Genomic DNA, 49274 nt, shown 5'->3' with positions numbered 1-49274 from the left:
AGAGATGACTGCGTACAAAGGATTATGGCAAAGGTTTCAGCGTTTCCTTTGCTCTCTGGACATAAGAGCCTTCGTACTTTATTCTCTTCATCGCTTTCTAGGTCTGTAAAAACAAATAACCCCTTTCATCCTCAGACGACAGTAAAGACTGTCATACCTGAAGGGACGAAAGGGGAACTTTTCGTGGTACCACCCTGATTTGCCGGAAATTTTACGAGTCCAGCCTCATGAGGTAAGGTTGCCCTTACCTGCAGCACGGTAACGTGTGCCATTCCGTTTGAGCCTACTCATTCGAACCATTGTCCCGATTCGACTTTCGATCAAAAGCTCAGAGATGACTGCGTACAAAGGATTATGGCAAAGGTTTCAGCGATTCCTTTGCTCTCTGGACATAAGAACCCTCGTACTTTTTCTCTTCATCGCAATTTATATTAGTGACAAGGATAGCACAGAACCTTTGCGTTTTCAAATGATTTATTGCAGAAAATACCCGTCCATTGACCTTGAAGAACCTTGATTAGGTCAAGTTGCGCACAGAATCTGAACGACAGCTAGTTAAGGCAGCTTAATTTTTCCTGCTAATTCAATTAAATACTCAATGTTTTGTATTCCTGGGGATGCAACTACATAGAAATGAGTATCTGTAATTAAATGTACGAGTTTACGATCAGGAGAATCTTCTATGACTGCAGAATGACCGTTAATCTCAACAACTTTAACATCGTTTGGGTTATACCAAGATTTCGTATCTTCAACTGCAGCTTCTTCATCCTCGAGTATGTTATGAGATTGTGTAAACATTACTTCATGTTTACCATCACTGAGCTGATATATTGCGGATATATAAGTTCCTTGACTAGACTGTTGTGCATATGCATTAACGAGTTTTATGATTTGTAGATTACTCAATGAAGGAGTATTGGAATTCTCTACAGTTGTCTCAGCTAAATCTAAAGGTATATTAATAGCCTCATTAACTAAAGCTAAGTCTATCCTTTTTAAGGAAGGAACACTCTTGGAAGTGTCATCCTCTTTTTTGAGCTGTTCCAATACATTAAAGCAGTCCTTAATTGTTCCATTTGTTGTAGACACTGTAAAAAAGTGATCTTTGGTAATTAAATGAGCAACTGCTCGTTCTCCCCCATCAACATAAATAACTACATGTCCATTTATTTTGGTCTGTTCCTTTTCTTCTAATGGATAAGAATTATTTAATAAAGATTGAACCGTTTCATCTTCATTCATTGTTGCAGGTGCCTGGACTATCCTTAAATTCACACCGCTTGTCGTGAAAAAAGACGTTCTTAGAATAATACCCACATCTTCCATATTTACAGCAGAGATAGTTGGTTCAATTATTGTTTCTGACTCTTTCTCGGAGGAGCCTGGGATCTTAATTAGTCTGGGTATAAAAATTTCATTGTCTGGAACTTCAGATAAGTCGATCGGACCTAATGGCTGTTCACCTTGATTATTATATTGAAGAGGTAGTTCTTCTACTGTATCTGCTAGTCCGCCTTGTGTTTCATGCCTATTATGCTGAGGTCCTTGTTCAGAATTCGTAATTGTGGAACTTGAGTTTTTCACATCAAATTCATTGTTAATTGAATGAAAAATATCTGTTCCGCTTGATGTGAAAAGAATGGCCGCAACTAGGATTAGACATGCTAGACTTGCAAAAATCATTCGGCGTCTTCTGTTCTTCTTGCGCAAACTTTCTTCCTGCATAGTACGCAACCTAATTTTATGCATGAGGTCATTATTAAATCTCTTTTCCTTAACAATATCGGCCTGTAAAAATTTATACCAATCAGGATCTGAATGTTTCATTTCATAAAACCTCCCCTAATCGTACATTCATTTTCTTTCGGGCTTCGAACAATCGTGATCTTACTGTTCCTTGAGGAATATCCAATACTTTAGCAATTTCAGCTATGGATAGTTGATAATTAGCGTGTAAAATAACGGTTTCCCTCAACTTCACAGGCAATTTAAATACGTGTTTCCATACATCATTTGTTGCCTCTTTCTCGAAATAGGATTGTTCTGCTGATATGTTGTTTTCGGTCACTACTACTTTCCCGACTAAAAATACTTTTCGAATAAAGGCTGCCTTGCGGTAGTTATAACTGATGTTTCGTGTAATTTTTAGCAGCCACGTCTTTATAGAGGACTCGTTTCGGAACGAAGTTACGTGACTAAACACCTGCAGAAACACATCCTGCGTAATATCGTCGGCCATACTATGATTTTTGACGATTGAATAAGCAAAATTCCAAACCTCTTGCCCATAATCTCTCATAAGCCTTTCGAATGACAAGGCATCTAAATTTTCCAGATATCTAAGGGAACCTTCCATCAATTCTCATCACCTCTATATATAGACAATCCATAACTATTTTTTGTTCGATATTTTTAGTAAAATACTGTTCATTTCTTAAATATACCAAAAAAAGGAGCTGCCGAACGGCAAGCTCCCCATTTAAGCATAGATACGTATATGCAACAATCTCCTCACATACCTAGTGCGTTACGATTGCCGATTTTAACATCCGCAAGTCCGTCGATCGGCCGATTGTGACGGCTGGTGAGACCGTATTCTTTACAATCCGGGTTGAAAATAATGGAAATATCGAGCTTACCAACTTTATAATTGAAGATTCGCTATTGGGACTAAGCCTGCGGACAGCTCGGTTCCGAATTGGCTCTATCATCACTATTCGTATTCCGTTCATTGCGCCCGAAGTAGAGGAGGACACGATCATCGTGAACACAGTAACAGGCCGCAGTGATACGACAGGTTCAAAGAATGCTACAGCTTCCGTTCTCGTCCAATCTCAAGATGACGAATAAACTAGAAAACAGACTCGTTCTACGCTGTGGCTGGCGTTGGAACGAGTCTGTTTTCCAGTTGTGATTAATCTAAATTTAAAATTTCGATTTCTCCCGGAGCGAAGGTCTGTTCTGCATAAACCGCTCCCCAACTGCAAAGTGTTCTGAGCATAGGTTCAAGCGATTGTCCCAGCTCTGTCGTTGAATATTCTACTTTCGGAGGCACTTGAGGGTACATCCTCCTGCGGATCAGTCCGTCAGACTCCAGCTCCCGAAGCGTTTGAATCAGCATTTTTTGTGTAGTGTTGGGCATGAGTCGTTTGAGTTCACTTGTTCTCTTCGGCCCTTTAATTAAATAGTAGAGAAGGAGCCCCTTCCATTTCCCTCCAATAACCTCCAGAGTCAATTCCAGCTCGCAGTAGAAAGTTTTCACTTGGATACACCAGCTCTCTCGCATTTAATCCCCGCCAGACTGCACTGGACCTGTAGATTATGCGAAGTCTGGTTGGGATACAATCTAGCATTTATGATATTATCCTTAGCTTGATACGGATTAGTATCTCTCAGTTAAATTTGTGCTATACCTCCGTCTGCGAACAATTCAATACCGTTAATATAACTGCTTTCATTGGAAGCCAGATACAAGACCGCATTTGCGATCTCTTCAGCCTTCCCTACCCTGCCTAATGGAATTTCATTTTTCGATTGTTCCAGAAAGGCCTCTAGATTAGCACCAAACAACTCATCGTAAGCTGGCGTTACTACTGTACCAGGACTCAGAACATTGACACGAATTTCAGTTCCCTTAAGATCAAGAATCCAACTGCGGACGAGTTGTCTTATCGCTGCCTTAGAGGCGCCATATATACTGAATGCAGGTATGCCTGACGAGCCAGCAGTAGATCCAGTCACAATTATCGATCCTTTTTTGTTGGGGAACAAAGGCAATGCCTTCTGCACTGTGAAAATCGTTCCTTTTACATTCACGTCGAATGTCTTATAATAATGCTCTTCAGAAATCTCGCCTAATGGAAGCAAGGAGCCTAGTCCGGCATTTGCAAAAAGAATATCCAGATGCCCTTTCTCACGCTGTACAATATCATACAGATGATCTAAATCTTCTAATTTAGAAATATCCCCTCGAACGCCTGTGACATTCTTCCCAAGCTGTTTCACTGCAGCATCCAGCTCAGCTTGTCTGCGTCCAGTAATAAATACATAGGCGCCTTCTTGTACAAACTGTTGTGCTGCGGCTAGACCAATACCGCTTGTACCTCCTGTTACGACTGCTACTTTCCCGTCAAATCTTCCCATCTATAACACTCCCTTTTAGAATATAATCATTCATTGAATTGGACATCGAAGCTAAATTATTGCATGAGCTTTAACGTACGAATGTCCTCTGAGCGTTAGTATGGATGAATCGCAGCGAAAACGGAAGTACTCACTTTTTTGTGATATAGTCACCAAAAGGTAACAATTTAGACGGCACAAGGGATTATTTTAACGAGCAAATCGGTAATAGTTCAACCAGGCTCGATATGGTATACGTGCTTGGAATGGCAGGCGTGTTCTTATGCAGGGTTCTATTGATCCAACAGGTAGCAATACCTGACAACTGGCCGCCTTTAATATCTGTATTTAACGAATCCCCAATGATGAGCGCTTCTTCTTTATTGAAATTTGGAATATGGTTCATTACATGATCAAAGAATTGAGTCGAAGGTTTCTGGTATCCGATACTTTGCGAGTCAAAGATATCTTCGAAGAAATGATAAAGGCCTGATTGCTTTAATCTCTTAATCTGTGTGCGGGTAATTCCATTCGTAATGACAAACAGCCTGTGGGACGCAGATAACGCCCGGCAGACCTCTAGTGCACCTTCCATTAAAACCTGTTCACCGTCACCTAATAGCTCTCTATATATATTTTCCCATTCAACACCGTCTACAACCTTACCGAGCTTCAGCATCGTTTCCGAAAATCTTGAATTCAGCACAATGTCCAGCGCAATAGCCCCATTCTCGTATTGCGTCCACAGTTGTTTGTTGACGGAGTTATATAATTGAAACCATTCATCCGAGAACGTGTAACCAAACTGCTGAAACAGCTTCGATAATGCATACGATTCATTCATTCCAAAATCTAATAAAGTATCATCCAGATCAAATAGAAGTATTTTATAGCCCATAGTTCCCCCTGAACCTAATTATTTGGAGCATAGCAAAAATCCCTGCCCATCATCGATGCACAGGGATTACGTGACAAATATTATTTACGAACTGCCGACTGATATCCGCCTGGCACCATAGTTGTGGAAATCGCCATACGGTTCCAGCTGTTAATTGCATTAATTGCCATAATTAAGTTGACATATTGACCTTCATCAAAATGTTGACGAACTTGCTCATAAACTTCTTGAGGTACGCCAGCATCCGAAATTCTCGTTACGGCTTCAGTCAAAGCCAGTGCCGCACGTTCTGCTTCAGTATAAAACGGAGCTTCGCGCCATGCATTAAGCAGGAACAGCCGCTGTGTTGTCTCCCCTCTCGCAATTGCATCTTTCGTATGCATGTCGAGACAGTAGGCGCAGCCATTGATTTGAGAAGCACGAATTTTAATTAATTCCAATAAATTAGAATTAAGACCGCTTTTTGTTACATAACCCTCTAATTTTAACAGCGTTTGAAAAGACTCCGGTTGTACTTTCATATAATCCAATCTCATTTCCATTTTCATACACTCCTTCGTTTTATACGATATTATCGTTTGGGAAATACTCACTCTGATACTTTGACCATAAATATTGCGCTTGATTCCAAAAACTAAATAGATCGATAAGCTTTACGCTTCATGAGCTCGGGCAGAGCGATACCGCATAACGTAATCCCTACTCCAAGCCACTGCAGCCAGCTTACAGATTCATGCAGCACCGCGAACGACATAATAACAGCTGCAGGCAATTCTGCTGCACTTAACAGGGTTGCCATTCCTCCACCAATATGCGGTACGCCAATTGCGTAAAATAAGGGCGGAATGACGATGCCAAAGAGGGCTAACAGCAAAGCCCATGGCAGCAGACCGCCGTGTAAAGAGCCATCAATAAGAAAATGTGGCGGAAATACGAACATGGCAAGCATAAACGAGCCAGATAACATGATTGCACTTCTTTTTACAGGCATGACTTGGTTCGCTGTTCTTCCACTAAACCAAATGAAAAGCGTGTAGGTAATAGCGGACAACAAGCCGAGTGCAACTCCAACCCCTGATATAGTCTGACGTCCCCCGTCTACATAACCACTTGCTGTAATAATGCCAATAAACAAGATAGCGAGCGAGACAAGCTTTGCTTTATTCGGTTTCCTGCGTTCTACAATCGCTTCGAGAAGAATGCCCATCCACGTAAATTGGAATAATAAGATGATGGCAAACGAAGCGGATATATACTGCAAGGCTGCGTAATAAAACATTCCAGTCAAACCTGTTGTTGTGCCCACCGCCATCAGCGACAAAATTTGACGCTTTGTTGTATTCATCTGTGCCGTTGAAGGCTGCTTATTCCATTTCTTATTTACGATCACCAATATCCATAACATGCTGACACCAAACAGATTCTGGCTGCCCACAACATCGCCGACACTGTAACCATACTCATAAGCTTTTTTTACAAAAGTGGCTAATAATCCGAAACTGCATGCCCCGGCTAACACATATAAGATGTATTTCATTGCGGATAATTAAAAACGGGCGGCTAATTCAAACGCCTGTTGAATCGCTTTTTCTTTAATTAAAGGAGCTTGATCCCGTGACCCTGTCCCCTCGATATAAATAACTTCTATTGATGGTATTCCCATGAAATTTGCTACGGCCGACAAGTATTGATGACTAAACTCCAAACCTGTCTTAGTGAGCACACTGCCTGAAGCTTGGATATGAAGAAGCTTCTTGTCAGTGGCTAGGCCAAAAATGCCTTGTGGCGTGTATTTAACAGTTTTCCCCGGTATGCAAATTGCATCAATATATGCCTTCAATACAGGCGGAAACAAGAAGTTCCACACTGGATTTACGATGACAATTTTATCGGCTGCAAGAAACTGGTCGACCAGTTCATTTAGACGAGTCACTTTAGCTTGAGAGCCAGCACTCAATTGCTCCAATGACTGTCCGCCTTTCAATTGATTCCAACCGGTCAATACATCTTCATCTAGTTGAGGAATATCTGCTTTATAAAGATTTAAATGAACAATTTCATCAGTTGGATGTGCTTTACTGTACGTTTCGATGAATTGTTGACCAACAGTCATACTGTGAGAATCTCCCACAGCCAGCGGGTGTGCGGTTACGTATAAAACAGTCGACATAGCGGGTTCCTCCTTGGTGTTCGATTACAACCAGATTCATTTCCTCCACTTCAAATAAATCATGAACTTATAATGATCTCCTCCAAATCCATTTAACGTCGATCGATTGAATCGTCGATTAAGTAAATCGTTGATTAACCTTGTCAACAATATAACGCCTATTTCTATCACTGTCAATAAGGACTCAAAAACAATTTTCTGGTAAGGAGATGAATGCCTCGCTAGATTTGACAAGCATTTTAAATCAACCTAAGATGATTAATAATAACTTTTTTAGAGAGTAGGTCTTTGTATGCAATATAGTATTGGCGTTGAATACGGTCTACATTGCCTGGTATACTTAATCGATATTCCGCCGGATGCGACTATTGGCATTAAAGAGCTTGCTGCGTTTCAAGGTATTTCGGAGACTTATCTTTCCAAGGTTTTTGGTAAACTTACCAAGGCAGGTATCGTAAGCTCTGTTCCAGGTGTTAAAGGCGGTTATAAATTAGCCAAGCCTCCTGGAGAAATTACATTCTGGGATGTAGTAGAAGCTGTTGAAGGTACCAGTCCAGTATTTCAATGTAAAAATATAAAAGATAACACGTTCTTATGCCGTGATGAAGACTTCCGGGCATGCTCCGTTGCTTCCCCCTGCGTCATTAATAGAACTATGCTGGAAGCAGAAGAAAGCATGCGCAATATGCTTCGGAATAAGACTCTTACATGGCTGAACGAAGAGCTTGACCGCGTACTGACTCCTCAGTCACGTAAAGAAACTCGTGAATATTTTGAAAGTGCTAATAAGTCCTAATGTTCTGTGTCTGATAGACTTTCACAGGTGACTAACCTTATAAGAGCACGTAAAAACACCTCAAGATAATTAGACCCTACCATAGGATAGGGAACTACCTTGCAGGTGTTTTTGCATGGGCAGCTACACGTCTGAGGCATACCAGTAGGCAAACAAAAAAAGCATTATCAGCGAGCTATCCCGTAAGGGTACGACCGCTGATAATGCCCTATTCATTCCATACTAAAGTCTGAAGCGCTCTGCCTCGAAGCTTGTAACTATATATGATAAATATCACTGCTTTTTTGGGTGCGTAGGCAAGGAGCTTATTAATGAATATAAATTGGACGAATATGCACTACCTAGCTCAGGGTACAGAGAGACAAAGAAATGCTTTTATTTGCTTATCAAGTCTGAACATATTCGAAAGTCTTACTTTTTACGCCCCATTATTGGTGGGTACAATTCCAATTGATATAGACATTGAGGAAAGCGATTTAGATATTATTTGTGAAGTGCACAATTTTCCGCAATTCACTCAAAAATCTGAAGATGTTATATGGGGGATGTAATCAGTTTGAGATACATCAATCCATAGTACAAAATCAAACAGCAGTTGTATGCAATTTCAATTATGATGGCTTTACTATTGAGATTTTTGGACAAAGTGTTCCTGTTCTCCAGCAAAATGGATTCCTGCATATGATGATTGAATATCGACTATTGGCTTTAGCAGGAAGAGATGTACAGTATCGCATTCGTCAGCTAAAAACGACTCGGTTTAAAAACCGAGCCCGCCTTTTGTGAATACTTCAATATTGATGGGAATCCTTATACTGAACTACTGGTTATCGGAGAACTTTCTGATGAACAACTTAAGGAGAAGTTTAAATTATAAAGAACGCGGCCGTTCTTCTACATTTATTACTTCACACTCTCATCTTCAACCCGAATATTCGTGCCCATAATGGATGAACGGCCAAAGACCGCAGCTTTATCCGTTCTTAGCATAAACTTCCATTCCCTCTTTAAAGGATCAGGATAGGTTAATAATAACGTCACGTGATCAGCATGGTATCTTCGCTCAAGTGCTTGTTCAAGTTCAATTTTAAAAATAGTTAATGAAGCAAGGTAAAGGCAGGTGATTATGACACAAGCCATAACAACACCTCTTCCCTTTCTGAAAAATAAACTTATACTCACAGCGGCAGCTAGAGGAATAAGAACCAATAAATCATCCCGATCGATTACGCTGAACTCATATTCATATTGTGCTAGCGGATAAAACAATGCAACGCCATTTCCAATGTAATCAATTAATAGATGAGTCCCTACAGAGAGAGTGAACACTATCCACCCTAACATGAATGAAATACTATGTTGAACCTTTGTAAATACGAAGGAGAATAATAATCCAGCTATTGGTGCGAGTAATACAGAATGAAAAAATATGTCTCCGAAATACTTCGTGAAATCCGGTGATAGGCCCGCAATCGCACCAAACGTAAGCAGTAGTATTCGCAGTTTAAAGTTATCCGGTTTACCAATCAGATACGCGATACTAGCACCAGCAGCAGCGTGAATAAGAGTATGTATTATCAGTTCCAACTAAACATTCCTCTGAAGCTTAACTTCGCATTCTGTCGTTGTCGCAGTGGAGTACTCCATATAATTAACAGAGCCGGTAAAATTCAAATAAGCCTCATAACGCTTGCGAATCCCCGGTAAAGTGATAAATTCGAGAACGTTCTCCTTCGGAACCCATCTGCATTCGCTCGTCTCATCAGAAGCAGATAATTCGCCGCCGACAGCCTTGCATACGAAATCAAACATGACCTTCGTAGGAACATCAGTAACACCGTCATACCATTTATGGATCGCTGTATTGGAGACTACACTAATTAAATGGCTGACCGTGGCGTCTATTCCACTTTCCTCTTTAATTTCACGAATGACACCGTCAATCAGATTTTCCCCAACTTCGGTTATCCCTCCAGGATACACCCAGCCATCATCATGAGCTTTTACTAATAAAATATTACCGTGCCCATCTTCTACAAACCCGCCTGCTGATACAATATGTGTCGGAAACGCCATTCGTACGACCTCCTTATAGAGTGCTCAAAACTAGTTAACTACACTACGAATCTCTCAATGGCAACAGCAACACCATCATTATCATTTGAAGCGGTTACATGAGCTGCATTATTTTTCAGTTCTAATATGGCGTTTTCCATGGCGACCGGAAATCCGGACATATGAAATAGGCCTAAATCGTTATAGTCATCCCCAAACACCATTACATGTTCTGACTTGACTCCGATATCGCTTAACACCCATTGCACGGCTTTTTCCTTAGAGGCTGATTTATGCATAATTTGGATCAGTACTCCTCCATCGGTTGCAATTACGTTCACCTGCTCACCGAATTGCTCGCATATATCCTTCCCATTGCTGCAGCCCAAAACCAATATTTTAGTCGGGGAAAGCGAATGAATAGACGCTTTATCAACAACCTGAGGTTTCGGATCATTCGAGCGGATGCCTAATTGAGCGTACTGGGAGTCGGGAATGGGTCTGCACGTATAACATGAGTCGTTAACCTCGTATGAGATAAACGATTGAGATACTTGCCGTTCTATGAAATTAGTAATCTGTTGACTGATTTCCGTAGGGATACTAATATGCTGCTCACTTTGCTTAGATTTGCATGTCACTAAAGCGCCGTTGTAATAAACCATATAGTCTGCAAAAGGGAACTTCTTCAAAAATTGATTAGCCGCTCTAGGCGGCCGCCCCGTTGCTATAATAATATGAATTCCCGAATCATAACATCTTTTTACCGCCTGATAGTTTCTAGAAGATATCGATTTATCACTGCCCAGCAAAGTTCCGTCCAAATCTAGTACAATTGCTTGAATATTTGACATCTATATCCTCCTACGAAAACTAAATTGGTAAAATAATACTACCTTTTGCAGATGTAGTCAATCGTAAATATTAACGATAGGAATTTCATTTTCTATTCTATCTGTATACCATTCATTCTCTCGGGGGGAATGACAAATAACCTAAGAATAGACGTTAAATGATTCCGTCTACTGCTTAGGCATAAGCTAACAATCAGGTTGGATGATGGTCAATATATTCAGAAACTATAGATGTGAAAAACATGCATTTTCAAGGTGGGAAGTATCATTCAACTTTGCAACTGTTCGTTCGCCCCATTTATTTATCCGCAATCGTGTTATACTGCAAGGGTCTATATCGAATGATACCTTAAACATATCCGGCGAGAACTCCAGCCAATAATGAATAAGTGAAATAATGGCATTACCGTGACTAACTAATACGATAACATCATCGCTAGCTTCATTATTTATTTTGTCCATAAATGCTGACAGACGCTCGTACATCATTCTCCAGCTTTCTGCCTCGGGATATGGAACCCAATCAATAACCGGTTCGGTTATTGGATTTCTTACTTGATCTGCTTCCTCTGCAGTTAAATTAGCAGCTATTCCATTGTTTAGTTCTCTTAACTCCTCGACGGATACAGGCTCCTTATCAAGAATATGGCCAATAATTTGGGCGGTTTCCTCAGCTCTTGATAAGTCACTACAGTATAAACGTACAGAAGCATCTGATAACCATTCTGATATTTTTTGCCCCGTACATTTTGCTTGTGCTCTGCCCAGCTCCGTTAACCGGGTATCCGTCCACCCGCCAACTAATCCCGCCAGCAGATGTTCAGCTTCGCCATGCCTGATTAATATTAATTCTTTCAACGATGATCCCCCTATTCGTCTACGAATTACAGTACTCATGTCTTAGCACTGACATTACGATCATGGATTCATAACTTTCACCGTTAAAATAACTGTCTCTCAGCGTACCTTCATAGACAAATCCAATGGATTCATAAATATGTCTAGCTCTTTGATTGAAGTCCATTAGATCAAGCCATATCCGGTGGGCTGCAGTTTTCTCGAATGCCCATTCAACAATGCTTTTCATCACTTCTTTTCCATAGCCTTGACCTTTGATATTAATTGCAATACGTTTGATACACAATGCCTTGTTGGAATCCAGCAAACCGGATAGGATCACATAACCAACCTTTTCGCCCAGCTTGTCTTCTATGATGAAATGAAGCATATCCTTGTCTGTTAAAGATTGTTGATGCTGCTCAAATGTCCATTGCCCGATAAAAGCTTTATTTTCATTATCCTTTTCCGTGTTTACTACAAAATCCAAATCATTAATCGCAGTATTGCGAAGGATTAGTCTTTCCGTTTGAATTTTCATTACCGCTCCCTCATCTTATATGGTTTTTATAAAATAACATGAATTGCTGTTTGCGAGAGAATATTTCACATAATTTCTTATATCACCTATAATTAGAAATACAAAAATATATTACGATGAGGTGGTTTGCATGAACCCAATCCTAAACAGGATTTTGAACCAGACTGGCGATCCAGAATTATTAAATAAACTGCTTTCTTTGTCAAATGCGGATTTAAATTCTCTGCTGCTAGAGCTTTTTGAAAAACAAACGGAAAAGACTATTCCAGCGGATCTCTTAAAGACATTCCGATCCAACCGGTTTTCTATCCCTAGCGACTTGAATCCAGCCCGATTCCATGCTCTTGAAGCACAGTTATTAACTGCAGCTAAAGAAATGGATATAGAAACGGTTCTGCTTTCACCGTCAGCGCCTCTTGGAAGCTGCAGCATTTTTGGATGTGTAGACCAATATAATGTGGTAAGTGGATTACGCGGAACGGAAACCCTTTCTGATCCCTCCAACATGCTGGCCATTATTATAGCAGACAAGCTGAAGAGCGGGACAGTAAATAATGTTCCTGCCGTGCACTATGCTGCAACTGCGAGAGTTGTCCGAGCACAGGCATTTTCCGGGAGCGGTTTTACTGCTCATTTCGGCTTATTCTGCATGGTATCCTCAGGCAAAGATAATGGTTCATACAACTGTGAGATAGAACTGATTACAAAGCACTTTCTGTTCTATAAAGAGTTAATCCGAGAACATTACAACGCAAATCTATCCATTGTCTTGCGAAAAAGAGGCGGGTATACAGACGGAGATGGCTTCTTTGCACGAATGACTGAAGTTGTACAAACAATGCTTCCTGACACCACGATTACTTTTGACTATGACAACGAAGACAATAAGTATTACCAAGGCATCAACTTTAAAATTTATATGGAAAACGAACATGAAAAAATAGAAATAGGCGATGGCGGATTTGTTGATTGGATGAATCAAATGCTCGGCAGCAAAAAGGAGCGCTGTTTAATTAGCGGCGTCGGACTGGAACGGCTGTTATTGCTGAGTGAGGAATAGCTCCATTTTTATATCAGCTTCCATATACTTGTTGTTAGTAAGCACTACTTGATGGAAGCCATATTTCTCATACAAATGTATAGCTGGGACTAATTTATGATTCGTAAAGAGAATAATTTTGTTGGCACTGTTAGCTCTAGCATAGTGAATACAGACGTCCATCAATTGTTTGCCAATTTTATGACCTTTGTATTCTTCTTTCACAGCTAATTTCGCTAATTCAAAGGTAGTATCGTCAATTTAAATCATGGCGGCCGTTCCTACTGCATCTGATTCCGATATAGCAAAAAAGATAGTACCCCCATTATCTAAAATCTGTCCTTGCGGGTCATTCAATATTTGCAAATCGGCTTCTTCCACAGAAACATACTTTTCAAGCCATTCTATAGAGAGATTAATAAAACTGCTGTGATACTTCTCATCCCATTCTACAATTTTAATGTGTTTCATTTAAAGTCACTTCCTATTCTTCTATAACTTATATTAAAATCGCTTTGATCATCTGTTTTGTTGCAAATACAACGAAGTGAGTATATTATATTTTTATTGTATTTGCAACATTATTGGAAATGGAACAAGGCAACCGAATCCTCAAATTCTGTTCGGCTGCCATTCTTCGCCCATCTTTTTAGACGCTCATAAATTGTTCGGTTACTGCTTTCTGTATCTGATTTAGAACAATCGAAATGACTGCAAATATAGTTGCAAGCAATACGACTAGCCCTCCGACCCATCCAATCGAGGATAGACGGTCGCACCTACCGAAAAAATGAGCTGTTTTTGCTTTGATAGCATTCCAGCTCATTTTTTCTCTTCTACGCAACCATTAGGCGTCAAGGTTTCCCATAGCCTGGGGCTTCATATACTATTTAAATATTCCTTTAATATTTTTTATCAACTGTTGCCCTATGTTTGCCTCGGTAATCGTAACATCCCACATCACAGCATTCGTAAGCGGGTTTTGATCATCATTCCAAGGCCGCGACTTCGCCGCCTCCTTTTGTCAAATATTCATTGATGCCGCCAATAATGACAATGACTCCAATCGCAAGTACAACTGATGTTAATACAATTTTCACGAACCCTTTAAATGTATCACGGTTACGGGTTACGAATCGTTGTGCCCAGAATCCTACCGCTGCTCCCATTGTATTAATGATGATATCGTCAATATCAAAGGCACCCAAGCGAGTGATCATTTGTAAAGTTTCAACAATTGTAATCGACAGAACAAAAAAGAGTATTAATCGAACTAAGCCGCTGGCGATACAGTAGTAGAATAACAACCCCAAATGGAATAAATTTTACTGTTTATAATATAGTTGGAATAATTTCATATTAGCTTTTCGAAACTGCCTTATTATCAGCTTTATTTTTCATGAACTAAGAGATAATCGAACGATCGATCGATCAAAGTCAATTTTGCTAGAAACCACAATCCATGAGTGGTTGTTAAAAATAATTCATCAACTGAAAGTTACAGTTTACCAAAGAAAAAACTGAAATCATCAAAAAAATGGGCAACAATGTTTCAAATCGGAATAAACTGTTTATTTTAATGGAATAGAAAGAAAGGTGTTTAGATAATGGAACTTATTTATTTGTTACGTGTTGTCATAGCTGGGCTATGCGGCGCACTGATTGGATATGAACGTAAGAACAGGATGAAAGAGGCCGGGATACGTACTCACTTTGTAGTTGCTGTAGGCGCATCACTTATGATGGTCGTCTCCAAATACGGCTTCATGGATCAGCTCCATTGGGATAACCTGTCCCTCGACCCCTCCCGGATCGCTGCACAGGTAGTTAGCGGTGTCGGGTTCCTGGGCGCCGGTATGATATTCATGCAGCGTCAAACGGTAAAAGGTCTGACAACTGCTGCTGGCATCTGGGCTACTGCTGGCGTGGGGATGGCGGTGGGATCTGGCTTGTATTGGGTAGGCGGAGGTGTCACGCTCATTATCGTACTCGCTCAAATTGTGCTGCACGGCAGATTCTATTCCTTAGCTGCCCCGAAGACTGACCAGCTTCTCATACGTATCCAAGATGAGCCCGACGCGATGCTCCATATTCAACAGCTGATTAAAGCTGAAAATATTACGATTCTCTCCTTTCACGCCGAGAGCAGTATCAAGGAAAGCGGCGAAATCGAGCTTGAGATGTCTATTCGCCTTCCTCGCTCCTATGGGCGGGAACAACTGCTCACGATCATTCAAAATCTGAATTCCGTCATTTCGGTTGAAATTCATTAATATATGATCGGGCAGAGATGAGCGTATTCATAAGGCTTTCTGCACTGTCTATAAAATAGTATCTGGGCCATCCTCCGCAGGATGGCCCTTTCTCTAATCTCTTGTTGTTCATTTCAACAATTTATATTCCCCAGCGGCAGCCCGTATCTTCGATATGAAATCTTATGATTTCTTCAGCCTCTTCTCGATCTTTACATGGAGATATATCCATAAACCTTGTGACATCCTCATAGGAAAAAGTGCTTAAAGACGTCATCCGTATCGTCTAATAAATCATACCATCAATTTGCTGCCGAATTAATATGGGCTTTATTCATAGGCATCCCATTATACAAAACAGCTATTGCGGCTGCGATAAGGATCATCCCCATAAAAGCAGGTGCAGCATGGCCAATCGCTATATAGATTTGACCTCCGATTACAGGCCCAATTATCCTTGCTAAAGCCTGAATCGATTGGCTGCCGCCTTGTATCCTTCCTTGTTCACTGGCATCGACAGATTTGGAAAGCATCCCATTGAACGAAGGCCCAAAGATCGAATCACCGAAGCCGAATAAAAACATACCCGCAATTAATAGAGGATAGAATGCAAACAATGCAGACAGGGCAATTAGACAATAGCCTAATATCTCCGAAACCATGCCAACAATCGCGATCTGTTTGTCTTTAAGCTTTAACAATAACTTCGGCATAATGAACGCCTGTGAAAGAATGTCTTGAAATCCCATAATCGAGAACATAAGTCCGATCAGTACAGGCTTCCAATTGAAAAGATCCACTGTAAATTGTGAGAAAACGGCTTGTAAAGCTCCATTAGGTATCCATAGCAAGAAAGCTGCGATAAGCAGCCGATTTATATTTTTCATGGAAAGCAGGTTTGCGAGCTGTGCAAATGGATTTAGTCTTACGAAGCGAATCTCACTTAGTCGATTGTTCTTGTTAAGACTCTCTGGCATAAAAAAGTACCCGTACACAACATTCATTAAAGTAATGACCGCTCCAAAGTACATGGGGGCTGAATAACCAAACTTGGTAAGCATTCCTCCTAGCGTTGGGCCAATTATGCTGCCTAGACCGGCCACCGCACTCACCCATCCAAAGTATTTGGTTCTCTGTTCAGCAGGAATAATATCTGCAAAATAAGCGAAGATCGTACTTATACTCCCGCCTGTTATACCTTCAATTATACGGCCGGCAAATAGTATCCATATAGCTCCTCCTATCCCGCAGACAAAATAACCGATTGCCGAACCTGTGAGACAGATCAAAAGCAATGGCCTCCGGCCATATTTATCGCTCAACGCTCCAAGTGCAGGGGCTGCAATAAACATGCATACTGCATAAATAGAGGTCAGCAATGTAACCGCAATAGCCTGCTCTGCCGGATTGCTTGTATAAGGCTGTACTAGAAATGGGACGACAGGTGTTATGATGCTGAAGCCTATCCCGCATAGAAATACTGAAATTAGACCAAATAGCAAAGCGTGTTTATCAACGGTTTGATTGGTGTTATGATTCGAGTTTAAGATGGACATAATGATTCTCTCCTGTTAATTTAGTTTCCTAGTCAACAAAATATTATACCCAATTTGTTTCCTTGTCAACAAAATAACGATACTAAAAAGGCAGCCCCTCTAATAAAGATTGTGCTGCCTAGCGTTCTATCTGATCCTATCCATTTATTCCGTTTGTAAATCCACTTTCTTGATTTCTTCATCCAAATGGCTGTTATACTTCGCTAGGAAGCTTAGCATAGTGTCAAATTGTTTTTCGGTTACTTCCTCAAATACAACTTTATCCCGTTCTTGAAATTCATTGTGCAGATCCTCATGAATGTTATAAATGACTTTCCCTTGCTCCGTAAGCCTGAAATAAATTTCTTTCTTGTTCTCTGGCTTCTGATAGCTTTCAATAAGTCCTTTTTGAATGAGCTTCTTAGTGAGTTTACTTATGGCGCCGCGAGTCATGTAGAAGGAATCAGCAAGCTTCGTCACATTGGAATCCGCATTTTTTTCAATATATTCGATGCAATGTACCTCCGAAGGCTTATAGCCCTTCAGACTTTCTTCCATCTTATCTTTATTAAGCAGAACGATTTTATTATATAAGTCTCTGAAACCCTTCATGACCTGATCTTCCTTATTCATGGCTTGTCCTCCCGAACGTTCGTTCATAAAACCCTATTATAATAAATTGTATACCTTGTCCGTTGGCAAAAGCAAAAAAAGTGATTGCGAAAGCAACCACCTTTTTGTGTTATTTCTTTATTTTAGCCTCTATGCTGGAGGAATGCTCTGCGGATTATTAAACACATTTTGAGGGTCATACTTCGCCTTTACTCGCTTCAATCTTGCATAGTTTTTACCGTAATAAACCGGCCCCGAATTTTTAATGCCTTGATCCGGAACGTTGATATACGATCCCACGATATACGGCTGCAATTTACGGCGGGTTTGACGGACTAATGCGATGTTTCGAGCTGCATTGGATTGCTTAACCCACGAGCTGTTCCACTCTACATAATACTTAGCTTTACGCCAGTAAAATGCAGTTGCTCTCGGCGCAACACGGCTTATCGCACCGCCCCAATTAAGAAAGAAGAATCCTGCCGGCGTATTCCCCTCCGCCTTTTCCAAGAACGTACGCATTGCTTTTAGTGCTTTATCCGGGAAAGGATGTCTGCCGAAGCCGCTAGAAAACTGGTTGCTGAATTTTTGAGGGAGTATCGGATCGGGTGCTAATAAGAAGCTTCTCGGCACTTTCGCATAAGGAAGCTGCCGGATTGTTTTCGTCGTAGGCGTACCAACGCTTGTAATCGGTTCTAATAAGCGAACCGCCTCGGTTTTTGAACCTAGAAACAACCCGATCATTGTGACATTGCCGCCCTTTTTCGGACCGACATTCAATTCAGTGCCCAATCGGGTGTCGACTGAAGGCGCCCATCTCTGCCACTTTTTGACCACCTTCTCGAATTGTTCCCATGGCCAGGTAACCCGAAATATAGTAGCGAAGGCCGGTGCGCGAAGCACCTTGAGCTTATATTTCGTATAGATCCCAAAGTTTCCGCCGCCACCGCCGCGGGATGCCCACAGCAGGTCTGAGTTCTTTTTACGATTCGCGACAATAACTCTTCCCTTAGCATCCACCATCTCCAATTCAATCAGAAGATCACTGATTAAGCCGGTCGTCCGCGCCAGTGGACCGATACCGCCGCCAAGCGTAATGCCGCCGATTCCAACGGACGGACTATCACCGAATGGAGCAATATAACCTTGATCAGCCAGCCTTCTAACGATACGTCCCACACGATTGCCCGTTCCGACAGTTGCAGTTAAACATTTCTTATTCAGCTTAATGGTCTTCATATCACTTACATCAATGACGATGCCGCCATTGACCTGTGAAAGGTTACCTTCTAGCGCATGCCTTCCGCTTCTTGGCCGGATAGGGACATTGTGCTGACGAGCCCACTTGACTGCATTTGCCACATCTCGTGTTTTTTGCGCAAAAACAAAAACTTTAGGAAAGCGATTCGTATGGGGGTCCCAGTTTTTACGTGCAGCATCATAACCAGGATCTCCTTTGAAAATAACTCTTCCTGTAAGTTTTGTTGCGGATTTCATGAATCCAACTCCCTTGAGTTATTTAACAAATGAAGTCCAACAATTAGGCAGTTACCATGTATATTATGAGTAAATATCATTAGAGGTATAGGCAAGTGCTGATTAGCTATGTGCAAAAAAATCAGCGCTGCCTCTTTTGCCGGCAACGCTGATTTTTAATAGAACCTGCTGAGCAGTATTAGATTACAATCTAATGCCGATTTTAAGCCTCCAAAGGATGCTCGGGTACGCTTATTTTTGTTCAGCTAATGCAGATTTCCGGCGCATGGACAAAGAGAAAATAGCCGGGATAATTGCAATTGCGACGCCAATTCCGCCAAACCAGCCGACCGCCGTAAGCGGCATGTTTTCTACAATGACACCTCCAACTACAGCCCCTACTGCCATACCCAGCTGTACGATTGAATTGTTCAAACTAAGGATGATACCCGAAGCTTGAGGAGCCATACTAATTAAGTTGCCCATCTGTACTGGCCCTGTGAACCAAGCAAAAAAGGACCATAGCATCAGCAAAGGCAGAACGAACAAGGTCGAATGGGATAAAGCCGTCAGTAAAAATAATATACCGGAGTGAAAGATCAAGCTGCCAATCATCGTGCGGGGAATGCCCCATTTATCTACACCGTAGCCGCCAACTTGGGAGCCCAGGAGACTGGCAAGCCCAAATGCAAACAAACCAATGCTGACCATCCGCTCGCTCATGCCCGTAACGGTCAGAAGGAACGGAGTGATATACGTGTATAGAATCATATAACCAAATATCCAGAAGAAACCGACGGACAGCGCGATAGAGATTCGAGGATTTTTCAACAAAGCCAGCTGCTGACGGATCGGAACAGGCGCCTCTCCTTCCGATTTCGGAATCATAAGCATCAGGACGATCATTGCGAGCAAGCTGAGCAGTCCAATTCCCGAGAAAATAATTTTCCAATCATAAGAGCCTGCAATGATTCTTCCGAGCGGAACGCCGAGAATAAGGGCGAGGTTAAAGCCCAGGAGAACTGTAGCAATAGCGCTGCCCTGTTTGCCAGGGCGAGCGAGCTTGGCTGCTACAGTCAGGGCAACAACCATAAATACCCCTGTGCTTATCGCCAGTATAATTCTTGCTCCAAGCAGTAAAGCGTACCCGCTGGTTAAGACCGTAATCAAATTTCCAATGAAGAATAAACTCAATGCCCATAACATTAGCTTTTTTCGATCCATTCTCGCAGTTACTGCAATTAAAATTGGGGTACCTATAGCATAAGCAAGCGAATAGACAGTGATCAGTTGTCCGGCTGCCGCTAGCGACACGCCTACATCATTTGCTAACATATCCAAAATACCGGAAATTACGAATTCTGAAGTTCCGACTAAAAAGCTGATAATGGCTAAAATATAAATTTTCATACTCAATGTGGTTCTCTCCTTTTCATTTTCACAGTTATAAATCTGTAGAAGTCCTGTTCAAAAAAATAAGCGCTCCATGCAATATCCTCTTGTCTGCCTGCTGTTTAAACGTTGCGGCCAGATTCCTGACGGGTAAGCTCCTTCCGGACAATCGGCGCTACTTTGGTGCCGAGAAGCTCAATTGTACGCAATAAATCGCGATGCGGCAGCGAGCTAAAATCAACGTACATCATAAACCGGGTCAACCCTAGGTTTTTGTTCAGCAATATAATCTTCTCTGCAACATACTCAGGATCACCGACATAAAGAGCACCTTGCAGGCTGCTGGCTGCATCGTACGTGTCACGAGTATAAGGCTGCCAGCCCCGCTCCCGTCCAATATGGTTCATTTGAGCCGCCATGACGGGGAAATAGCGATCTGCTGCATCTTGTGCCGTATCTGAAATAAAACCATGTGAATGTGTTGCGATCTGCAGCTTGTTCGGATCATGACCTGCTCTCACGGCAGCTTCCTTATAAAGCTCCACTAAAGGCGCGAACCTCTCCGGCATTCCGCCCAGAATGGAGAACACAATCGGAAGTCCCAGCAGGCCGGCACGTATAGCTGATTCCGGGTTGCCCCCTGAGCCTATCCATACTGGCAGGAGCTCCTGTTGTGCACGAGGATAGATGCCCATGTTGTCAATTGCCGGACGATGGGCGCCGCGCCAGGTTACCTTCTCCGAAGCGCGAATTTTCAACAGCAGTTCCAATTTCTCTTCGAATAATTCTTCGTAATGCTCCAAATCATAACCGAACAAGGGAAACGATTCGATAAACGAACCCCGTCCGGCCATAATCTCCGCCCTCCCGTTCGAGATACCGTCCACCGTTGCAAAATCCTGATATACCCGTACTGGGTCGTTCGAAGATAGCACGGTTACTGCGCTTGAGAGCCGGATCCGCTTCGTTGTTGCGGCAGCGGCGGCCAGGATGACGGCTGGCGACGAGCTGGTGTAGTCGATTCGATGATGTTCACCTATGGCATAGACATCAAGGCCGACTTGATCTGCCAATTGAACTTCTTCTATGGCTTGACGCAGCCTCTCGGCATGCGACACGCCGCCATTTCCGGGATTTGCATGCAGGAATGTACTAATGCCAAGCTCCATCGTAGTTGTTTGATCGCTCATAACATTTCTCTCCTTTTATATATCTATTTTCATTGTGGGCATCGATCTGCCCCGCTTTTCTACAGTTCTACATCTGTAGAACTGATGTTTAAAAAAATTTACGCCAGCAAATAGGGCGCAAATTTTTCTGCTATTTCCCGATTGACGTTATAGTGAATATACGATCCACTTTTGCGAAAATCAATCAAGCCAGAATCCGTTAATTGCTTCAGATGATGCGATAGTGTCGAGCCTGCAACCGATTCAAGCCTTTCACCGATGGCACTAAAACATAAATTACTCTCTTTCGAGAGCAGTAAAGCGATTTTCAACCGGGTAGGTTCTCCCAAAGCTTTATACAACTTCACGGCTTGCCCCATATCCGCTTGAGTTTCCACCATTATATCACCTCCCTGAATCTGTTCAGCAGTTCTATAACTATCGAAGTCAATATTATCACCACGATGTTCAAAAGTAAAGAGGGATATGCATTGCATTCGAAATAAAGAAAACCGTTCCTCTGTATTTCGGGGAACGGTTCGTTAATTTCGTAACTGCGGCACAATCAATACCCTCCAAATTTGAATTCAACATTCGTAGCTGTTTGTGGAAGCATTGGTCTTGTTCATACTCTCTTCTTGTAGATCCTCATTGCAAAAATATAAGCGACAATCATAATTCCAACGCACCATGCGAGCGCGATCCAGATGTCATTGCCCGCCTGCTGACCCGACAATAGTGCGCGGATGGATTCTACAATCGAGGTCACCGGCTGATTTTCAGCAAAGACGCGAACGACCGTTGGCATTGATTCGGTGGGCACAAATGCGGAGCTGATAAAAGGTAGGAAAATCAAGGGGTAAGAGAAGGCGCTCGCACCATCGACTGTTTTTGCAGAAAGTCCAGCTATAGCTGCTACCCATGTCAAGGCTAACGTAAACAGAGCGAGTATGCCGGCTACCGCAAGCCATGGCAGTACGCCCGATGAAGAACGAAATCCCATGAGCAGCGCAACAAGAATAATGACAACTACCGATATGGCATTGGATACAAGCGAAGTAAGCACATGACCCCAAAGCAAGGCGGAACGTGAGATCGGCATGGTCTGAAACCGCTCAAAAATGCCCCGTTGTACATCGGTAAACAACCGGAAAGCTGTATAGGAAATTCCGCTGGCAATTGCCATCAGGAGAATTCCAGGCAACAAGTAGTTCACATAGTTATCTGCTCCGGTTTGAATGGCCCCGCCGAAAACATAGACGAATAACAGCATCATCGCGATTGGCGTGATCGTAACTGTAATAATGGTATCCATACTGCGTATAATATGACGCATGGAGCGTCCAAGCATGACGCTAATGTCGATGAAGAAATGCTTCTTTGTCGTCTCCACTTACTTCCCCTCCTGTTTGCCGATGATTGCGAGGAAAATTTCCTCCAATGTCGGTTGTTTCTCAACGTACTCCACCTTAGCAGCCGGAAACCTCAACTTTAACTCCTGCAGTGTCCCATTGGCTATAATACGGCCTTCATGCAGAATGGCAATCCGGTCAGCAAGCTGCTCCGCTTCCTCTAGATACTGCGTAGTGAGAAATACTGTCGTCCCGCCATTGGCAAGCTCCTTGACAATTTTCCATACTTCGATTCTAGCCTCGGGATCAAGTCCCGTCGTTGGCTCATCCAGGAAAATGATCTGCGGGTTTCCGATAATGCTCAAAGCGATATCGAGTCTGCGGCGCATTCCTCCAGAGTAGGTAGACACTCTGCGGTCTGCAGCATCAGTCAGCCCAAAGCGTGTTAGCATGTTGTCCGCAACCTGACGCGGATTTTGGAGGTATCTCAGCTTGGCAATCATGATCAGATTTTCCCGTCCGGTCAATACTTCATCTACCGCTGCAAACTGGCCGGTTAAACTGATCCTCTGACGCACGTGATCGGGCTGTGAAGAAACATCGAACCCGTTAATAGCTGCCGTTCCGCCGTCTGGTTTGAGCAAAGTGGTGAGAATCTTTACAACCGTCGTTTTACCTGCTCCATTAGAGCCAAGGAGCGCGAAAATACTGCCCTTTTCCACCTCGAAATTGACGTCCTTCAGCACTTGGAGCTGCTTGTAGCTTTTTTGCAGTCCTTTTACAAGAATCGACTTGGCTTGCGCTGTTTGCACAGTTTGCATAGGGTTACCTCCCTTAAATAACTGTAACTTTCGATAAATCGGCTTCCATGCCTTTAAGCAGTGCGAAGGTCAGTTTATCCATCGTTGCCCCGTCAAAGCAGACGGTTTTGATCATCCGATAGTACTTCTTAGTCAAAGTGAAACCCGGCTGAAATGAAACATTTTTAAAGGCAGCGCCTTTGAAGGAAGCTCCGGTTAATGCCGCCTTTTCAAACTTAACGCCAATAAACGTCTGTCCGTCAAAGTTTTGCCCGCTCAGATCAGAGTACTTGAAGTCGACCCCCTCAAATAAACAGCCTTCAAAGCTCGCCTTTCTAAGATCAGTCAACGTTAACGTGACGTCGGTCAATCTTACTCCCGTGAATCTGGCTCCTTCAAGGCCCGATTTGGTGAAATTGGTTCTTACCATGATCGTTTTGTTGAAGCTGGCATTGGTCAGATCAAGCGAAGACAGCATGCAGTCCGTTAGATTGGAGCCGTCAAAATTGGCTTCCCGTACATCGCTGCTCTTAAACGAACTGCCAGTCAAATCAGCGCCAGAGAAATCGGAGCCGTGAAGCGCACTGCCTTGAAACTGTCCTTTATGGGCTTTCACGCCTGCAAAGTCGCTCTTTGCCAGATTACTTGAATTAAAATTTGTGATGACTTGCCGTTCCAGCGATCGGGAGAGATTGGCGACCTCCAGAATGGTTTCCTCAATGTCACCAATACTTTCAATTGTCATCTTAAAAGCAGTTTCGTCATCCTTGCCCTCCGCACGAAGCTCACTGTATCGCTCCTGCAAATCTGACAGCAGATCTGCCTTTAATTCGGTGACGCTTTTCACCCCATCGTATGGTGTAAAAACGCTGTTCAAATAATCCGTTAATTTTTGATTCATCATTGTATCCAATCTCCTTATAATAAATTTTCTAACACACGTTTCGCATACTCCCAATTGCTCTTATTACGGGCGTAAGTCTCCTTGCCTTTGCCGGTTATTCTAAAATATTTGCGTCGTCCGCCCTGCGATTCATCGCCCCAATACCACTCAATATCACCATCAGCTTCAAGCCGCCGAAAGCTGGAGTACATCGTAGCTTCCTTTAATTCGTATTCGCCGCCTGAACGCTCGGCAATTAGCTTGACAATCTCATAACCATAACGATCGGCTTCAGATAAGAGCCTCAAAATCATCGTATCTGTATGGCCGCGGAGCAGGTCGGATGTGATCTTGTTCTCGCTCATTTCATCACCTCCATAATTGGATAATAAGACATATTACTATGACTGTCAAGGTAATTTTTCAAATAAGGTACTTTGCCTAAAATAATCATTCTACATCATGAGAAAACAACTGCTGCCAAAACAAAGAAATAGCGATGCCTGGGAAGAACTCCCTGGCACCGCTATCTGTTTCGTAGATCAGATGATTCATTAATTTCGGAACAGCTGCCGCTATATGCGCATTTGCTCCAAAAGCTCCATGACGACATGCTCATCGACCGGAGTAAGGGAACCGAATAAACGCTCCCCTATCTCAATTTCATCGGAATGATCGACAACCTTCTGTAAAATAACTCGAAATTTTTGAGACATGTGGAAAACCTCTTTTCGAAATTATTTCGCTTAACCACTTGTATAAGGAATGGAAATGAAGGCCAATTTATGATTATCTGGTAGACAAGGGGCTCGGCACATGACATATGGAGAAATCTTATTTCGTACAGCAGCATCCTTCGTTGCTCTGCTCGTTTTGACACGTCTGCTTGGGAAAAAACAAGTCGGACAGCTCACGTTTTTCAATTATGTAACCGGAATCACTCTGGGATCTACCACTGCGGAAGTTATCGTCAACAATCACATCACGCTGCTGCAAGGAATATCCAGCTTGGTCTTATGGTCGCTCTTGGCATTTATGATCGCAATAATGGGATTACGCTCTGTCAGAACACGTGAATTTCTCGATGGCCAGCCTACAATTCTGATCAAACAAGGAATGATTCTAGAGAAGGCATTGGCTAAACAGCACCTCAACATCGACGATTTAAGCATGCTGCTTCGGAACAAGGATGTGTTTTCACCCGAGGAAGTCGAATTTGCAATTCTGGAACCTGACGGTAAGCTTAGCGTGTTGAAAAAAGAAGAACTGCTGCCTGCAACTAAGAAGGATATGAATGCAAACGTGACACCTGTTCAAAGGATCCCGACTGAGCTTGTCGTGGATGGCCAAATCGTAGAAAAAAATCTGATAAAAGTGGATGTCTCTGCCGCATGGCTCAATCAGCAATTAAAAAAAGCCGGCATTCATTCTTTGGACGAGGTGTTTTACGCAGAGCTCCAATTGGACGGGTCGCTCTATATCGACAAATATCAGGATTCGGTCCGATAATAAGGTTGTCGAAACAAATTCATTCCTCGCGGCACGCATGTTCAAGACAACTCGCCCTCAAGAAACCTTACAAGGTGCAATTCAGGCTGCGTGATAAACTCTGCAAAACTGCACAAATCCGCATAAGTCTTGTGCTCCACGTCATAACAGCCTATCAGACCTTTTTTCTTCGGATTCCAAACTAGCTGCAGTCCAGAGTAATTGTCGATATCCGCTGAAAGACGCAGCAGCTTTTGCCTGCCCACTTTCATCTGAATGGTATCGGTCAATGTGAAAAAGTCGATATACCCGATACCATATTCATTTTCCGCCAGCTCAAGGCGCAGCTTGTCTCCTAATAGAAAGCTGACCAGTTCATCGGTTAACTTATACGCTTTCAGCTCCTGCTTCTTATTTTCCGCGTTATGGAAGTCAACCGGTTCCAACGACTTCAAGTAGTCCGCCAATTCAGTATGTTTATTACTGACCGCAATTGTATACGGGCGATCACCATCTTTTTCCGCCAACGTCACGTCTGCGCCATGTTCAACTAAAAATTTGACCATAGACATAACTCCCATACGTGCAGCCACGGTTAACGGAGTTGCTCCATACGGATAGACCATATCCGGTTTATTATAGTTGATGTTCACTCCCTGATCGAGCAAATACGTGAGTGTTTTATAGTCGTGGTCCGATACGGCTTGCCGCAATACGGCACCGCCATGCAGCTTGATATCTAATCCCAGCTCATGAATAAGCGGAATATTGATTTTTGTTGCCATAGTAGGCCTGTGAATAAGCGCCAGATCCCGTACGATTGTGCTTGTCCATCTCGGCACCTTGCGCTGCAAGGTAGCGGACGATGCTCTCCTTGCAATAGCGAACAGCCCGCTAAAAAAGCCGGACTTTTGATGGACATTCAAGTTGACTCCGTTCTCCACCAACAGCTTTACAACCTCCATCTGCTGCGAAATAAGCGCCAGATCCAGTGGACTAATTGTTGTATGCTTGCTAAGGACGATACCCTCTTCAATATTCCATCCTGCTGTAATTGCTGTATGTAAAGCCGGAAGATCGCCTTTGTAAATATGCATCGCTCTTTCCGGCAATTCCTCGAATCTTCCGATGTCTTTCAGAACGATCATCTCTGCCTCTCCCACCATTCATAGAAATTTTCTTCGATCATTTCCTCGAATGAACCCGCTAACAACTTGATCTCTCCGGTATCAGTAATCGCGCGCTGCGTCGAACCAGCGTTGAGCCATCTCCTCTGTTAAAGGCTGACCTATCTGGTGATCGGACTGGCTGAGCTGCCATACGGCTTCGCCAAGGTCTTCTCTTTCGGTCGTTTCAATGCCTTTAAGGCTATTAAATCGCAAAGTGAACGCAGTAATGGCCGCCTCTGCTTCAACAAAGCTGCGGGCCTGAGCCAAGCTAGCCTGTGCTTCGTTGTAAGCTTCGTTAGCGAGCTTAGCCATACGTTTAGGCCAGGACGAGAAAGGCCGGCCAAATTCAGCAGCCCACCACTCTGCTTTTCGCAATTGGCTCACGGATACATAACCGGCCCACGGACGGATTTTTGCGCGTGCCTTCATTTGCTGCTTCAGACGCTTGCCTGCAGCCTCTTCCACATTGTAGGCGATAAATCTCTCAAGCAACGGCCACGTCTCCAAGAAAGGCATGCCCTCTAAATCAGGCATAAAACGTAGCTCCAGATTCGTTAACCGGACATGAGACGCCAACAACTCCATGTCGCAGAAGCTCCCCCACAAGCTCAGTGATTCAAGGTTTGGAAAATGGTCTAGACAGCTTAGCGAGATGGGCTGACCTAGCGGCTCGTTTTGCAGCGTGAGGCTCGTTACCCCATACAATTCACCGAGGTCGGGCAGCCTGAAAGGAGGATCCGTCTTACGTCGGCTAGTGTGCGGTGCTAGTGCTAGAGAAGATGGCAGATTCCCCGTGGCCGAGAAACGTGTTAGATCGCCAGACACACTCAAGCGGCAAGAAGCATTCGGAAGCCTCAGGCTCAATCGCCCTCCAGATTGACCCAGCTCAATATGAAATCTATGTAAAATAGATTGACTTGCATCTGCCACTGTATCGGCCGGCAGAACTGGAGCCCACTTTATCTCTTCAATGGGACGTTTCTGTGCCCATTCCAAGAAACCGGCGTCACTGCCTGAGTAGTATAGAAATCGCGGCCAAGGCGAGCCTGCCGGTGTAGTAAAGGGATTAAATACGGTCCAATCGATACGCGCATCTGACGAGACGTGAAGATCCGCCTTTTTCCCCAATTGCGATGGTCCAATCGATAGACTGCCCACTCCGGGCCGCATGACTAGTGAATGGCTGCTGGGACCCGTCAAGTCAATAGGATAATGAGCATCTTCTCTAGTAGAAACTGAAGGACGAACTTGGTTATCATTTTGCAATTCTGTTATCCTCTCTTCTTTTATTGATTTAGGTGCTAGCCTGCTAGAATTAAGAGTGCTATATACTCATAAGCGATAGATTTATCCTATATAATTTACATCTAATTTCCATTATAAAGATCTTTTACCCTGAAACCCACCTACTTTTTACCTGAATTCCGTTAACCAGAAGCACCTGCTGCATGCAACTGCAAGAATCAGAATTTTGTTAGTCCTATATAGAGCGGAGTGATTCTGGATTTTAGACCCCGTACGATTGTCCCTACTAAGCCATAAAAAACACCCCATAGAATAGGTATCGGATAAACCAGAGGTTCTCCAATGTCTATTCTAAGGGGTGAGAGGTTAGCAGACCTATCTTCCGTATCGCTCTAGCACCCGATAAATCGCATCTGTGCCAAACCGGATCGCAGCTACAGGAATACGTTCATCCGCTGCATGAATCAGTTTGGTAAACTGCATGTCCTTGGGCAGCGGCATAGGCAGGAATCCGTAAGTTTGAATGCCAAGCTTCGCAAATAATCTTCCGTCAGTACCTCCGGGCAAAAGCATCGGTACGGGAATGGCCTCCTTATCCGCTTCTTTCAGCACATCAGACAACAAATCGAACAACCCCATGTCAGGAGCTGTGGCACACGGATCATGGCGCAGCACTTCAAGGCTGATCTCATCAGGAATCGCGTAACGGCGCAGCTCTCCGATAAATTGCTGTGGAGTGACACCCGGAAGTGTCCGGCCGTCCAGCTCAACGGTTATTTCGCTGGGATGAACGTTGATTTTTTCTCCGCCTCGCACGACTGTTGCGTTGACCGTATTGCGCAGAAGCGGGGCGAACGTCGCACCCTTTTCCCCTAACAGCTTCAGAATGATGCCGCCCAACCGGGGATGAAGCAGCCCTCGCAGCAGCAACGCTGGCAATAGCGGCAGCGCAGCCGCCATGCCTTCAATCATCAGCCGGGCCGCCGGTGTCGCTTGTATGGGCAGCTTATTGCGGTTAAGAGATTGAAGCATATCCGCCAATTGCACCATGCAGTCAGCTCCCGACTTGCCCATGGAGCCGTGGCCCCCGTTTCCTGTAATCGTCGCTTTGAGCCAGCACAGCTGCTTCTCCGCAACCATTATCGGATAAAAGGTTTTCCCCAGTGCATGAAACGTAAAACCGCCGAATTCGCCAAGCGCATACTTTACGCCTGCAAAATAATGAGCATGCTGCTCTACCAGGAAGGAAGCTCCGTATTCGCCTCCCGCTTCCTCATCGCTGACAATCGCCAGAATGAGATCACCGCGCAGCGGCAGTTTATTGACATGAGCGCGCAGGAAGGCTGATACTAACATCGCCACGCCGCCTTTCATATCAAGTGCCCCCCGCCCCCAGACAAAATCGTCGTGGATATCGCCCCCGAACGGATCACGGCTCCAGGTTTGCTTATCAACGCCAACAACGTCAACATGCCCGTACAGCAGCAGTGGCGGTGCTTCCCCGCTGCCCTTTATCTTGGCTAGAAGATTGGGCCGGGCTGGATCAAGCGACTTCATTACCGTCTCAATACCTGCATCCTCAAGCAGTTGCCGGATATACATGATACAGGCAGCTTCCTCGCCAGGGGGATTTGTTGTATTGAAGCGAATAAGCGCCTGCAAAATCTCCACAGGTGACGGCAGCTCCATACGAAGCCGGGCTCTATCCTGTACCAACTCATCATGAGCCAGCCGCATAGCCATGACCTCAATCCTTTCTATAATAAACTGCCCGCGTAGGAGCGGTTAGCAGGAGAAACATCTGGCAAGATGCGAAGGCCGAACTCCGCACGAAGTTTTGCAAGCCTACGCTCTTGCTCTTCATCGGATGTGCCCTTGGTGGCAAACACCGATTCCAGCATCGCCAGCGCTTGCCGGACATGCCCCTCCTCTACTTGCCCGCCTGTCTTCTGCAGCGTCTCGATCATCTGCTGCACTCCGCGGTAAGGCGAAGCAACACCTTGTTCATATTGGGATGCGTTCCAATTGCGGTTGCGGACACAAGTGGCGATAGCGAGGCAACGATTAAGCAGTTCAATGGAATAGGCTTCTCTTGGCTTGCTTGCATCAGCCAGATGCGCCTCATCTTCCTTATCGTCAAAAGATAATACACGCAGGTCTGCCCGGTGAGCCAGCCTTTTCAATACGCTGCCTGGCCCCAATTCCACAGCAGTCGCCACGCCAATACTCTTCTGATAGGCAAGGACTGACGGCCAATTGACGGGGTCCGTTAGCCCCTTTGCCAGCAGTTCCGGAATCTCTGCCGTGTTGTTGTAAGGCAGACCCGTCAAGGAGGACACGACAGGAAAAGCCAGCTCTCCAAACGCGACGCTGCTCAATACTTCGGCAAACTGCACCGCTGCTGGCGCCATCAACGGGCTATGAAAGGGCGCGCTCACCTGCAGCGGAATGACTGTAGCCCCATGGGCGGACAGTCTTTCTGATGCTTCAAAGACAGCCTTTTTGTGGCCGGAAATGACCGTTTGCTGCTCAGAATTCATATTCGATATGACAACAATACAGCTTCCGTCTGCGCATTCTGCGCTAATATCCCTGCATACTTTGGCAACAGCATCGGGACTCGGCCCGTTGACAGCAGCCATCGCGCCGATCCCAGCTGCCGCGGCACTTTGCATCAGCTCACCCCGGCAGCGTACGAGCCGAAGCGCATCCGGGAACGTGATGGCCCCCGCACAGGTTAAAGCGGTAATCTCGCCTAAGCTGTGACCAGCAGCTATCTCAGGTGTGTATCCCCATTCCTGGCTGTAGACGCGGTACATCGCCACACCGAGCGCGAGAATGGCCGGTTGGGCATTGTCCGTCTGCGTCAGCTCTGACAACGGTCCCTCATACATCAGCTTATCTAGGCGCATGCCCAGTGCTTCGTTCGCTTCCTCCAGTGCGTCTTTAACAACCACATACCGCTCGCTCAGCGCTTTGCCCATTCCGACGCGTTGAGAGCCCTGACCGGGCAACCATATCGCATGCTTGTTCAGCATTCCATCACGCTCCTCAGAGTCAGATTGGGGCAACAGTCCCGATTAGTGTTTTGTTTATCATCGCTACCACATCGCTTTCTCTCTCTTGCAGAAAAAAATGTCCGCCTTCGAACGTCAGTAGTTCGCAGCCTTCTGTCGCATAACGCTCCCATTCACGGAGCGGACCTTTAACGCAGCCGTCATCCTTACCGCTCAAGATGGTGAGCCGGAGCGGCAGCGGCGGCCGCATCCGATGCTCGTATTCACAGACAAGCTTGAAATCTGCTCTTAAGATCGGCATAAACAGATCGAGCAGTTCCTGATGCCGGAACAGCTCGTCTGACATGCCGCCCATCCCTTTCAATTCCTCAAGAAATGCATCATCGGGAAGCAAATGAGTCTGGCGGGCCTCCTTCTGCTCACAATGCGGCGCGCCTCTGGCGGAGAGGAAGACTGCTGCAGGCAACGGCAATCCTTCCTCCCGCAGCGCATGCAGCACCTCATATCCAAGCAGACTGCCCATGCTATGGCCGAATAAAGCATATGCCTCCGAGGTGAGTGCTGCCTTCAATACCAACGGGATTAAATCCTGCACAGCCTCCTCTACGTCCCTATAAAACGGCTCGTCCATTCGGCTGCCTCTGCCGGGCAGCTCGGCCGGCACCAGACGCAGATTAGGATGCAGCTGGTTCGCCCAGCGCTTGTACACCTGAGCGGAACCTCCTGCATAGGGCAAACAAATTAAAGCTATCGTCATGTGCTCGCCTCCCGTGTTACATGTTAAATCTGGGTGTTTTTAAGCGCCCGCGGCAAGAGTGGTCCAGAATGCTTTTTCCTTTGCGAACAAATCGCCTGCGAGTGCCAGCTCTCTGCTGCGTTCAAAGTCCCCTGTCACAAAGCGATCCTTCACTGTATCCCATCCGTCGCTAATTGCGCCAAGCTGACTCGACAGCGACTCATGCAACACTTCGCCGATCAGGTTCTTCTCACGCATGGAGCGAAGCAGCGACATATTAGCGATATGCCGGTTACAGATGATGTTGACGCCCACAAGACCATAGGTCAAATGAGCTTGTCTTTTCTCCGGATCAGAATCTACATTCCACATGCCCTCAATCGAGAACTCGCTAAGCTCCTCCGCCAGCCTCTCCGCATTTTGTACCACCTCAGCCAGCTTCAACTCGTAGGGCAGAATCTTATCCGCCAGGTTGTATACGTAGAAGGCTGGACCCAGATAGCTGGGGTTTACATTGTATTCTGAATTGCCATAGGCCTTGAGCAGCCTCTCCTCAGGCACCTCATGCTCTTCATAGCCAGCAAGCGTATCGTCAATGACGTAGAAGACACCGCGTTCCTTGTCGTATCCGTTAAACAGCGAATAATGATACCAATGGAATTTTTTCCAGGCCATACTCCCTGGCAGCCAGTCAAATAAATCAACGTTTACACTCAAGCTGCGTCCGCCCTCGAGCATGGCTCTGATCTCATCCAGTACCGTCTCCTTACTGCGGAAATGACCGGGTTCGATATAGCGGATCACCTGCGATAACGGGAATCTGGCTGGATCGTCCATATAATACAGGGTGTCAATGGTCGGGTAGCGGAAATCTTTGTCCGTTGCAGCAGTCCAAGGATAGTAACGGTAAATGTTCAAGTAGGCTGCATCTCTGTAGCTGGGCTCCTCCGACACCGCAATGGAAAACGCCTGATTCAGCATGCAGTTCATCCAAAACTCGTTAAACGGTTTCCTTTTCATTGACAGCTTCATTATTCGCCGCCTCCCTAAGCTCAGAATGTGGGTTCAAGCTCACAGCACTGATTTTTTTTCTTGCTCCGTCGTCAATCATCGCGCGCAGAATGGTCATATAATCATCCGCCAGCTCCCAAACGGTCTCTTCACGGAATAGACTTGTCGCATACTCCAGCGTAAAGCCGATCCTGCCGTCTCGTTCGACTGATTCAAGCGTTAAGTCGAATTTGCTGACACCAGGATCGAACTCCTTGGGTTCGAATTCGGTGCCGCCCGAACGATAAGCAACACGATCGATATTTTGTAAAATAAACATGGTATTAAATAACGGATTACGGCTATGATCCTGCTCGATTCCCAGCTTCTGCACCAAATCCTCGAATGGATAATCCTGATGCTCCAGCGCTTGCAGCACATCCTCATGCAGCTCTGACAAATAATCGCCAATGGTACGGTACGATTCAGGGAAGCTGCGAATCGCGACCGTATTGACGAACATCCCAATCAGCCCTTCCAGCTGTACATGGCTGCGGCCTGCTACCGGCGTACCGATAATGATATCCTCTTCCCCGCTCCATTTGCTCATCAGTATGGAATAAGCTCCAAGCAGTACCGTATATAAGGTCGTGCCGCGCTCTCGCGCAAATGCCTTGATCATCAGACTCTGCTCCTCATCCAGTCTGAAGTTGATCAGACTGCCCTTGAAGCTTTGCAGTTCCGGTCTTGGCAAGGCTGTCTTGAGCTCTAGCAGCGGCAGCTCCCCTTCGAACGCCTGCAGCCAGTACCGCTCATGCTCCATATAGACCTCATTGCCGATGCGTTCTTCCTGCCATACCGTGTAATCCTTGTACTGGATATCCATCTCAGGCAGCTCGCCGCCGCCGTATAGCGTCGTCAGCTCCTGGAGCAAGACGCTAACCGAGACGCCGTCGGTAATAATGTGATGAAAGTCCAGCAGTAGCAAATGGCGTTCCTCGCCAAGCGCAAGCAATCCGGCACGGAATAGCGGGAGACTGCCGAGATCAAACCGGTGGATAAAGCGCTCCATTAACGAGCTGATTCCGTTAAACAAGCCTTCGTCGCCGCCTTCTGCCAGCATCTTGCCGGCAGCCATTCTCAACCTGGCGCCTCGCTCCAGCGTAAATACCGGCTCCGCATGCACACGCTGACGGAACTCGTCCTCCTCGTGATGAAACGTTGTTCGGAGGGATTCATGACGCCTGATCATCTCAAGGAAAGCCGCCTCCAGCCGCTCCACATCGAGATTGCCTTGCATATGCACGGCGAACGGAACATGGTACATTTTTGCCTCGCCCGAGATCATCCCCATCATAAATTGACGACGCTGCGCCCGGGACATCGGGTAATATTCGCGCTCCGGCTGCTTTGGAATTCGCGTAGCCTCCATCGTGTCGCTAGTGTCCAGATGGCCCGCCAGACCTTCAAGTGTAGGATTCATAAAAATATCACGCAGCGGCATCTGTACGCCAAAGCGTTCCGCAATTCGGCTGACCATACCCGCCGCTTTCAGGGAATGGCCGCCAAGCTCGAAAAAGCTGTCCTTGGCGCTGATGACATCTGTACCGAGCAGTTCCTTCCATATCTCCGCCAGCTTTCGCTCCGTATCCGTCGATAGCGGAACCAGCTCACGTGTGCCTAAGTCTGCAGCTCCCGGTGCAGGCAGCGCCCTTCTGTCGATTTTACCCGTTGGTGTAAGCGGTATGTCATTCAGAACGATCATAAAGGCCGGAACCATATAAGAAGGCAGCTTGTCCCCCAAATATTCGCGCAGCTGTGCGATCAACTGACCCGATAGCTCGGCACCGCCGCCTTGCTCCACATCGGCTGCTGTCGTGTTTTGCATCATGACGACATACGCGCAAAGCGCATATTCCCCGTCCTCTTCCTGAAACGCAGTGACGACCGTCTCCCTCACTTGCTCATGACGGAGCAGCAGCTGCTCAATTTCGCCAATTTCAATCCGGTGCCCTCTGATTTTCACTTGGAAATCGCGGCGCCCCGCATAAGCAAACTCTCCATTTTCAAGCCTGCGTCCAAGGTCACCTGTGCGATACATTCTTTTGCCTGGCGCATACGGATTCGGCACAAAAGCGACATCCCATTCAGGATGGCTAAGATATCCTCGCCCGACACCTGGCCCGCCAATGCAAATTTCGCCAGTCACGCCTGTTGGCTGCAGCTTCATTTCATCGTCTAGCACCAGCATGACAGAGCCTTCAATCGGTGTACCAATGGTAATGTCCTCGCCTTCGGTCACCTCCCGGATGGAGGTCCACACCGTCGTCTCCGTTGGTCCATACAAATTAAATAATCTGGCGCCAGTAGCGGTGCGCAGCCTGCCTAGCACATCAGCTGTCAGCGGCTCCGCCCCGATCATCAATATGCGCAGGGCTTGAAGGCCGTCCGTTTTGCCCAGCTGATTCATCCACCATTTGAAACGCGACGGCGTAATTTGCAGCACATCAACGCCGTGCGTATGGATCAGACCTTGCAGTAAGGCAGCATCGCTCCGTTCCTCATCGTTCGCAAGTACAATCGCCATACCCAGCGTCAGCGGAAGCAGATTTTCAACGACAAAAATATCAAAGGATACCGATGCCATTGCCAGAATCCGCTGGCCCTTCTCAAACGGAATTCGATTCCGGAATCCGCTGATGAAGTGCGCCAGCCCCCGATGCTCGATCATTACGCCCTTGGGACGCCCTGTCGATCCGGACGTATACAGCACATATGCCAAGTGCTCTGGCCTATGGACAACCTCAGGGTTGCCTCTGTCCGATGCATACAGCTCCGGATCATCCAGGTACAACTCGGCAACGGCGCTCGTTAGGAGTCCGGCATATGCTTTTTCCGTCAGCAGAAGCGCTTCGCCGCAGTCCTCAAGCATCCAGTCAATTCTCTCTTTCGGGTAAGCAGGGTCAATGGCGACATATGCGCCTCCAGCCTTCAGAATACCCAAGATGCCGACTAACAGCTGCGGACTGCGGGACGCCATCAGTGCAACAATACGCTCATTCCCCACACCCTTTGCCATCAAAGAATGGGCAAGCCGGTTGGCACGCTCATTGAGCTCAGCGTACGTCATCTGTTCGGCACCGAATTGAATCGCCACCGCATCTGGCGTGCGTGCTGCCTGACGCTCCACCTCCTGCACGAAACCCGTCCATTCTGGCGCGACTTGCGTGGAAGCTGGCGCTTTTTCTTGCTGGTCCATCATGCCTTCTTCTGCCCGAATTTCCATCCCACCATTGCTCCCCTCTCTACTCGCTGCCTGGACCGTTCTGCCATCTCCGGTCAACAGAGCCAGCAATTGTTCTCGCTCGCTTTCACTCATCAGTTCCAGCTCGCCTAAAGTGCGGTCCTGCGATTTGCACATCTCCCGCAAGACTACGGTATAGCTCCCTGCCATGCGGCGCGCGGTTTCCTCATGAAATAAATCCGTTGCATATTCGAGTTGAAGCTCAATCTCAGATTCCCGCTCCACCGCTTCCAGAGTCAGGTCGAACTTGCTTGTCCCTGACTCGAACGGAATTTCGACAAAGACGACATCCCCGGCTTCCATCGCCGACCGGTCCATATTTTGCAAGATAAACATGGTGTCAAACAAAGGATTCCGGCTTCTGTCCCCATCTGCCCCCAACCCTTCGACCAGATCCTCGAAAGGATAGGACTGGCGCGAAAGCGCCTCTACGACATGGTTATGCAGCTCCGTCAAATAAGCCCGTACCGTCTTATCCCTTGCAGGCTCGGTCCGCAATGCCAGTGTATTGACGAACATACCGATCATGTCATGTGTATCGGCATGTTCTCTTCCGGCCGCAGGGGTGCCTACAATGACTTCAGCCTGCCCGCTGTATTTCGCCAGCATTGCGGCATACGTGCCAAGCAGCACTGTATAAAGCGTCGTCTTTGCTTCCCGAGCCAGCTTTCGCGCCTCTGCCGTAGTTGCTGCATCCAGGCGGAACAAATGGCGGCGGCCCTTATAGCTCGGAAGAGACGGACGCGGCTGGTCTCCCGGCAGTTCCAGGACAGGAAGCTTACCTTCGAAAACATTCATCCAGTAACGTTCATGCTCCGCATAAGCTTTATTTGCAAATTCGATTTCTTGCCACACCGCATAATCACTGTACTGAACACGAAGCTCCGGCAGTGACTGTCCGGCATACAGATGCGACAGCTCTTTGACTAACAACCCGGAGGAAACGCCGTCTGTAATAATATGATGAATATCAAGCAGCAGCAGATGATCCTCCTTATTCAGCTGCAGCAGTCCTGCTCGCAATAGTGCCGGCTTATCCAATTGGAACGGTCTCTGGAAAAGATTCATCAGCCTTGTCACCGAGGTACTGTCAGGCAGTTCCCGCAGTTCTTCGTCCCCGGTTAACATAGAGCGATCCAGAACCTCCAGCTTGAATTCATACGGCAGATGAACCATTTGCCTGAACTCGTCCTTGTTCAGATGGAAGCTTGTCCGCAGGCTTTCGTGACGGCCGATAAGCGCTGTAAACGCATTCTCCAGCCGAATAGCATCCAATTTGCCCTGCAAGCGGAGCACGAATGGCACATGATACATTGTGGCTTCTCCGGCCAGCAGCTGCATCATATATTGACGGCGCTGAGCGCGTGACATCGGGTACCAATCCCGGTGTTCTGCCTCCGGAATTGGGTGAACTGCGGGGTTGCCTTCCCCATTAACGCCGTCGCGATCCTTCAGCCATGCTGCCATTTCCGCAATGGAGGTGAGCTCGAATATGAGGCTAAGCGGAACTGCGGCGCCTGTCGCCTGCTGCAGCTTGCCTGCCAGCACGGCAGCCTTTAACGAGTGGCCGCCAATCTCGAAGAAATCGTCATGAATTCCGAATGTCCCAGCCGACTGGCCTAGTACTTCCTCCCAAATAGCGGCGATTCGCTCTTCCAGCTCGTCTCGCGGCAGCTCTGTACTTCTCTGTTCCCGTTGCCCGAACTCAGGCTCCGGCAGGGCGCGCCGGTCTACTTTCCCGTTCGGCGTCAACGGTATCTCGTCAATCGACACAATATAGGCTGGAATCATCGCCTCGGGCAGCTTGTCCTTCAGCTTTCTTCGCCATTCCCGGGAAGAGAGCTTCTCTAAAGCGACCACATAGGCGCACAGCTCCTTGTCGCCGTTTGTACCCTCACGGACAACTACAACTGCATCCTCCACTTCGGGAAGAGACAACAATTGTGAGCGGATCTCATTCATTTCAATCCGCACACCTCTGATTTTTACCTGTTGATCAGCCCTGTCCACATACATGACGTTTCCGTCCGGCAGCCACTTCGCGATATCGCCGGTGCGATACATGACTCTTCCCTCACTGTACGGATGCCGCACAAAGCGTTCGGCTGTCATCTCCGGCTTGTTCACATAACCATGGGCAAGACCGCTTCCTGCAATGTACAGCTCACCAGTTGCACCAATAGGGGCAAGCTGACCGCCATAACCAAATATATAAATGTCGACATTGTGCATCGGTCCGCCGATCGGCACATAGCCGCCCCCATAAGCGCCTGGCTTATAGGCATACATATTGGAGCAAACCGTCGCCTCTGTCGGGCCATAGCCATTAATAATCTGAATCTTGGGATTGAGATTTGTATACAGTTCCAGCGTTTCGTCTTTAATCGGCTCCACACCAACGAGCATTTTGTCCAATGTCATCTTGGCAGCCGATTCCTTGAGCAGCCGCGCTACCTCTCTAAGCAGAGACGGCGGCAAATAAGCGAATGTAATCCGCTCTTTCTGAATCACCTCAGCCATCTGCCGCGGATCAAGCAATTTCGGCTCCGGATAAAGCACGGTGCAAGCCCCGAACATTAGCGGCATAAACAGCTCTGCTACACTGACATCAAACGAGATATTAGTCAGGCTGAGGCATCTGTCTCCCGGACCATATTGCCCATTAAAAAACGTCCGGAGCGAATGTCCAAAATTGTAGAAGCTGCTATGCGGCACTATAACGCCCTTCGGTTGACCTGTAGAGCCGGAGGTATAGATGACATACATGGGATCGGCGGCAGACTGAGGTACGGTTGCAGCTGCATCGTCTATTCCGAAGAACAGTGTCTCATCCGCAAGATCCAGTACCTGCAAGGCAGGCGGTATTATAGCCGCGGCTTCGGGGCGCGCACCGTCCGTGAACACCAGCCTTGCACCGCTGTCCTCAAGCATATAGAGAATACGCTCCTCGGGATAATGCGGATCTACGGGCATATAAGCGCCACCGGCTTTCATAACAGCGAGCATAGCAGTCAGCATGGGGATGGAGCGCTCTGCCATGATTCCGACTACACTGCCGTTCCCCACACCTTTGGCGCGTAAGGTTCCCGCCAGTTTATCGGTTCGCCGATCCAGCTCAAGGTAGGTCAGGGATTCGCCGCCACAGGCTACGGCCGGCAGGTCGGGAACGGACGCCGCCTGTTCCTTGAAGCAATCATGCAGACAGCGCGGCTGCGGAAAGTCGGCTTCGCGTCTCCCCAGCGCCCGCATATGAAGACGCTCCTCCTCCGTCAGCATTTCTGCAGCACCAAGCAGAGTGTCGGGACGGAGAGTCAAGCTGCGCAGCAGCTGTACATAATGCCGTATAAACCGCTCGGCTGTCTCACGGTGAAACAAATCGGCGCTATATTCAACAACAAGCCGCAATTTCTCGCCATTCTCCACCGCTTGAATCATTAAATCGTATTTGGCCGTACCATGCTCAAAACGCTGATGGCGATAGGACATTCCTTCAGACGAAGAGTTTGGTATGCCGAGGTTCTGCATGATGAACATCGTATCAAATAGCGGGCTGCGGCTGGCGTCCCTTCTGTCTACCCACTGCGCGATTTCCTCGAATGGATAGTCGGCGTGGGCGTAAGCACCTGTAGTGATCTCTTTCACCTCGGATAAAAAAGCGCTGAAAGACTTGTCGGCACGCGGGTAAGCGCGCAGCACCAGCGTACCGGTGAACATGCCTGTAATGGCTTCCAGCTCACGTCTGTTCCGTCCCGCAATCGGCGTACCGACCGCAATATCGTCGGCTCCGGTATAGTGCGCGAGGAACGTATAATACGCCGATAGCAGAACCATAAACGGGGTCACGCCACGTTCGGCAGCAAGGCTGCGCACAGCCGAAGCCAATCCGGAATCGACGTACACATCGAACGTTTCGCCGCGATTGCTTTTGACAGGCGGTCGCTTGGTATCGGCAGGAAGCGCAAGCGTCGGCCAGTCCCCCTGGCATTGCTCGCGCCAATAACGTTCGGCGTTCCCGGAAAGCGGCCTGCCCTCTTGCCATACTGCATAATCCTTGTGCTGCAGCGACAGGGGCGGCAAGGAACCCCCCTGATATAAAGTCATCAGATCAGACAAAAGAATGCCCGCAGACATCCCGTCGGATGCAATATGATGCATATCAAGAAACAGCATATGGCGCTCTGGGCCCAGCGTCAGCAAGGCTGCGCGGAGCAGCGGGGCCGTATCGAGGCTGAACGGCTGGAACAAGCTTTGCAGTACGCCGTCCGCAGCATCTTCATCGACCTCCATCGTAATCAGGCGGAAAGGAATAGCAGGATGAATACGTTGCCTGATCTCCCCGTCGATCACATGGAAGGTGGTGCGAAGACTCTCGTGACGCTCAACAATGGCTTGCAGGACAGCCTCCAGCCGCTCTGGATCAATAGCTCCGTTCAAGTGCAGCAATTCAGGCAAATTGTAGCTGCGGTCATCCGGCACCGCTTGCTGCTGCAAATACATGCGTTTCTGCGGGGATGTCACCGGATAGTGCTCCTGCAGCTCTGCCTTTGGAATCGGCTCCAGCCGAGCGCCGGACAAAGAGTAAGGCTCTTCGTGCCGGGCGTTCGTTATTAGCAGGGTTGCCGCGCTGCTCTCCTTAACCCGCTGCTCGATTAGGGCGGTAAACGAAGGCAGACCACTATGCCCGAGCAAATCGGCCGCCTGAACGCGAACACCTGTCAGCTCGCTAAGACGATTTACAATTTTGAGCGCAATAATGGAATCTCCGCCAAGCTCGTAAAAGTCGGCATTTACTGGCAATTCGTCATAACCAAGCAGCTCTCCCCAGATATCTGCAATACGCTGCTCCCATTCTAGGCCGGAGCGCTCTCCGGTTAATGCAATACCGCGCCGCGGACTCGGTTTTCCTCCAATCTGCTCCAGCGCTGCTTGCCATTTGGCAAACGTCTCGTTCATTTCTCGTTGAAGCTCCTCTGGAATATCCCCAGTAAGCGATTCACTGCTCCATGCGGCAAACGGTGTTTGAAGCGCCGATCGGCCGCGTGCTTCCTCCACCCAGCAACGGTGAGAATCGAACGGATAAGTCGGGAGCGGCAGACGCTGCCGTCGCTGTCCACGATAAATCTCCTGCCAGTTGATCTCGTCTCCGTCCACGTAACGCTGGGCCAATTTCAACCCTTTATTTTCCAATTCTTCTGGAAGATTATTTCCACCCACTGCCTGATCCACTGTCCCAAAACGGACGTTTGACGACACAATATTGGTAAGGCCGTTCTCGACGATGGCATTCAAGGTCTGAACAAGCTCTTCCAAGCTGGTTACCGCAATCGCCAGGCGATACCGATGAACTCCGCGCCCGACAGCCAAGGTGTAGCAGAGGTCGGCGAGGCTATGGCGTTCATCGCCATGCTGCTGCCCAGTCCAGTCCCGCATCTGCAGCACGAGCCGCTCCAGCGCCGTCATACTATGCGCGGACAAGCAGAACAGCTCTGCTCTGTCCGATGGACTTGATGGCATCCGGTCAGGAGCCTCCTCCAGCACCACATGGCAATTCGTCCCGCTCATACCGAACGCGCTAACTCCAGATCTTCTTGCTTCGCCGTCTGTCTCCCATGGCGTCAATTCGTCATTGACATAGACAGGAGAATCTATAAACGGGATGTTGCGGTTCGGTGAACGGTAATGAAGACTTGGCGGAAGCTGCTTATGAGCAAGCGACAGGACTGCCTTGAGCAGCCCTGCAATACCCGCAGCATGGTCGAGATGACCGATATTGGTCTTCAGCGAGCCGATAGCACAAAATCCCCGTTTATCGGTATATCGCCGGAAGGCGCGGGTAAGCCCGTCAATTTCGATAGGGTCGCCAAGCGAAGTTCCTGTACCGTGTGCCTCCATATACGTAACCGTCTCGGGATCAATGTCCGCATCCTGCCAGGCGCGCGCAATAACATCCTCCTGTGCTAGAGCATTAGGAGCGGTAATGCCGACCGAGCTGCCGTCCTGATTCATGGCACTGCCTTTGATGACGGCATAAATCGGGTCACCGTCCTCCTGCGCGCGGGCCAACGGCTTCAGCATCAGCGCAATCACGCCTTCGCCGATACCTGTTCCGTCTGCCGAGTCGTCGAACGTTCTGGCTCTGTTGTCACTGGACTCAATACCAAGCCTTATACCCGTATCCAGCGGCAGCAAATTAACTTTGACGCTGCCAGCTATCGCTGTCTCGCATTCGCCGCTGCGGATCGATTGGCATGCAAGATGGACCGCTACCAGCGAGGAGGAACAGGCGGTATCGACGCTGATCACCGGGCCGCGCAAATTAAGCAAGTAAGAAATACGGCTCGGTATCATGGAGCTCAGATTGCCGGGAGCCGCCATCGATAAGGCATCCGGGTCCAGTGCTTCAATCATCCGTTTGTAATCATGCAGAGCGTCCCCGTTATGGCCGATAAAGACGCCAGTGCGCGAACCATGCAGCGCATTTCCCCCATACCCCGCATTCTCAAGAGCTCCCCAGGCTGTCTGTAGGAATAAACGCTGCGCCGGACTCATTAGCGAGGCTTCCTTGGGAGAAAGCCGGAAAAAGGAATAATCAAAGCCTGAAATATCTTCAATATATGCCCCGTCAAAAAAGGAGACAGAGCCGTATTGCGCCTCCATACGACGCAAATACGGCTTCAATTCCTCCTTGCGGGAATCCGGAAAACCGGCTATCAGATCTTGGCCGCTCCGCAGCAGCTCCCAGAAGGCCTCGTGCGATTCTGCACGCGGCAGCTTGGCAGATATCCCGATAATCGCAATATCCTTGAGGGAAACATTGGAGACGGAGCCCCCGCTCCGCTCCTTCTTCCTTAATGTCTCTTTTTTGGAATCTAGCAAATCCAGTTGAAACATGGCGTCTTCCCCCTAGCTAGTAATAGAATCACTGACGACCTGTTCTATTCCCGCCCTTTCGCCATTTCTCCGCAGCAAAAGGGACACATGAACCGCGATGCCAAGTCCGCTGACCAGAGTTATTAATCCGAGCGTACCGGATTGCCAATCGCCTGCCCATTGCAGGACGATATACAAGGTGCCTGTGCTGCACAGATGGGCCGCAAGCGAGCCCCAGAGCGAACGAGAGCCGGTACGAACGGCACCGTATACAATCGCGCCCAACGCTGCAAATGCGCCAATCGTCACATTCATAAATACCGCGCCGAACATGACGGCCTGGAGCAAAACTGTCCACGGAACCGAAAGACGCTGACGCAGCGTATGGAACAGCATCCCTCTAAATAGCCATTCCTCCAGCAAAGACCCTAGCAGCAAGCTGCCGAGTACAAAAATAATCAGGCTGCCGCCAGCTACAAATGCGACCAGATCCGAAATCGCTGGAAAAGCGGTTTGAATCCACGGGAGACGGGTAAACGAAGCGATGAACAGGCCCAGCCAGACCCCCGTTCCTGCGGAGAGCAGCATCGATCCGCTGCGGGCAGGAGAAAAGCCCAAGTCCCTTAACGTAATTTTTTGCCAGCGCAGCAGCGGAAGATAGAGTCCCAGCACTATAATATTGGATACTATCAGCACAATGCCTGAATTGCTTTCAATCCAGTCTTTCAGCCCGGGGTCGCTGATCCAGTTATAAAGCACTTGATTTACAAGCATCACAATCGCTGCATAAATGACCAAATATAAGAGGCTGTTTCCCGCTATCCTTAATCCCTTCACGCCGACTTCACCGCCTCAGAAGGCGGCCGCGGAGAGATTGAAGAGCGATGCTTAACCGCAAGGAATATGCCAATTGTAATCATGGCGGCCGCCGTTGCCATTACGATGGACATCACGCTGACGTCTGTCGTCTCCGGCCCGTAGTGCCACAGAAGGTACTGGCTGCCTTGACAAGCAACTTGCGCGGCAATTGGAGCCCAGATGGATTTAAACCAAACATACAGCAGCGCAAAAATAACGGCACCGAGAAAACCATACAGCGAAAGCGGAATGTCTCCGAAGAAAAATAACGCTCCGTACAGCACGCCCTGAATCACAATTGCGGTCCATACCGGGAGTACGCGTCTGAATGTATTCATCAAAATGCCTCTAAACAACGTTTCCTTGTAAATATTTCCGAGAATCAAGAAAATCAGAAATACATACCATTCCGCACGATTTAGGTAATCAAACAATTCGCGGAACTTATACTCGTCCGAAGCAATGGCGGGCAGCCGGGAGAAAGCGACTGTAAACAGACCGGCGCCAAGTCCGATCCATAAAGCGATCGCCACCGATTTGCCGCTCATCACGCGGAACTTAGCTGCCTTAAACAAGTTTTCTTTGAATATGAACCTCCAGGCCAGCACCATGAGCGGCAACCCCACCAGATCATTTAAGATAATGACGGTTACTGTGTTTTGTTCAAACCAGGTGCTTCTGGGGTACACGTAATCGAAAAATAATGTCGTCGCCGTGAAAAACCATGCAAAATACAGACCGATCACAACGGCTGCCCGAGCCAGCATCATTCCCCATGCCTTCATGAAGTCAGACCCCCTTTTGTGCTGCCGCCAGTACGTTCGCTGATCCTGCTGTTGCCAGGGGTCCGCCAAACATAGACGGAACCTCCTATCAACGCAGCCAGACAGAGCGCTGTAATGATATACAGCCAAACGTCGCCCAGCTTGCCAAACCATTCGTAGAATCCAATGTATTTAAATAGAAAGATGGTGCTCATTGCCGTATTCTGTACCAGAATCGGTGCCCACAGCGACCCGGTGCGTAAATACAATACTCCATAAATTAGACCCGAACCGATGCTGATGACGGAAAGTGCTGCACTGGGCTGGAAGTAGGCGTAAGCCGCAGCCTGCAGTACCAAGGCTACATATACCGGCATAACCCTCCGAAGCTCATTAAAAATCAGGCCTCTGAACAATATTTCTTCAAATGCGGGACCAATCAAACCAGCGCCTAAAATGACGTACCAGATGGAATCTCCCCTGATCAGATCGTCGACCAGTGCAGGAATGGACGGAAACTGTTTCGCAATATCATCAATGACGATCAGTCCGATGCTGAATAGACTTCCTGCAAGCCCCAGAGCAATCATCAGCAAGACGCGCGAGGCACTCAGCCGCCTGAAGCCTGCTGCACGGAACAGGTTTTTTTCCGCACGGGGCCAGATCCATCCTTTAATACGGAAAATAATCACGTACACAAGTGTAATCAGCGTGAACAGAACGACCATAAACATGGCCGGGTTAACATCCAGAAACTTGGCGAAGTTCAGCGTCGCTTCGTAATTGTAAGTAGAGCGGAGCAGATAGAGCAGCGCATAAAAGACCCCGAGATAGAGCGCAATATTCCCTATCATGAACAATACTTTTTTCACAGCAAAGCTCCTTTCTTCCTTCTGTCAGATGTATCTTTGGGCTGGGCGCAGCCCGGTTTGGGACACGCTACTCCCTTGAGGCTGCACTGTCTGCTGCAGCGCGATACTGCGCAACCACGCCAGACAGCAGCTCCAGATAAGCAGAAGCCCATTCCAGCACCGCATCCTTGCTGAGGCGCCGAGCGTCGTACGCCCATACCCCGCCAAGCTCTAATCCTTCCACCCCGCTTGATGACGCAGCTCCATTCATATACAGCACAACATCGAATCGTTCTAGTAAGGTTTCCTGCTCTTGGAACCCATGCCGGACTGCTCCTGCAAATAACGGGAACAAGGTAAATCCGGCATCGGCTTGCGGCTGCTTTCTAATTTGCCTCGCGCTATAACAATCTCCTGCGCTCACTCGCTTGGCAGCATGATGCAGCAGCGTATCGAAATTGCGAACCTCCACGAAGTCGATTTCTTTCGGAGCAATCAGCCCGTTGTCCGTCATCGCTGGAAGCACAAGTCGGTTAATGCCAGACTCACCGCGCCAGAAGTACAGATATACGGCATAAGCCAAAGCTTCAACGGTCACCGAACGGGATATTGCAAGTTCAGCAAGCTCTTGTGAAACCATCGTATCCACTTGAAACTGAACACTGCCTATGCGCTCTGTGGTATAGCTGCTATTGACACAGTCGTCTGCTACCGGCAGGCCGCTCCAGCTCCAGCTTGCAAGCTCGCGGTTTCTCGACTCCAGATAGTTGGCAAGTGATAATATCGTCGGATAAGTGAACAAGTCTGTTACACCGAGAGCACCAGGGTACAAATCCTCCAGCCGTTGGTGCACTCTTACCAGCAGCAGCGAGTCTCCCCCCACATCGAAGAAACGATGATGAATGCCGAAGTCATCCCGATTCAGGATTTCGCGCCATACGGCGGTAATCGCCCTCTCGATATCGCTTGCCGCTTCGACGAACAGAGTACCGCTATCCGACTCAAGCTTTGGCTCAGGCAGTGCCTTACGGTCGATTTTTCCGTTTGTTGACAGAGGCATGGCTGGCAGCTCAATCACGGTAGAAGGAACCATGTAATCCGGCAGACGCAATGCAGCAAAATCCCGAAGTTCCCCATGATCCACAGCTTCGGAACCAACGATGTACGCACATAAAGCTTCGCTTCCGCTTGCATGGTTCCGCTTCATAACCACTGCTTCTGATACCGCCGGATGCTGAAGCAGCACATGCTCGATTTCCCCGCATTCGATGCGCTGCCCCCTTATTTTTACCTGATGGTCGATTCGGCCCAAATATTCAATTGTTCCGTCAGGCAACCACCTGGCAAGGTCTCCTGTCCGATACATCAGATTGCCTGCGGTATAAGGGTTTTCAACGAATTTTTCTCCTGTCAAATCAGGCCGTCCGATATAACCCCGTCCGAGGCCCGCGCCGGATATGCACAATTCCCCTGCAATGCCGACAGGCTGGAGCTTCCCTCCTTCGCTCAGGATATAAAGGGAGGTGTTATCGATTGGCTTGCCAATCGGCACTTGAATTGGAAGATCACCCTCCGAGCAATCGTAATAGGTGACATCCACCGTCGCCTCAGTTGGTCCATACAAGTTCACCAGCCTAGTATCGTATGGAATGCCGATTCGCTCGCGGAATCGCCGCACCTGATCGACAGTCAGTGCTTCGCCGCTGGCGAACACATACCTTAGGCTCTCCAGCCTAGCCTCGCCGCGCAACAAACCGGAATGCTCAAGAAATAAGTGCAGCATGGAGGGTACAAAGTGCATCGTCGTTACGCCATGCCGTTCTATCGTATCCAGCATCAGCACGGGGTTCTTTTCGCCGCCCGGAGGCAACAGGACCAGCTTGGCTCCCGCAAAGCTCCACCAGAACAGCTCCCAGACCGATACGTCGAAGGTAATCGGCGTTTTCTGCAAAATGACCCCGCTTGCGTCCAGTCCGTATTGCTTCTGCATCCAGCCGATCCGGTTAACGACCGAATGATGCTCGATCATGACGCCTTTCGGCAGTCCGGTCGATCCTGAAGTATACAGGACATAAGCAAGCGTACGTGAATCATGCAGCTTCTCCACAGGGGAATCGTCCTGCTCCTGTGCCAGTGCTTCATGAACGTCAATACATGGCACAAGCGTCTCCAATCCTTCTGGGACACTGCCCTTTGTCAAAACAAGCTTAGCTTCAGAATTGTCCAGCATGTAGCGAATTCGCTCCGCCGGCAAGCTCGGCGCAACAGGTACATAAGCTCCGCCCGCCTTCAGCACGCCAAAGATTGCAATCATCATCTCCAGACTGCGATCCATGACGATGGCTACACGCTCTTCGCGTTTGATACCTTGCTTTCTGATCGTCTGCGCCATCCGGTTCGACCTATGGTTCAATTCTGCATACGTCAATTGTCCAGTCTCAGCTACAACCGCAACGGCCTGTGGTGTCTGTACCGCTTGTCTCTCCAGATATACCTCTATCGTATCGCCGCTTGCATACGGCACTTCTGTACGATTAAATTGTCGGCTCATCATTTCCGCCGTCTTGTCGTCAAGCAGTCCGATTACTGCGAGCGGTATTTCCGGTTCAGCCAGTGCAAGACTGATAATACGGAAATACCATTCTGTCATTCTGCGTATGCTGTCTTCATTAAACAGTGCTGTCGCATATTCAATCGTCAAAGCTGTGCCTTTGGCTCCCTGATCTGCAATCTCAAACGTCAAGTCCAGCTTCGATACACGATTATCCGGCACCTGTGCTTCGAATTGCAGGGCATCCGCCGCTGCCTGTCCGGACTCCATATGCTGCATGACAAACATCGTGTCAAATAGCGGATTACGGCTCAGATCACGCGGTACATCCAGCATCGTCACCATGTGTTCGAAGGGAAGTAAGCTATTGTCCAGCGCCGCAAGCATCGTTTCTTTGATCTGCCAGGCGAAGTCTCTGAACGGCAGGTCGCCGGATGGCTCGCTGCGAATCGGAAGCGTATTGACGAACATTCCAACGAGAGACTCGGTTGCAGGATGGAATCGGCCAGCAGTCGGCGTACCTACAATATGATCGTCCTGCCCCGTCATCAGATGCAATAACGCATGGTAAGCAGCCAGCCAGATATGGAAAGGCGTAACGCCCCATTGCTCCGCCGCTGTGCCGATTCCCTGGGCAAGCTCTGC

Annotated in this window: 44 protein-coding genes, 2 pseudogenes and 1 other annotated feature (1 of these 47 cut by a window edge); of the genes and pseudogenes, 8 read left to right on the top strand and 38 right to left on the bottom strand. The window is 47.4% G+C overall.

Annotated features, from left to right (window positions below):
* Nucleotides 1-158: 158 nt before the first annotated feature.
* Nucleotides 159-429, bottom strand: a binding site (T-box leader).
* 126 nt (nt 430-555) lie between these two features.
* A complete protein-coding gene (locus tag TY10_RS05320; protein WP_042161300.1) occupies nt 556-1830 on the bottom strand; it encodes a hypothetical protein in 1275 nt (424 codons plus the stop codon).
* A gap of 1 nt (nt 1831) precedes the next feature.
* The gene (locus tag TY10_RS05315; RefSeq protein WP_042161298.1) at nt 1832-2359 is read right to left on the bottom strand and encodes an RNA polymerase sigma factor; all 528 of its coding nucleotides are present in this window, start codon (nt 2357-2359) and stop codon (nt 1832-1834) included.
* 176 nt (nt 2360-2535) lie between these two features.
* Between TY10_RS05315 and TY10_RS05310 the strand changes: the two genes are divergently transcribed.
* Nucleotides 2536-2853: a DUF11 domain-containing protein gene (locus tag TY10_RS05310; protein WP_081735123.1), complete on the top strand. Its 318-nt coding sequence runs from the start codon at nt 2536-2538 to the stop codon at nt 2851-2853.
* Nucleotides 2854-2917: 64 nt separating this feature from the next.
* On the opposite strand, the gene TY10_RS05305 is transcribed toward TY10_RS05310, so the two are convergent.
* The 6 genes from TY10_RS05305 to TY10_RS05280 form a co-directional block, all read right to left on the bottom strand.
* Entirely contained in the window at nt 2918-3265 is a 348-nt protein-coding gene (locus TY10_RS05305) for a winged helix-turn-helix transcriptional regulator (protein WP_042161343.1), read from the bottom strand.
* Nucleotides 3266-3399: 134 nt separating this feature from the next.
* The gene (locus TY10_RS05300; protein WP_042161292.1) at nt 3400-4146 is read right to left on the bottom strand and encodes an SDR family NAD(P)-dependent oxidoreductase; all 747 of its coding nucleotides are present in this window, start codon (nt 4144-4146) and stop codon (nt 3400-3402) included.
* Between the two features lie 184 nt (nt 4147-4330).
* Entirely contained in the window at nt 4331-5023 is a 693-nt protein-coding gene (locus TY10_RS05295; protein ID WP_042161290.1) for a YjjG family noncanonical pyrimidine nucleotidase, read from the bottom strand.
* A gap of 80 nt (nt 5024-5103) precedes the next feature.
* Nucleotides 5104-5565: a carboxymuconolactone decarboxylase family protein gene (locus tag TY10_RS05290; protein WP_202903150.1), complete on the bottom strand. Its 462-nt coding sequence runs from the start codon at nt 5563-5565 to the stop codon at nt 5104-5106.
* Nucleotides 5566-5657: 92 nt separating this feature from the next.
* The gene (locus tag TY10_RS05285; RefSeq protein ID WP_042161286.1) at nt 5658-6560 is read right to left on the bottom strand and encodes an EamA family transporter; all 903 of its coding nucleotides are present in this window, start codon (nt 6558-6560) and stop codon (nt 5658-5660) included.
* A 9-nt stretch (nt 6561-6569) separates the two neighbouring features.
* Nucleotides 6570-7193 (bottom strand): FMN-dependent NADH-azoreductase, encoded by a 624-nt coding sequence (locus TY10_RS05280; RefSeq protein WP_042161284.1) that lies wholly within the window; start codon nt 7191-7193, stop codon nt 6570-6572.
* A 292-nt stretch (nt 7194-7485) separates the two neighbouring features.
* On the opposite strand from TY10_RS05280, the gene TY10_RS05275 reads away from it, so the two are divergent.
* The 4 genes and pseudogenes from TY10_RS05275 to TY10_RS32465 form a co-directional block, all read left to right on the top strand.
* Nucleotides 7486-7989: an RrF2 family transcriptional regulator gene (locus TY10_RS05275; protein ID WP_042161283.1), complete on the top strand. Its 504-nt coding sequence runs from the start codon at nt 7486-7488 to the stop codon at nt 7987-7989.
* Nucleotides 7990-8300: 311 nt separating this feature from the next.
* On the top strand, nt 8301-8540 hold the full coding sequence (locus tag TY10_RS29640) for a DUF4269 domain-containing protein (RefSeq protein WP_081735122.1): 240 nt from the start codon (nt 8301-8303) through the stop codon (nt 8538-8540).
* Entirely contained in the window at nt 8521-8775 is a 255-nt protein-coding gene (locus TY10_RS32470; RefSeq protein WP_081735121.1) for a DUF4269 domain-containing protein, read from the top strand. Before TY10_RS29640 ends, TY10_RS32470 begins: the two co-directional genes overlap by 20 nt.
* Nucleotides 8756-8866, top strand: a pseudogene (locus tag TY10_RS32465) (DUF4269 domain-containing protein); the annotation flags it as partial. The gene TY10_RS32470 and the pseudogene TY10_RS32465, both read left to right, overlap by 20 nt.
* A gap of 26 nt (nt 8867-8892) precedes the next feature.
* Here the strand turns inward: TY10_RS32465 and TY10_RS05265 are convergent.
* From TY10_RS05265 to TY10_RS05245, 5 genes are all read right to left on the bottom strand, one after another.
* Nucleotides 8893-9576 carry a metal-dependent hydrolase gene (locus TY10_RS05265; RefSeq protein ID WP_042161281.1) on the bottom strand — a complete coding sequence of 228 codons (684 nt, stop codon included), beginning with the start codon at nt 9574-9576 and terminating at the stop codon, nt 8893-8895.
* Nucleotides 9577-10065, bottom strand: coding sequence for an NUDIX hydrolase (locus TY10_RS05260; protein ID WP_042161279.1), 489 nt, complete (start codon nt 10063-10065; stop codon nt 9577-9579).
* A 38-nt stretch (nt 10066-10103) separates the two neighbouring features.
* Nucleotides 10104-10898, bottom strand: coding sequence for a Cof-type HAD-IIB family hydrolase (locus TY10_RS05255; RefSeq protein ID WP_042161277.1), 795 nt, complete (start codon nt 10896-10898; stop codon nt 10104-10106).
* A 225-nt stretch (nt 10899-11123) separates the two neighbouring features.
* A complete protein-coding gene (locus TY10_RS28670) occupies nt 11124-11756 on the bottom strand; it encodes a histidine phosphatase family protein (RefSeq protein WP_052350374.1) in 633 nt (210 codons plus the stop codon).
* Between the two features lie 19 nt (nt 11757-11775).
* Nucleotides 11776-12276, bottom strand: a complete 501-nt coding sequence (locus tag TY10_RS05245; protein WP_042161275.1) for a GNAT family N-acetyltransferase — start codon at nt 12274-12276, stop codon at nt 11776-11778.
* Nucleotides 12277-12406: 130 nt separating this feature from the next.
* Between TY10_RS05245 and TY10_RS05240 the strand changes: the two genes are divergently transcribed.
* On the top strand, nt 12407-13336 hold the full coding sequence (locus TY10_RS05240) for a hypothetical protein (RefSeq protein ID WP_042161273.1): 930 nt from the start codon (nt 12407-12409) through the stop codon (nt 13334-13336).
* On the opposite strand, the gene TY10_RS32460 is transcribed toward TY10_RS05240, so the two are convergent.
* From TY10_RS32460 to TY10_RS05230, 3 genes are all read right to left on the bottom strand, one after another.
* Nucleotides 13316-13576 carry a GNAT family N-acetyltransferase gene (locus TY10_RS32460; protein WP_420329379.1) on the bottom strand — a complete coding sequence of 87 codons (261 nt, stop codon included), beginning with the start codon at nt 13574-13576 and terminating at the stop codon, nt 13316-13318. The two genes, TY10_RS05240 and TY10_RS32460, sit on opposite strands and share 21 nt — an antisense overlap.
* Nucleotides 13577-13786, bottom strand: coding sequence for a hypothetical protein (locus TY10_RS30960; protein WP_202903148.1), 210 nt, complete (start codon nt 13784-13786; stop codon nt 13577-13579). It lies immediately after the preceding gene.
* A gap of 518 nt (nt 13787-14304) precedes the next feature.
* Nucleotides 14305-14622, bottom strand: a complete 318-nt coding sequence (locus tag TY10_RS05230; RefSeq protein ID WP_238327455.1) for a VanZ family protein — start codon at nt 14620-14622, stop codon at nt 14305-14307.
* A 300-nt stretch (nt 14623-14922) separates the two neighbouring features.
* Between TY10_RS05230 and TY10_RS05225 the strand changes: the two genes are divergently transcribed.
* The gene (locus TY10_RS05225; protein ID WP_155985705.1) at nt 14923-15588 is read left to right on the top strand and encodes an MgtC/SapB family protein; all 666 of its coding nucleotides are present in this window, start codon (nt 14923-14925) and stop codon (nt 15586-15588) included.
* Nucleotides 15589-15869: 281 nt separating this feature from the next.
* Here TY10_RS05225 and TY10_RS05220 read toward each other — a convergent pair whose 3' ends face one another.
* The 11 genes from TY10_RS05220 to TY10_RS30250 all read right to left on the bottom strand — a co-directional run bounded on the left by TY10_RS05220 (nt 15870) and on the right by TY10_RS30250 (nt 25502).
* Complete coding sequence (locus tag TY10_RS05220; RefSeq protein WP_042161271.1) at nt 15870-17123, bottom strand: MFS transporter; 1254 nt, start codon at nt 17121-17123, stop codon at nt 15870-15872.
* Between the two features lie 144 nt (nt 17124-17267).
* Complete coding sequence (locus TY10_RS05215; RefSeq protein WP_042161269.1) at nt 17268-17735, bottom strand: MarR family winged helix-turn-helix transcriptional regulator; 468 nt, start codon at nt 17733-17735, stop codon at nt 17268-17270.
* A 129-nt stretch (nt 17736-17864) separates the two neighbouring features.
* Nucleotides 17865-19211 carry an FAD-binding oxidoreductase gene (locus tag TY10_RS05210; RefSeq protein ID WP_042161267.1) on the bottom strand — a complete coding sequence of 449 codons (1347 nt, stop codon included), beginning with the start codon at nt 19209-19211 and terminating at the stop codon, nt 17865-17867.
* 231 nt (nt 19212-19442) lie between these two features.
* Complete coding sequence (locus tag TY10_RS05205) at nt 19443-20600, bottom strand: MFS transporter (protein WP_042161265.1); 1158 nt, start codon at nt 20598-20600, stop codon at nt 19443-19445.
* A 104-nt stretch (nt 20601-20704) separates the two neighbouring features.
* On the bottom strand, nt 20705-21772 hold the full coding sequence (locus tag TY10_RS05200) for an LLM class flavin-dependent oxidoreductase (protein ID WP_042161263.1): 1068 nt from the start codon (nt 21770-21772) through the stop codon (nt 20705-20707).
* Nucleotides 21773-21870: 98 nt separating this feature from the next.
* Nucleotides 21871-22152, bottom strand: a complete 282-nt coding sequence (locus TY10_RS05195) for an ArsR/SmtB family transcription factor (RefSeq protein ID WP_042161261.1) — start codon at nt 22150-22152, stop codon at nt 21871-21873.
* Between the two features lie 224 nt (nt 22153-22376).
* The gene (locus TY10_RS05190; RefSeq protein WP_042161259.1) at nt 22377-23144 is read right to left on the bottom strand and encodes an ABC transporter permease; all 768 of its coding nucleotides are present in this window, start codon (nt 23142-23144) and stop codon (nt 22377-22379) included.
* Nucleotides 23145-23924, bottom strand: coding sequence for an ABC transporter ATP-binding protein (locus TY10_RS05185; protein WP_042161257.1), 780 nt, complete (start codon nt 23922-23924; stop codon nt 23145-23147). It lies immediately after the preceding gene.
* Between the two features lie 13 nt (nt 23925-23937).
* Complete coding sequence (locus TY10_RS05180) at nt 23938-24804, bottom strand: pentapeptide repeat-containing protein (RefSeq protein ID WP_042161340.1); 867 nt, start codon at nt 24802-24804, stop codon at nt 23938-23940.
* A gap of 17 nt (nt 24805-24821) precedes the next feature.
* Nucleotides 24822-25151: a PadR family transcriptional regulator gene (locus tag TY10_RS05175; RefSeq protein WP_042161255.1), complete on the bottom strand. Its 330-nt coding sequence runs from the start codon at nt 25149-25151 to the stop codon at nt 24822-24824.
* Nucleotides 25152-25361: 210 nt separating this feature from the next.
* On the bottom strand, nt 25362-25502 hold the full coding sequence (locus TY10_RS30250) for a hypothetical protein (RefSeq protein WP_155985703.1): 141 nt from the start codon (nt 25500-25502) through the stop codon (nt 25362-25364).
* 100 nt (nt 25503-25602) lie between these two features.
* Here TY10_RS30250 and TY10_RS05170 point away from each other — a divergent pair, with 100 nt between their 5' ends.
* Nucleotides 25603-26295 carry a YetF domain-containing protein gene (locus tag TY10_RS05170; protein WP_042161253.1) on the top strand — a complete coding sequence of 231 codons (693 nt, stop codon included), beginning with the start codon at nt 25603-25605 and terminating at the stop codon, nt 26293-26295.
* A gap of 41 nt (nt 26296-26336) precedes the next feature.
* Here the strand turns inward: TY10_RS05170 and TY10_RS05165 are convergent.
* The 11 genes and pseudogenes from TY10_RS05165 to TY10_RS05115 form a co-directional block, all read right to left on the bottom strand.
* Nucleotides 26337-27422, bottom strand: a pseudogene (locus tag TY10_RS05165) (ankyrin repeat domain-containing protein).
* Between the two features lie 81 nt (nt 27423-27503).
* Complete coding sequence (locus tag TY10_RS05160) at nt 27504-28709, bottom strand: hypothetical protein (RefSeq protein WP_042161251.1); 1206 nt, start codon at nt 28707-28709, stop codon at nt 27504-27506.
* 354 nt (nt 28710-29063) lie between these two features.
* Nucleotides 29064-30431, bottom strand: coding sequence for a M20/M25/M40 family metallo-hydrolase (locus TY10_RS05155; RefSeq protein ID WP_042161248.1), 1368 nt, complete (start codon nt 30429-30431; stop codon nt 29064-29066).
* Between the two features lie 14 nt (nt 30432-30445).
* Nucleotides 30446-31726, bottom strand: coding sequence for an ACP S-malonyltransferase (fabD, locus tag TY10_RS05150; protein ID WP_042161246.1), 1281 nt, complete (start codon nt 31724-31726; stop codon nt 30446-30448).
* 19 nt (nt 31727-31745) lie between these two features.
* Complete coding sequence (locus TY10_RS05145) at nt 31746-32462, bottom strand: thioesterase II family protein (RefSeq protein WP_081735118.1); 717 nt, start codon at nt 32460-32462, stop codon at nt 31746-31748.
* A 39-nt stretch (nt 32463-32501) separates the two neighbouring features.
* Entirely contained in the window at nt 32502-33473 is a 972-nt protein-coding gene (locus TY10_RS05140) for a cysteine peptidase family C39 domain-containing protein (protein ID WP_042161244.1), read from the bottom strand.
* Nucleotides 33442-43626: a non-ribosomal peptide synthetase gene (locus TY10_RS05135; RefSeq protein ID WP_081735117.1), complete on the bottom strand. Its 10185-nt coding sequence runs from the start codon at nt 43624-43626 to the stop codon at nt 33442-33444. The genes TY10_RS05140 and TY10_RS05135 overlap by 32 nt, the downstream gene beginning before the upstream one ends.
* 12 nt (nt 43627-43638) lie before the next feature.
* Nucleotides 43639-44442: a CPBP family intramembrane glutamic endopeptidase gene (locus TY10_RS05130; RefSeq protein WP_042161241.1), complete on the bottom strand. Its 804-nt coding sequence runs from the start codon at nt 44440-44442 to the stop codon at nt 43639-43641.
* On the bottom strand, nt 44439-45248 hold the full coding sequence (locus TY10_RS05125; protein WP_042161238.1) for a CPBP family intramembrane glutamic endopeptidase: 810 nt from the start codon (nt 45246-45248) through the stop codon (nt 44439-44441). Before TY10_RS05125 ends, TY10_RS05130 begins: the two co-directional genes overlap by 4 nt.
* On the bottom strand, nt 45245-46099 hold the full coding sequence (locus TY10_RS05120; RefSeq protein WP_042161236.1) for a CPBP family intramembrane glutamic endopeptidase: 855 nt from the start codon (nt 46097-46099) through the stop codon (nt 45245-45247). Before TY10_RS05120 ends, TY10_RS05125 begins: the two co-directional genes overlap by 4 nt.
* 67 nt (nt 46100-46166) lie before the next feature.
* Nucleotides 46167-49274: the 3' portion of a non-ribosomal peptide synthetase gene (locus TY10_RS05115; protein WP_042161234.1), read on the bottom strand. 9045 nt of this gene lie beyond the right edge of the window; only the last 3108 of its 12153 coding nucleotides appear in the window; its start codon lies off the right edge, out of view — the gene reads right to left on this strand; the stop codon is at nt 46167-46169.

The sequence above is a fragment of the Paenibacillus gorillae genome, from assembly GCF_000513275.1.
GTDB classification, from domain to species: Bacteria; Bacillota; Bacilli; order Paenibacillales; family Paenibacillaceae; genus Pristimantibacillus; species Pristimantibacillus gorillae.
This window is presented reverse-complemented; position numbering and strand designations above follow the sequence as displayed.

What these genes read in the sequence shown, in the direction of transcription:
- TY10_RS05320 (WP_042161300.1), bottom strand. Translation starts at nt 1,830, where the DNA reads ATGAAACATTCAGATCCTGATTGGTATAAATTTTTACAGGCCGATATT.
- TY10_RS05315 (WP_042161298.1), bottom strand. Translation starts at nt 2,359, where the DNA reads ATGGAAGGTTCCCTTAGATATCTGGAAAATTTAGATGCCTTGTCATTC.
- TY10_RS05300 (WP_042161292.1), bottom strand. Translation starts at nt 4,146, where the DNA reads ATGGGAAGATTTGACGGGAAAGTAGCAGTCGTAACAGGAGGTACAAGC.
- TY10_RS05295 (WP_042161290.1), bottom strand. Translation starts at nt 5,023, where the DNA reads ATGGGCTATAAAATACTTCTATTTGATCTGGATGATACTTTATTAGAT.
- TY10_RS05290 (WP_202903150.1), bottom strand. Translation starts at nt 5,565, where the DNA reads ATGGAAATGAGATTGGATTATATGAAAGTACAACCGGAGTCTTTTCAA.
- TY10_RS05285 (WP_042161286.1), bottom strand. Translation starts at nt 6,560, where the DNA reads ATGAAATACATCTTATATGTGTTAGCCGGGGCATGCAGTTTCGGATTA.
- TY10_RS05280 (WP_042161284.1), bottom strand. Translation starts at nt 7,193, where the DNA reads ATGTCGACTGTTTTATACGTAACCGCACACCCGCTGGCTGTGGGAGAT.
- TY10_RS05275 (WP_042161283.1), top strand. Translation starts at nt 7,486, where the DNA reads ATGCAATATAGTATTGGCGTTGAATACGGTCTACATTGCCTGGTATAC.
- TY10_RS29640 (WP_081735122.1), top strand. Translation starts at nt 8,301, where the DNA reads ATGAATATAAATTGGACGAATATGCACTACCTAGCTCAGGGTACAGAG.
- TY10_RS32470 (WP_081735121.1), top strand. Translation starts at nt 8,521, where the DNA reads ATGTTATATGGGGGATGTAATCAGTTTGAGATACATCAATCCATAGTA.
- TY10_RS05260 (WP_042161279.1), bottom strand. Translation starts at nt 10,065, where the DNA reads ATGGCGTTTCCGACACATATTGTATCAGCAGGCGGGTTTGTAGAAGAT.
- TY10_RS05255 (WP_042161277.1), bottom strand. Translation starts at nt 10,898, where the DNA reads ATGTCAAATATTCAAGCAATTGTACTAGATTTGGACGGAACTTTGCTG.
- TY10_RS05245 (WP_042161275.1), bottom strand. Translation starts at nt 12,276, where the DNA reads ATGAAAATTCAAACGGAAAGACTAATCCTTCGCAATACTGCGATTAAT.
- TY10_RS05240 (WP_042161273.1), top strand. Translation starts at nt 12,407, where the DNA reads ATGAACCCAATCCTAAACAGGATTTTGAACCAGACTGGCGATCCAGAA.
- TY10_RS30960 (WP_202903148.1), bottom strand. Translation starts at nt 13,786, where the DNA reads ATGAAACACATTAAAATTGTAGAATGGGATGAGAAGTATCACAGCAGT.
- TY10_RS05225 (WP_155985705.1), top strand. Translation starts at nt 14,923, where the DNA reads ATGGAACTTATTTATTTGTTACGTGTTGTCATAGCTGGGCTATGCGGC.
- TY10_RS05220 (WP_042161271.1), bottom strand. Translation starts at nt 17,123, where the DNA reads ATGTCCATCTTAAACTCGAATCATAACACCAATCAAACCGTTGATAAA.
- TY10_RS05215 (WP_042161269.1), bottom strand. Translation starts at nt 17,735, where the DNA reads ATGAATAAGGAAGATCAGGTCATGAAGGGTTTCAGAGACTTATATAAT.
- TY10_RS05210 (WP_042161267.1), bottom strand. Translation starts at nt 19,211, where the DNA reads ATGAAATCCGCAACAAAACTTACAGGAAGAGTTATTTTCAAAGGAGAT.
- TY10_RS05205 (WP_042161265.1), bottom strand. Translation starts at nt 20,600, where the DNA reads ATGAAAATTTATATTTTAGCCATTATCAGCTTTTTAGTCGGAACTTCA.
- TY10_RS05200 (WP_042161263.1), bottom strand. Translation starts at nt 21,772, where the DNA reads ATGAGCGATCAAACAACTACGATGGAGCTTGGCATTAGTACATTCCTG.
- TY10_RS05195 (WP_042161261.1), bottom strand. Translation starts at nt 22,152, where the DNA reads ATGGTGGAAACTCAAGCGGATATGGGGCAAGCCGTGAAGTTGTATAAA.
- TY10_RS05185 (WP_042161257.1), bottom strand. Translation starts at nt 23,924, where the DNA reads ATGCAAACTGTGCAAACAGCGCAAGCCAAGTCGATTCTTGTAAAAGGA.
- TY10_RS05180 (WP_042161340.1), bottom strand. Translation starts at nt 24,804, where the DNA reads ATGAATCAAAAATTAACGGATTATTTGAACAGCGTTTTTACACCATAC.
- TY10_RS05175 (WP_042161255.1), bottom strand. Translation starts at nt 25,151, where the DNA reads ATGAGCGAGAACAAGATCACATCCGACCTGCTCCGCGGCCATACAGAT.
- TY10_RS30250 (WP_155985703.1), bottom strand. Translation starts at nt 25,502, where the DNA reads ATGTCTCAAAAATTTCGAGTTATTTTACAGAAGGTTGTCGATCATTCC.
- TY10_RS05170 (WP_042161253.1), top strand. Translation starts at nt 25,603, where the DNA reads ATGACATATGGAGAAATCTTATTTCGTACAGCAGCATCCTTCGTTGCT.
- TY10_RS05155 (WP_042161248.1), bottom strand. Translation starts at nt 30,431, where the DNA reads ATGGCTATGCGGCTGGCTCATGATGAGTTGGTACAGGATAGAGCCCGG.
- fabD (WP_042161246.1), bottom strand. Translation starts at nt 31,726, where the DNA reads ATGCTGAACAAGCATGCGATATGGTTGCCCGGTCAGGGCTCTCAACGC.
- TY10_RS05145 (WP_081735118.1), bottom strand. Translation starts at nt 32,462, where the DNA reads ATGACGATAGCTTTAATTTGTTTGCCCTATGCAGGAGGTTCCGCTCAG.
- TY10_RS05140 (WP_042161244.1), bottom strand. Translation starts at nt 33,473, where the DNA reads ATGAAGCTGTCAATGAAAAGGAAACCGTTTAACGAGTTTTGGATGAAC.
- TY10_RS05135 (WP_081735117.1), bottom strand. Translation starts at nt 43,626, where the DNA reads ATGTTTCAACTGGATTTGCTAGATTCCAAAAAAGAGACATTAAGGAAG.
- TY10_RS05125 (WP_042161238.1), bottom strand. Translation starts at nt 45,248, where the DNA reads ATGAAGGCATGGGGAATGATGCTGGCTCGGGCAGCCGTTGTGATCGGT.